The organism is Streptomyces sp. NRRL S-244 (assembly GCF_000717915.1).
Lineage (GTDB): Bacteria > Actinomycetota > Actinomycetes > Streptomycetales > Streptomycetaceae > Streptomyces.
The window spans coordinates 1-57,671 of the sequence record NZ_JOCX01000029.1; the positions used below are offsets into that span (position 1 = coordinate 1).

General features: G+C 72.7%; 42 protein-coding genes and 1 other RNA gene (1 of these 43 running past the window's edge). 14 read left to right on the forward strand and 29 right to left on the reverse strand.

From position 1 onward, the window contains the following. Positions 1-64: 64 nt before the first annotated feature. The 3 genes from IF02_RS0126900 to IF02_RS0126910 all read right to left on the reverse strand — a co-directional run bounded on the left by IF02_RS0126900 (position 65) and on the right by IF02_RS0126910 (position 2,873). Positions 65-1,735, reverse strand: a complete 1,671-nt coding sequence (locus tag IF02_RS0126900; protein ID WP_030161316.1) for a beta-N-acetylhexosaminidase — start codon at positions 1,733-1,735, stop codon at positions 65-67. A gap of 263 nt (positions 1,736-1,998) precedes the next feature. Then, positions 1,999-2,283 (reverse strand): DUF3039 domain-containing protein, encoded by a 285-nt coding sequence (locus IF02_RS0126905; protein ID WP_030161320.1) that lies wholly within the window; start codon positions 2,281-2,283, stop codon positions 1,999-2,001. A 29-nt stretch (positions 2,284-2,312) separates the two neighbouring features. Then, a complete protein-coding gene (locus IF02_RS0126910; RefSeq protein ID WP_030161322.1) occupies positions 2,313-2,873 on the reverse strand; it encodes a YqgE/AlgH family protein in 561 nt (186 codons plus the stop codon). 288 nt (positions 2,874-3,161) lie between these two features. Between IF02_RS0126910 and murA the strand changes: the two genes are divergently transcribed. After that, positions 3,162-4,508: a UDP-N-acetylglucosamine 1-carboxyvinyltransferase gene (gene murA, locus IF02_RS0126915; protein ID WP_030161323.1), complete on the forward strand. Its 1,347-nt coding sequence runs from the start codon at positions 3,162-3,164 to the stop codon at positions 4,506-4,508. Between the two features lie 304 nt (positions 4,509-4,812). Here murA and IF02_RS0126920 read toward each other — a convergent pair whose 3' ends face one another. From IF02_RS0126920 to IF02_RS0126950, 7 genes are all read right to left on the reverse strand, one after another. Continuing rightward, positions 4,813-5,094, reverse strand: coding sequence for an HU family DNA-binding protein (locus IF02_RS0126920; RefSeq protein ID WP_030161324.1), 282 nt, complete (start codon positions 5,092-5,094; stop codon positions 4,813-4,815). A 362-nt stretch (positions 5,095-5,456) separates the two neighbouring features. Beyond that, the gene (locus tag IF02_RS0126925) at positions 5,457-6,860 is read right to left on the reverse strand and encodes an NAD-dependent malic enzyme (protein WP_030161325.1); all 1,404 of its coding nucleotides are present in this window, start codon (positions 6,858-6,860) and stop codon (positions 5,457-5,459) included. A gap of 472 nt (positions 6,861-7,332) precedes the next feature. Then, the gene (locus tag IF02_RS0126930) at positions 7,333-9,639 is read right to left on the reverse strand and encodes a HelD family protein (RefSeq protein WP_030161326.1); all 2,307 of its coding nucleotides are present in this window, start codon (positions 9,637-9,639) and stop codon (positions 7,333-7,335) included. A gap of 126 nt (positions 9,640-9,765) precedes the next feature. Beyond that, positions 9,766-10,335: a CGNR zinc finger domain-containing protein gene (locus IF02_RS0126935; RefSeq protein WP_030161327.1), complete on the reverse strand. Its 570-nt coding sequence runs from the start codon at positions 10,333-10,335 to the stop codon at positions 9,766-9,768. Positions 10,336-10,593: 258 nt separating this feature from the next. Continuing rightward, positions 10,594-11,118, reverse strand: coding sequence for a GNAT family N-acetyltransferase (locus tag IF02_RS0126940; RefSeq protein WP_051696593.1), 525 nt, complete (start codon positions 11,116-11,118; stop codon positions 10,594-10,596). Positions 11,119-11,239: 121 nt separating this feature from the next. After that, positions 11,240-12,403, reverse strand: a complete 1,164-nt coding sequence (locus IF02_RS0126945) for a uroporphyrinogen-III synthase (protein WP_030161331.1) — start codon at positions 12,401-12,403, stop codon at positions 11,240-11,242. A 373-nt stretch (positions 12,404-12,776) separates the two neighbouring features. Further along, entirely contained in the window at positions 12,777-13,748 is a 972-nt protein-coding gene (locus IF02_RS0126950) for a LysR family transcriptional regulator (protein WP_030161333.1), read from the reverse strand. A gap of 84 nt (positions 13,749-13,832) precedes the next feature. Between IF02_RS0126950 and IF02_RS0126955 the strand changes: the two genes are divergently transcribed. Next, positions 13,833-15,074, forward strand: coding sequence for an MFS transporter (locus IF02_RS0126955; protein ID WP_030161335.1), 1,242 nt, complete (start codon positions 13,833-13,835; stop codon positions 15,072-15,074). A 225-nt stretch (positions 15,075-15,299) separates the two neighbouring features. Here IF02_RS0126955 and ssrA read toward each other — a convergent pair. The 5 genes from ssrA to ftsE all read right to left on the reverse strand — a co-directional run bounded on the left by ssrA (position 15,300) and on the right by ftsE (position 19,195). Next, positions 15,300-15,688, reverse strand: a transfer-messenger RNA (tmRNA) gene (gene ssrA, locus IF02_RS34080). An 84-nt stretch (positions 15,689-15,772) separates the two neighbouring features. Beyond that, positions 15,773-16,258: an SsrA-binding protein SmpB gene (gene smpB / locus IF02_RS0126960; RefSeq protein ID WP_030161337.1), complete on the reverse strand. Its 486-nt coding sequence runs from the start codon at positions 16,256-16,258 to the stop codon at positions 15,773-15,775. Positions 16,259-16,276: 18 nt separating this feature from the next. Next, the gene (locus IF02_RS0126965) at positions 16,277-17,488 is read right to left on the reverse strand and encodes a S41 family peptidase (RefSeq protein WP_051696589.1); all 1,212 of its coding nucleotides are present in this window, start codon (positions 17,486-17,488) and stop codon (positions 16,277-16,279) included. Positions 17,489-17,555: 67 nt separating this feature from the next. Beyond that, on the reverse strand, positions 17,556-18,488 hold the full coding sequence (gene ftsX / locus IF02_RS0126970; RefSeq protein ID WP_030161342.1) for a permease-like cell division protein FtsX: 933 nt from the start codon (positions 18,486-18,488) through the stop codon (positions 17,556-17,558). A 17-nt stretch (positions 18,489-18,505) separates the two neighbouring features. After that, on the reverse strand, positions 18,506-19,195 hold the full coding sequence (gene ftsE, locus IF02_RS0126975) for a cell division ATP-binding protein FtsE (protein ID WP_030161344.1): 690 nt from the start codon (positions 19,193-19,195) through the stop codon (positions 18,506-18,508). Positions 19,196-19,459: 264 nt separating this feature from the next. Between ftsE and IF02_RS0126980 the strand changes: the two genes are divergently transcribed. Beyond that, positions 19,460-19,654, forward strand: a complete 195-nt coding sequence (locus IF02_RS0126980) for a hypothetical protein (protein WP_030161346.1) — start codon at positions 19,460-19,462, stop codon at positions 19,652-19,654. 123 nt (positions 19,655-19,777) lie between these two features. Here IF02_RS0126980 and prfB read toward each other — a convergent pair whose 3' ends face one another. Next, positions 19,778-20,887, reverse strand: a complete 1,110-nt coding sequence (gene prfB / locus IF02_RS0126985; RefSeq protein WP_030161348.1) for a peptide chain release factor 2 — start codon at positions 20,885-20,887, stop codon at positions 19,778-19,780. A gap of 313 nt (positions 20,888-21,200) precedes the next feature. Here prfB and IF02_RS0126990 point away from each other — a divergent pair, with 313 nt between their 5' ends. Beyond that, positions 21,201-22,232 carry an isopenicillin N synthase family dioxygenase gene (locus IF02_RS0126990; RefSeq protein ID WP_051696590.1) on the forward strand — a complete coding sequence of 344 codons (1,032 nt, stop codon included), beginning with the start codon at positions 21,201-21,203 and terminating at the stop codon, positions 22,230-22,232. Positions 22,233-22,395: 163 nt separating this feature from the next. Here the strand turns inward: IF02_RS0126990 and IF02_RS0126995 are convergent, their stop codons facing one another. Both IF02_RS0126995 and IF02_RS0127000 read right to left on the reverse strand, forming a co-directional pair. Beyond that, positions 22,396-23,661 carry a serine/threonine-protein kinase gene (locus IF02_RS0126995; RefSeq protein WP_030161353.1) on the reverse strand — a complete coding sequence of 422 codons (1,266 nt, stop codon included), beginning with the start codon at positions 23,659-23,661 and terminating at the stop codon, positions 22,396-22,398. Between the two features lie 174 nt (positions 23,662-23,835). After that, on the reverse strand, positions 23,836-25,599 hold the full coding sequence (locus IF02_RS0127000) for a serine/threonine-protein kinase (RefSeq protein WP_030161355.1): 1,764 nt from the start codon (positions 25,597-25,599) through the stop codon (positions 23,836-23,838). A 459-nt stretch (positions 25,600-26,058) separates the two neighbouring features. Between IF02_RS0127000 and IF02_RS0127005 the strand changes: the two genes are divergently transcribed. From IF02_RS0127005 to IF02_RS0127025, 5 genes are all read left to right on the forward strand, one after another. After that, positions 26,059-29,787, forward strand: coding sequence for an FtsK/SpoIIIE domain-containing protein (locus IF02_RS0127005; protein ID WP_030161357.1), 3,729 nt, complete (start codon positions 26,059-26,061; stop codon positions 29,785-29,787). Positions 29,788-29,904: 117 nt separating this feature from the next. Further along, positions 29,905-31,314 (forward strand): ABC transporter substrate-binding protein, encoded by a 1,410-nt coding sequence (locus tag IF02_RS0127010; RefSeq protein WP_078622358.1) that lies wholly within the window; start codon positions 29,905-29,907, stop codon positions 31,312-31,314. Positions 31,315-31,465: 151 nt separating this feature from the next. After that, the gene (locus tag IF02_RS0127015; RefSeq protein WP_037837213.1) at positions 31,466-32,707 is read left to right on the forward strand and encodes an ABC transporter permease subunit; all 1,242 of its coding nucleotides are present in this window, start codon (positions 31,466-31,468) and stop codon (positions 32,705-32,707) included. Beyond that, positions 32,704-33,618: a carbohydrate ABC transporter permease gene (locus IF02_RS0127020; protein ID WP_030161363.1), complete on the forward strand. Its 915-nt coding sequence runs from the start codon at positions 32,704-32,706 to the stop codon at positions 33,616-33,618. The genes IF02_RS0127015 and IF02_RS0127020 overlap by 4 nt, the downstream gene beginning before the upstream one ends. A gap of 100 nt (positions 33,619-33,718) precedes the next feature. Next, positions 33,719-35,995, forward strand: coding sequence for a bifunctional glycosyltransferase/CDP-glycerol:glycerophosphate glycerophosphotransferase (locus IF02_RS0127025; RefSeq protein WP_199809287.1), 2,277 nt, complete (start codon positions 33,719-33,721; stop codon positions 35,993-35,995). A gap of 122 nt (positions 35,996-36,117) precedes the next feature. On the opposite strand, the gene IF02_RS0127030 is transcribed toward IF02_RS0127025, so the two are convergent. Then, positions 36,118-36,753 carry a TetR/AcrR family transcriptional regulator gene (locus tag IF02_RS0127030; protein WP_030161367.1) on the reverse strand — a complete coding sequence of 212 codons (636 nt, stop codon included), beginning with the start codon at positions 36,751-36,753 and terminating at the stop codon, positions 36,118-36,120. Between the two features lie 147 nt (positions 36,754-36,900). Between IF02_RS0127030 and IF02_RS0127035 the strand changes: the two genes are divergently transcribed. Together IF02_RS0127035 and IF02_RS0127040 are read left to right on the forward strand one after the other, a co-directional pair. Continuing rightward, positions 36,901-37,809, forward strand: coding sequence for an ABC transporter permease (locus IF02_RS0127035; protein WP_051696591.1), 909 nt, complete (start codon positions 36,901-36,903; stop codon positions 37,807-37,809). Then, positions 37,802-38,626, forward strand: a complete 825-nt coding sequence (locus IF02_RS0127040; protein WP_051696592.1) for an ABC transporter ATP-binding protein — start codon at positions 37,802-37,804, stop codon at positions 38,624-38,626. The genes IF02_RS0127035 and IF02_RS0127040 overlap by 8 nt, the downstream gene beginning before the upstream one ends. Positions 38,627-38,711: 85 nt before the next feature. On the opposite strand, the gene IF02_RS0127045 is transcribed toward IF02_RS0127040, so the two are convergent. From IF02_RS0127045 to IF02_RS0127055, 3 genes are all read right to left on the reverse strand, one after another. Then, positions 38,712-43,679, reverse strand: coding sequence for an NAD-glutamate dehydrogenase (locus IF02_RS0127045; RefSeq protein ID WP_030161375.1), 4,968 nt, complete (start codon positions 43,677-43,679; stop codon positions 38,712-38,714). 353 nt (positions 43,680-44,032) lie between these two features. Further along, positions 44,033-44,680: an HAD family hydrolase gene (locus IF02_RS0127050; protein WP_030161377.1), complete on the reverse strand. Its 648-nt coding sequence runs from the start codon at positions 44,678-44,680 to the stop codon at positions 44,033-44,035. Between the two features lie 68 nt (positions 44,681-44,748). Beyond that, positions 44,749-45,249 carry a DUF6912 family protein gene (locus IF02_RS0127055; protein WP_030161379.1) on the reverse strand — a complete coding sequence of 167 codons (501 nt, stop codon included), beginning with the start codon at positions 45,247-45,249 and terminating at the stop codon, positions 44,749-44,751. Between the two features lie 358 nt (positions 45,250-45,607). Between IF02_RS0127055 and IF02_RS0127060 the strand changes: the two genes are divergently transcribed. Beyond that, positions 45,608-45,997 (forward strand): Rv3235 family protein, encoded by a 390-nt coding sequence (locus IF02_RS0127060; RefSeq protein WP_030161381.1) that lies wholly within the window; start codon positions 45,608-45,610, stop codon positions 45,995-45,997. A gap of 71 nt (positions 45,998-46,068) precedes the next feature. Here the strand turns inward: IF02_RS0127060 and secA are convergent, their stop codons facing one another. Beyond that, positions 46,069-48,858, reverse strand: coding sequence for a preprotein translocase subunit SecA (gene secA / locus IF02_RS0127065; RefSeq protein ID WP_030161383.1), 2,790 nt, complete (start codon positions 48,856-48,858; stop codon positions 46,069-46,071). Positions 48,859-49,099: 241 nt separating this feature from the next. On the opposite strand from secA, the gene IF02_RS0127070 reads away from it, so the two are divergent. After that, positions 49,100-49,681 carry a GNAT family N-acetyltransferase gene (locus tag IF02_RS0127070; RefSeq protein ID WP_030161386.1) on the forward strand — a complete coding sequence of 194 codons (582 nt, stop codon included), beginning with the start codon at positions 49,100-49,102 and terminating at the stop codon, positions 49,679-49,681. Between the two features lie 9 nt (positions 49,682-49,690). Then, complete coding sequence (locus tag IF02_RS0127075) at positions 49,691-50,860, forward strand: winged helix-turn-helix domain-containing protein (protein ID WP_030161387.1); 1,170 nt, start codon at positions 49,691-49,693, stop codon at positions 50,858-50,860. Between the two features lie 42 nt (positions 50,861-50,902). On the opposite strand, the gene IF02_RS0127080 is transcribed toward IF02_RS0127075, so the two are convergent. The 6 genes from IF02_RS0127080 to mtrA all read right to left on the reverse strand — a co-directional run. Then, a complete protein-coding gene (locus tag IF02_RS0127080; RefSeq protein ID WP_030161389.1) occupies positions 50,903-51,604 on the reverse strand; it encodes a response regulator in 702 nt (233 codons plus the stop codon). A gap of 199 nt (positions 51,605-51,803) precedes the next feature. Beyond that, positions 51,804-52,499, reverse strand: a complete 696-nt coding sequence (gene hpf / locus IF02_RS0127085; protein ID WP_030161391.1) for a ribosome hibernation-promoting factor, HPF/YfiA family — start codon at positions 52,497-52,499, stop codon at positions 51,804-51,806. Between the two features lie 262 nt (positions 52,500-52,761). Further along, positions 52,762-53,526 (reverse strand): ComF family protein, encoded by a 765-nt coding sequence (locus tag IF02_RS0127090; RefSeq protein WP_030161393.1) that lies wholly within the window; start codon positions 53,524-53,526, stop codon positions 52,762-52,764. 98 nt (positions 53,527-53,624) lie between these two features. Then, positions 53,625-55,481, reverse strand: coding sequence for an LpqB family beta-propeller domain-containing protein (locus IF02_RS0127095; RefSeq protein WP_324603789.1), 1,857 nt, complete (start codon positions 55,479-55,481; stop codon positions 53,625-53,627). Further along, positions 55,471-57,435, reverse strand: coding sequence for an MtrAB system histidine kinase MtrB (mtrB, locus tag IF02_RS0127100; protein ID WP_199809288.1), 1,965 nt, complete (start codon positions 57,433-57,435; stop codon positions 55,471-55,473). Before mtrB ends, IF02_RS0127095 begins: the two co-directional genes overlap by 11 nt. A gap of 70 nt (positions 57,436-57,505) precedes the next feature. Beyond that, on the reverse strand, positions 57,506-57,671 hold the end of the coding sequence (mtrA, locus tag IF02_RS0127105; RefSeq protein WP_189973359.1) for a two-component system response regulator MtrA. It continues 524 nt past the right edge of the window; the window shows 166 of its 690 coding nt (coding positions 525-690); its start codon lies beyond the right edge, outside the window; the stop codon is at positions 57,506-57,508.

Below are 57,671 nucleotides of genomic sequence, written 5' to 3' on the forward strand. Positions count from 1 at the left end.
CCGCTGCCTCCCCCGCCGTCCCCCTGCCACCCTCCAACCGCCCTCCGACCGCATCACACGTTCGTCACACGTTCGGGGGCTCCCCCTCGATCGGCCGCCCGAGCACCCCCGGCCGCCGCTGCCACGGCAACGGGCCGCCCGGCGGGCGGTAGTCGACGCCCAGCACGTCGAGCCGCCGGTAGTGCCCGCCCATCCGGGCCTCGAAGCCCGCGTAGTCCCGCTCGCCCGGCTCCGGCAGCCGCGACCACACCACCTCCGCGAAGGCCGCCAGCCGCGGGAACACCTGGTAGTCCACCCGGCCCTGGTTCTCCATCACCTCGGTCCACACGTTGGCCTGCGCGCCCAGCACGTGGGACGCGGCCTGCGGCGACAGCTTCGGCGGCACCGGCTCGAAGCGGTACACGTCCTCCAGCGAGCGCACGTACCCGATCGGCATCGGCTCGTCCCCGCCGCCCGCCTGACGGTGGTCCAGGTACACCTGCTGCTCGGGGCACATCACCACGTCGTGCCCGGCCTCGGCGGCGGCGATCCCGCCCGCGTACCCGCGCCACGAGGAGACCGCGGCCCCCGGCGCGAGCCCGCCCTCCAGGATCTCGTCCCACCCGATCAGCCGTCGCCCGCGCTCCGCGAGCCAGCCGTCGAAGTGCCGGATGAACCAGGACTGGAGCCCGTCCTCCCCGTCCACCCCCAACTCCCGGATCCGTTCCTGCGCGAGCGCCGACGCGCGCCACTGCCCCTTCGGGCACTCGTCGCCGCCCACGTGCACGAACGGCGAGACCTCCGCCGGGAACAGCTCCAGCAGCTCCTCGAAGACCCCCTCGTAGAAGCGCAGTACGGCCTCGGTCGGCGCGAGCACGTTCTCGTTGATCCCCCAGTCGTCCCACACCTCCAGCGCGCCGGTGTCCACGACGTCGGTGTTGCCGAGCTCCGGGTACGCGGCGATCGCGGCCTGCGAATGCCCCGGTACGTCGATCTCCGGGACCACCCGCACGTGCCGCTCGGCGGCGTAAGCGACGATCTCGCGGATGTCGTCCTGCGTGTAGAAGCCGCCGTGCGGGGTCTCGTTCCACAGCGGCGAGGCCCGGTGCCCCCAGCGGCTGCGCGGCCGCCACGCGCCGACCTCGGTGAGCCGCGGGTGGCGCTTGATCTCGACCCGCCAGCCCTGGTCGTCCGTCAGGTGCAGGTGCAGCACGTTGAGCTTGTGCGCGGCGAGCAGGTCGACGTACCGCAGCACCCCGTCCTTCGGCATGAAGTGCCTGGCCACGTCCAGCATCATGCCGCGCCAGCCGAAGCGGGGCCCGTCCTGGATTCCTCCCACCGGCAGCCGCCAGGCGCGGCCCGGCGCCGTGGGCGCGCGCCGGTAGGCCTCGGGCCCGAGCAGCTGGCGCAGCGTCTGCGCGGCGTAGAAGAGGCCCGCCGGGTCGGCGCCTTCGAGCAGCACCCGCCCCTGGGCGACGTGCAGCTCGTACGACTCCGCACCGATGCTGCGGGCCAGCTCGGGGCGGAGCACCAGCCGGATCACCGCGCGCCCGCCGTAGGCCTCCCCCGCGGCCGACGCGGTCAGCGCGGGCAGCGCGGGCAGCTCCCAGCCGGTGGCCGCGCCGAGCTCGCGGCGCAGCCAGCGGGCGGTGCCCTCGGTGCCGGGGCCGGCCTGGAGCAGCGGATCGTCCAGCACGCACTCGCCGGCATCGCGGGCGAATCGCGCGTACCGCGGCTCCGGAATCAACTCGGGCATGGCCTCGACCCCTCCACCGTCCAGCCGTTGCGCGATGCGCAACGCGCGTTCCACAGGGCGCCCGGCGCCCGTGCGGCCGACCCTAGTCCGCCCCCCGCGCACGGCAAAGGCCCCCGGACGCGCATCAGCGCATCAGGGGGCCTTCGAGGGCCTTGGTCCCGCCGAGGAGGGGCCGAACGGACCGGACGGACCCGACAGCCGGACCGAACGGACCGAACGGACCCGACAGCCGGACCGGACGGACCGGGCAGCCCGGACCCGGCCTACTTGTCCTTGCCGCCCTTGTCCTTGTCCCCGCCGGGGCCCATGGACTCGTAGATCTCCTTGCACATGGGGCAGACCGGGTACTTCTTCGGGTCCCGGCCCGGTACCCACACCTTGCCGCACAGCGCGACGACGGGGGTCCCGCCGAGCGCGCTCTCCATGATCTTGTCCTTCTGGACGTAGTGGGCGAAGCGCTCGTGGTCGCCGTCGCCGTGGGACACCTGCGGCGTCGGCTCTACGAGGGTCCCCGTACCAGTCCCGCGCTCGGGCTCAAGAGTGCTCATAAAAGCCAGGGTACCGACCCGTGCGCGGGTCAGTTGAGCGACGGGTCGTCGGGATACGTGGCGACCATCGCGAGCTCGCTGCGCTGGCGGCGCAGCACCGCCCGCCACAGCCTTTCGGGATCCGGGTACGCCACGTCGCCGGGCTCCGATTCCACGACGTACCAGGCGCCGTCGCCGAGCTCGACCTCCAGCTGGCCCGGGCCCCAGCCCGAGTAGCCGGCGAAGATCCGCAGCGAGCCGAGGGCCGCGGCCAGCAGCTCCGGCGGGGCCTCCAGGTCGACTAGGCCGATCGCCCCGTACACGCGGCGCCACCCGAGCGGCCCCTCCTCGCCGGGGATGACCGCCACACCGAGGGCCGAGTCCAGGCCCACCGGCCCGCCCTGGAAGACGACCCCGGGATCGCCGGCCAGGGTCGCCCAGGGCAGCAGGATGTCACCGACCCCCACGGGGGTGGGCCGGTTGAGGACCACGCCGAGCGAGCCCTGCTCGTCGTGGTCGAGCAGGAGCACCACCGCGCGGTCGAAGTTCGGGTCCGCGAGGGCGGGGGTGGCCACGAGCAGCCGCCCTGTGAGGGAGGACACCTCGGTCATGCCGACATGATCTCGCACAATCGCCCTTCAGGGGGAGCGGGCGGGCGCACCGGATCGCACGCAGCTCAGGGCGCACGGCAGCAGGGAGGAGCGCGCGCCGCCCGCGACGACGGAATGCGACACTCCGCCATGAGGTGGGCACTGTGGGTGTTGTGGCTAATTCATGACAGTCCTACGGCCGCGTCAGCCTTACGAACAAGGGGGTGCTGCCCCTTACCCTTTTCCCTGGCCCCCTGCCCACCCTCCTCTGGCCTCGCCGGGGGAGCCCCTCTCCGGAACGCGAGATTCATGACCGGCACAGACAGAGACGACGTACTACTTGTCCATGGCGGTACCCCGCTCGAGGGCGAGATCCGTGTCCGCGGTGCGAAGAACCTCGTGCCCAAGGCCATGGTCGCCGCTCTGCTCGGCAGCGGACCCAGCCGGCTCCGCAACGTTCCCGACATCCGCGACGTCAGGGTCGTGCGCGGGCTGCTCCAGCTGCACGGGGTGACCGTTCGCCCCGGCGAGGAGCCGGGTGAGCTCGTACTCGACCCGACGCACGTCGAGAGCGCGAACGTCGCGGACATCGACGCGCACGCGGGTTCGTCGCGCATCCCGATCCTGTTCTGCGGCCCGCTGCTGCACCGCCTCGGCCACGCCTTCATCCCGGGTCTGGGCGGCTGCGACATCGGCGGCCGGCCGATCGACTTCCACTTCGACGTGCTCCGCCAGTTCGGCGCGACCATCGAGAAGCGCGAGGGCGGCCAGTACCTGGAGGCCCCGCAGCGCCTTCGCGGCTGCAAGATCCGCCTGCCCTACCCCTCGGTCGGCTCGACCGAACAGGTGCTCCTGACGGCCGTCCTGGCCGAGGGCGTCACCGAGCTGAGCAACGCCGCGGTGGAGCCGGAGATCGAGGACCTCATCTGCGTCCTGCAGAAGATGGGCGCCATCATCTCCATGGACACCGACCGGACCATCCGGATCACCGGTGTCGACAGCCTCGGCGGCTACAACCACAAGGCGCTCCCGGACCGTCTGGAGGCCGCGTCCTGGGCTTCCGCGGCGCTGGCGACCGGCGGCAACATCTACGTCCGCGGGGCGCAGCAGCGCTCGATGATGACGTTCCTGAACACCTACCGCCGCGTCGGCGGCGCCTTCGAGATCGACGACGAGGGCATCCGCTTCTGGCACCCGGGCGGCCCGCTCAACGCGATCGCGCTCGAGACGGACGTGCACCCCGGTTTCCAGACCGACTGGCAGCAGCCGCTGGTGGTCGCCCTGACCCAGGCCACGGGCCTCTCGATCGTCCACGAGACGGTCTACGAGTCCCGTCTCGGATTCACCTCGGCGCTCAACCAGATGGGTGCACACATCCAGCTGTACCGGGAGTGCCTGGGCGGCAGCGCCTGCCGGTTCGGGCAGCGCAACTTCCTGCACTCGGCGGTCGTCTCCGGCCCGACGAAGCTGCAGGGCGCCGACCTGGTCATCCCCGACCTGCGCGGCGGGTTCTCGTACCTGATCGCGGCGCTGGCGGCCGAGGGCACCTCGCGGGTCCACGGCATCGACCTCATCAACCGCGGCTACGAGAACTTCATGGAGAAGCTCGTGGAGCTGGGAGCCAAGGTCGAGCTTCCGGGTGGCGACCTCGTCTGAGCCGTACGGCCGACCGAGAGCCCCCCGCGCCCCCACCAGGGGCCGGGGGGCTCTCGCATGCGCCCACCGGCCCGTACGAGGGCACCCACCCGCCCGTACGCGGGCGTTCACCCGCCCTCGTACGAGGGCGCCCACCCGCCCGTACAAGGCCGTTCCCCGGCCCGTACGAGGCCACGGGCCGGGGAAGCCCCCGGACAGGCCGAAGGGCGGCCTCCCCGCCCGGGGATGGCCGCCCTTCGCCAGTACTGCGTACTGCTCTGCCGCTCCGAGGGCCCGTACGCACGGGCCCCGGTACGGGCAGGACTTACTTGCCCTTGGCGGCTTCCTTGAGCTTGGAGCCCGCGGAGACCTTCACGCTGAAGCCGGCCGGGATCTGGATGGGGTCGCCGGTCTGCGGGTTGCGCGCGGTGCGAGCGGCACGGTGGGTGCGCTCGAAGGTCAGGAAGCCGGGGATGGTGACCTTCTCGTCGCCCTTGGCGACAATCTCGCCGACGGTCTCGGCGAGCGCGGCCAGAACGGCGTCGGCGTCCTTGCGGGTCACCTCGGCGCGCTCGGACAGAGCGGCCACCAGCTCACTGCGGTTCATGTTGTACTCCCGTGTTCAACTTGCCTTAGAGGCGTGAGATCGAAGCCGATGCTGCCAGGGCCCTCGGACAGTCCCCGGACCCGGGTCTGAACGTCAGACCCTCTCGCCCGGTTACGCATCCTGCCCCCACCAGCGGCGGGAAAGCCAATCCGGCACCCGCCAGGGTCACACGAAAAGCGCCACAGTCACGCCGCGGTGACGCTCCGTCCGCACTTGGTGGATGCGGACCGCGGACCTCGCGGGCATCCCCGCAACCCTAGAGGCGGCCCGCCGGGCCCGCATCTCGCGACGCGCCGGGATCGGCGAGCCGTGAGGGCCGTCACAGCGGCGGCCGACCCGGCGCGGCTGCGCCCGACTCCGCGTCAGTTCGCCGAGGCGGCCTTGCGGACGGCTCCGGCGACCGCGCCGGCCACCTTGTCGTTGAACACCGACGGGATGATGTAGTTGGCGTTGAGCTCGTCCTCGCCGACGACGTCGGCGAGTGCGGTCGCGGCGGCCAGCATCATGTCCGTGTTCACCGTGCGGGACTGGGCGTCCAGCAGGCCGCGGAAGACGCCCGGGAAGACCAGCACGTTGTTGATCTGGTTGGGGAAGTCGGAGCGGCCGGTGGCCACGACGGCGGCGGTCTGGCGGGCGACGGCCGGGTCAACCTCGGGGTCCGGGTTCGCGAGCGCGAACACGATCGCACCCTCGGCCATGGCCGCGACGTCCTCGCCGGACAGCACGTTGGGGGCGGAGACGCCGATGAACACGTCGGCGCCGACCACGGCCTCCTTCAGAGTGCCCGTGTAGCCCTCGGGGTTGGTGTTGTCGGCGATCCAGCGCAGCGGGGAGTCGGCGGCCGCGTCGACCAGGTCGGGGCGGCCCGCGTGCACGACACCGTGGATGTCGGCGCTGACGACGTTCTTCACGCCGGCCGCGAGGAGCAGCTTGAGGATGGCCGTACCGGCCGCGCCGGCGCCCGACATGACGACCTTGACGTCGCCAACTGCCTTGCCCACCACGCGAAGTGCGTTGGTGAGGGCGGCGAGGACGACGATGGCGGTGCCGTGCTGGTCGTCGTGGAAGACGGGGATGTCGAGGGCCTCGCGCAGGCGGGCCTCGATCTCGAAGCAGCGCGGCGCGGAGATGTCCTCCAGGTTGATGCCGGCGAAGCCCGGGGCGATGGCCTTGACGATCTCGACGATCGCGTCGGTGTCCTGGGTGTCGAGGCAGATCGGCCAGGCGTCGATGCCGGCGAAGCGCTTGAAGAGGGCCGCCTTGCCCTCCATGACGGGCAGCGCGGCCATCGGGCCGATGTTGCCGAGGCCCAGTACGGCGGAGCCGTCCGTCACGACTGCGACGGAGTTGCGCTTGATGGTGAGGCGGCGCGCGTCCTCGGGGTTCTCGGCGATGGCCATACACACGCGGGCGACGCCCGGGGTGTAGATCATCGAGAGGTCGTCGCGGTTGCGGATGGGATGCTTGGACGCCATCTCGATCTTGCCGCCGAGGTGCATCAGGAAGGTTCGGTCGGAGACCTTGCCAAGGCTGACGCCCTCGATGCCGCGCAGCTTGCCGACGATCTCGTCGGCGTGCGCGGTGGAGGTCGCGGCGATGGTGACGTCGATACGGAGCTTCTCGTGACCGGAGGCGGTCACGTCGAGGCCGGTGACCGACCCACCGGAAGACTCCACGGCGGTGGTCAGCTGGGAGACCGCGGTTCCGCTCGCGGGCACTTCCAGGCGGACCGTCATCGAGTACGAGACGCTGGGCGCCGTTGCCATGGCCGTGTTCCTCTTCTGTCCCTGGTTTTTTGTACACACACGCACAGGGCCCCACGCTGTACCGGCCAAGAACATGGCAGGTACGGCAGGACCTGTTGTCCGATCGTCCCACCTACCAGCCAGTACAAGGTAACCAGCTACAAATTTCGGAAAGACACTTCCACCATACGAGATAGATCAGGTGCACGGAAGCGTAGGCCCGTACGAAAAAGGTCCGCGCCCCTCGGTATCCGAGGAGCGCGGACCTGTATGAACGTCTATGACACCGACCCGCCATGCTCGCCTCGCGGCAAGTGGTCGCTCTAAGCGACGAAGGTTGGGCCCGGGGGCTTGGATCGAGCCGGTGCCGTACCCAGGCTAACAAAGGATCGCCGGAAGCGATCCCCCTCCCGGGGGTTGACCTCGTCCCACCACGCGTGTGGCCGCAGGCCATCCGGGTCTTGCCGGCGCAGCGCCGCGGGCCCTCCGCGCCCTACGGCTTCAGCAGCGCCGGAACCCCGTCCTCGCCGGGCTCGTCGCGGCCCGCGGAGACCACCGTCAGCTGCTGCGTCGCGCGGGTCAGGGCCACGTACAGCACCCGCAGGCCCGCCGGGGACTCTTCCGCGATCTCCGCCGGGGAGACGACCACCGTGGCGTCGTACTCCAGGCCCTTGGCCTCCAGGCTGCCGAGCGCGACCGCCCGCTCCCCCAGGTCCGCCAGCCAGCCCGCGGCCTCCGCGCGCCGGTCCATGGCCACGACCACGCCGACCGTGCCGTCGACCTGCTCCAGCAGCCTGCGCGTCTCCTCGCGGACCGCGGTGCCCAGATCGCCGCCGGCGGCCGTGAAGCGGGGCTCCAGGCCCGTGGAGCGGACCGCCGTCGGCGGCTCCATGCCCGGCATCGCCAGCCGCAGCACCCGGGCCGCGACCTCGGCGACCTCCGCCGGGTTGCGGTAGTTCACCGTCAGGGTGAACCGCCGGCGCGGCCGGGAGCCCAGGGCCTCGTCACGCGCCGCGGCCGCCTCCTCCGGGTCCGTCCACGAGGACTGCGCCGGGTCGCCGACCACCGTCCACGTGCCGTGCCGGCCGCGGCGGCCCACCATCCGCCACTGCATCGGCGTCAGGTCCTGCGCCTCGTCCACGATCACGTGCGCGTACTCGGTGCGCTCCGCCGCGATCCGCTCCGCCCGCTCCCACTGGGTCTCCTCGCGGGTCGGCATCAGCTCCTCCAGCCCGCTGAGCTGGTCGAGCGGGTCGAGCTGCCGCTTGCGCTTGGGCCGGGCCGGAGCGCCGAGCAGCAGCTGGAGCTCGTCCAGCAGCGCCACGTCGTGCACCGACAGCGGTCCCTTGCCGTCCGGGCCCACCCGGCGCAGCGAGCGCGCCAGCTGGCGGGTCTCGCGCGGGTTGAGGACGCGCCGCGACCAGCGGCCGAGCCGGCGCTCGTCGGCCATCGCGGCGAGCACCCCGCGCGGGGTCAGCTCGGGCCACCAGGCGTTCAGGAAGTCGACGAACGCGTCCTCGGTGGAGATGTCCTCGTCGAACGCGGAGCGCAGCTCGGCCGCCAGCTCCGGATCGCTGTGCCGGCCGGCCCCGCCCGATCTCGCGTACAGGGCGTCGAGGAGCAGCTTGCGGGCGCGCGGGCGCAGCAGGTTCACCGGCGCGGTGCCGCTGAGCACGTTCTGCCGGATCCGGTTCAGCTCGTCGGCCTCCAGCTCCTGGCGCCGCCCGAAGGCGACGACGCGCAGCCGTTCCGGGGCGTCGCCGAGTTCGAGCGCGCCCCGCACGGCCTTGTGGAGCACCTTGCGCATGCGCGAGGAGCCCTTGACGCGGGCCACGGCCGGTTCGTCGTACGTGGTCGCCTCGGCGCCGTCGACCAGCGAGCCGAGCGCCCGGATGGCGACCTGGCCCTCCTCGCCGAGCGAGGGCAGCACGCCCTCGGTGTACGCGACGAGCAGCGGGGTCGGCGAGACGATCAGGATGCCGCCGGAGTAGCGGCGCCGGTCCTGGTAGAGCAGGTAGGCGGCGCGGTGCAGGGCGACGGCGGTCTTGCCGGTGCCGGGCCCGCCCGCGACCTCGGCGACCGAGGCCGCGGGGGCCCGGATCACCATGTCCTGCTCGGCCTGGATGGAGGAGACGATGTCCCGCATCGAGTGCGTACGGGCCCGCCCGAGCGCGGCCATCAGGGCGCCGTCGCCGATGGCGGGCAGCTCCCGGCCGTCCAGGGACGCGGTGATCTCGGGGCGCATCAGGTCGTCCTCGACGCCGAGCACCTTGCGGCCCTTGGAGCGGATGACGCGGCGCCGTACGACGCGGCCCGGGTCCTTGGGCGTGGACCGGTAGAACGGCGCGGCGGCCGGCGCGCGCCAGTCGATGACCAGCGGCGCGTAGTCGGCGTCGAGCACGCCGATGCGCCCGATGTGGAGCGTCTCGGCGATGTCGGCGGTGAGGTCCCCGCGGATCGCGTCGTCGGCGGGCTCGACGGAGGTGTACGCGCCGTCGGGCCCGCGCTCCCCGTCCTTGCCGAGGACCAGGTCGATCCGGCCGAAGAGGAAGTCCTCGAACTCGTTGTTCAGCCGGTTCAGGTGGATGCCCGCCCGGAAGACCTGCGCGTCGCGCTCGGCGAGCGCGCCGGGCGTGCCGACCTGACCGCGCTTGGCCGCGTCGTTCATCAGGAACTCGGCCTCGTCGATCTTCTCCTCGAGGCGGCGGTACACCTGGTCCAGATGCGTCTGCTCGACCGCGATCTCCCGATCGCGGACGGAATCCGCCGTGCTGTCGACAGCGGCATTCTGCGCGGCCACCAAGGCCCCCTTCTGACGTGCATGGGCGACCGTCAACCGTACGCGAAGCTGCGCCCTGTCCGCACGCCCGTTCCGGTGACCGGGCGAAGATCACTGCCCGGCCGCCGCCCCGTCACCACCCGATGGCTACCCGGGACGGGCCGCGAGGACCCTGCGGCGGTGGCGGGCGACCCGCTCGCGGTTGCCGCACAGCTCACTGGAGCACCAGCGCCGCCGGTGCCCGCGCGAAGTGTCCAGGTAGACCCGGGTGCAGCCGTCCCCCTCGCAGGAGCGCAGCAGGTCCCGCTCGCCGGGGTCGGTGAGCAGTTCCACGGCGTCCCGGGCGACGGCGGCGAGCAGCGCACCGCATTCCACGCCGCCGCACAACTCCCGCACGAGGTGCCCTTCTTGGTCCTGTACGGCACACAGTCCCGGGGGTGGACCGGCGGCCAGCGCGTTGACCCGGGCCAGCGCGCCCTCGTCGGGACCGGCCCCGGCGAGCTCCGCCCGTACGAGGCTCCCCACATCGCGGCGCAGCGCCCGGAAGGCCTCCACCCAGTCGGGGCCCACCCGGGCGATCGGCGTCCGGTCGGGCACGAGCCCGGCTCCGGCGAGCCACAGCCGCAGCTCGTCGCCGTCTTGGATCTGCTCGGCGCCCGCGGGGGCGGCGAAGGTGGCCACCAGGTCCAGGCACACCCGCCCGGATTCGAACCACATGCCCGTCACCGCCTCTTGCCTAGGGGGTGTCCGGCGGATCAGGGCCGGACAGCCCGGGTCGTCTGGCGCCGTGGATTGCGAGGCGGAGGAGGGAGTCGACGCGGAGCGTCGGCGAGCGACGACAGCGCGGCGAGCCGCGGTGCCGGGCGGGCCGGGCCCGGTCATGATCCGCCGGACACCCCCTGGGGGGTGCGTGCTTCTCAGAGTGCCGGGCGCCGGGGCGATGCGGAACCCCCCGTACGGGGGCCGTGGCCTGTCCTAGAGGGGCGGGTCGTCGTGGAGGAGGCGCTGGAAGAGGCGGTGGTCGCGCCAGGCGCCGTTGATGTGCAGGTAGCGGGGCGCGAGCCCGTACTGCTCGAACCCGGCCTTCGCCAGCACCCGCTGCGAGGCCGTGTTGTCGACCAGGGTCCCGGCCTCGACGCGGTGCAGCCCGATCTCGTCGCGGGCGATCCGGCAGACCTCCTCGACGGCGGCGGTGGCCAGTCCCCTGCCGTGCAGGGCCCGGTCGACCCAGTAGCCGACGCCTCCGCTGCGGAAGGGCCCGAGGGTGATGCTGCCGAGGTTGATCATCCCGACGGGCGCGCCGGAGCCGGTCTCGACGAGCACGTACGACGCGGTGCGCCCGGCGTCGCGCTCGGCGAGCAGCGCCTCGATCCGGGCGGCCTGCCCGGCCTCGGTGAAGAACACCTCGGACCGCCACGGCTCGAAGGGCGCCATGAAGGCCCGGTTCCGCGTCAGCGTGTCGGCCAGCCCGGCGGCGTCCCCGGCCCGGACGCCCCGCATCTCCACCCCGTCAATGATCACCAGGGCACGCTAACCAACCCCGGCCGCCACATCCAGCCCCGGCCCCGCCGGCGTTCGATGCGGGGGGCGCGGGGAGGCGCCTCCGTACCCCGCGGGCCGGTCAGTCCTCCGGCCCGCGTTCACCCGCGTCCAGCGCCAGCCGGTACCCCCGCTTCACCACCGTCTGGATCAGCTTCGGCGCCCCCAGCGCCCCCCGCAGCCGCGCCATCGCCGTCTCCACGGCATGCTCGTCCCGCCCCGCCCCCGGCAGCGCCCGCAGCAGCTCCGGCCGCCCCACGACCCACCCCGGCCGCCGCGCCAGCGCCCGCAGCAGCGCCATCCCGGCGGGCGGCACCGGCCGCAGCTGCGCGTCCACCAGCACCGCGTGCCCCCGGATCTCCACCCGGCGCCCCGCCACCGGCAGCACCCGGGCCCGCCCCGGCAGCTCCTGGCACAGCAGCTGCACCAGCGGCCCCAGCCGGAACCGCTCCGGCTGCACCGTGTCCACCCCGCGCGCCTGCAACGGCAGCGCCGTCACCGGCCCCACGCACGCCGACAGCACGTCCCCCCGCAGCCCCGCCAGCACCGCCTCCCCCATCCCCCGCTGCTCCGCCCGCGCCAGCAGCGAAGCCGCCGCCGGAGCCGAGGTGAAGCTCACCGCGTCGACCCCGCCGCCGGCCACCGCGTCGAGCAGCCGGTCCAGTGGCGCGAGGTCCTCCGGGGCCATCCACCGGTACACCGGGACCACCACCACCTCGGCCCCGCCGGCCCGCAGCGCCTCGACGAACCCGGGCGGCGGCTCCCCGTGCAGCTGGAGGGCGATGCGCCGCCCGGCGACCCCGCCGGCCAGCATCCGGTCGAGCACCTCGGCGAGGGACTCCGACCGCGGGGACCACGTCTCCACCAGCCCGGCGGCCCGGACGGCCCCCTTCACCTCCGGTCCGCGCGCGAGCAGTTCGGCGGCCCGCAGCCGCGCCAGCAGCTCCTCGCCGACGCCCCAGCCCTCGGCGGCCTCGATCCAGCCGCGGAATCCGATCGCGGTGGTGGCGACCACCGTGTCCGGCGCGCAGCCGATCAATTCCTTCGTGGCGGCGAGCAGTTCGCGGTCGTCGGCCGGCGGCACGATCCGCAGGGCCGGGGCGTGTACGACAGCGGCCCCCCGCCGGCGCAGCAGGGCGATCAGCTCGTCCGCCCGCCGGGCCGAGGTGACCCCCACGGTGAACCCCGCGAGCGGACCCGCCGCCGGAGCGGCCTTCGGGGCGGCGGCCGTGCGGGTGTCGTCCATGGTGACCTGCCTTGCCCAGTGGGTCGTTGCCACTTCGCGCGATCACGTGTCGCGAGAACGGAACCGAGCGTGTCAAGTCGGCGTGTCGGGATCGGTTCCGCCGTATTTCATGTCCGTAAACCGCCGTTACACCGATGTGAGCTGCGGCTTCGCCCCGGCGCCGGCCGCCGGGAGCACCGCGGGGGCGGGCCGGCGAAGGTATACCGTCCACGTCACCGCGCAGCAGGCCGGGGAAGGACCCGAAGGTGCCGGTGTAGCCGCGGGTGCCCGGCCCCGGCGGACCCGATGACCAGCAGGGCGACGAGCCGCACCACGGGCACGCCGATGTTTCCGGCCCCGGTCCCCGCCGCATGACCGGTGGGAAACCTTGCCCTCACCCGCCGCCGGAGCCGCCGGTGAGCGCGGCGGGGCGCCAGCTCGCCGGGGGTACGTCGAGCCAGCCGTGCCCGGCGGCGAGGGCGGCCGCGGCCTGGTGCAGCGCGTCGAGCCCGGGGTGGCTGAAACCCTTGCGCCACACCATCGACAGCGGGGACAGCGGCACCGGGTCGACCAGCGGCCGCTTCGCGCACCCCGGCAGGTCGAGGAAGTCCACGGTCACCAGGGCCGGATGACGGGTCTTGGCCATGACCCGGCGGAATTCGTCCTTCCCCATGGCCACGGGCGCGGGCGGCGCGAGTGCGATCCCGCGCCCCTCGAACAGCTCGCGGGCGAGCCCGGTCCACTCCAGGGTCCGCGGATTGCCGGCCCCGGCGTACACGGTCTCCCCGGCCAGCGCGTCCAGCGGTACGTCGGCGAGCGCGGCCAGCGGGTGCCCGTCGGGCAGCAGCACCGCGAGCGGTTCGTACCGTACGGGCCGGTGCGCGAGGCGGGCCCGCAGCGCCGGGTCCAGCCCGTCGGCGTACCCGAAGGACACGTCGAGGCGGCCGGCGGCGACCTCCGCGGCGGCGTACGTCAGTCCGCTCTCGAAGCGGGCCATCAGCTCGCAGTCCGGGGCGAGTTCGCGGGCCCGCTCCAGCACGGTGCGGGCGGTGCTCGGCCCGTCGGTGTTGAGATCGACGAGCAGCGGCCGGGGGCCCGCGGAGGCGAAGGCGGCGGCGAGCGCCTCGTGCGCGGCCAGCACCCGCCGGGCCAGGGGCAGCAGCCGCTCCCCGTCGGCGGTCAGCTCGACGGCGCGGGTCGTCCGTACGAACAGCACCGCGCCCAGGGCGGTTTCGAGCCGCCGGACGTCGCGGCTCAGCGCCTGCTGGGCGACGTACAGGCGGGCGGCGGCGCGGGTGAAGTGCAGTTCCTCGGCCACGGCGACGAACCCGCGCAGCAGCCGGGGTTCCACATCTCGGGGTATCACCCGGGGAGACTAACAACGGAAGCGGGTGAATGGCTCCGGAACAGGTGTTGGACGACCGGGGACCCCGCGCCGGAGCCTTGGATCATGCCGCAGACCCCCTCCGCCCCCGCCCCGCTGATGACCGTGACCGGCTCGACGCTCGTGATCGCCCCCGCCCCGCGCCGCCGGGCGCCCCGCGCGCCGGGCCCGTACGGCAGGCTGTTCACGCTCCCCGGAACCCGGGCCTTCACGGCCGGGAACCTGCTGGCGCGCCTCCCCATGGGCATGTTCGGCATCAGCGCGGTCATGATGATCGCCGGCCAGCGCGGCTCGTACGCCCTCGCCGGCGCGGTCACCGCCACCGGGCTGGCCGCCACCGCGCTGGTCGCGCCGTGGACCGCCCGCCTGGTCGACCGGTACGGCCAGGCCCGGATCGCCGTCCCCGCGACGCTGATCGCCGTGCTCGGCTCGGTGGGGCTGGTCCTCTGCGTCCGCGAGCAGGCCCCCGCCTGGACCCTGTTCGCCTCGTACGCCGCCACCGCGACGACCCCCAACATCGGCGGCATGTCCCGGGCCCGCTGGACGCACCTGCTGCGCGACTCCCCCGCCGAGCACCACACGGCGATGTCGTTCGAGCAGGCCGCCGACGAGCTGTGCTTCATGCTCGGGCCGGTGGTGGCGGCGTTCCTCTGCTCGGCCGCCTTCCCGGAGGCGGGCACCCTCACGGCGGCCGCCCTGCTGCTGACGGGCATGCTGGTCTTCACGTCGCAACGGGCCACGGAACCGCCGCCGGCGCGGCCCGGCGACGCCCCCGCCCCGCTGCGCGGGCTGATGCCGCTGCTGGCGCTGTTCGTCCCCCTGGGCCTGCTGTTCGGCTCGATGGAGGTCACGTCGATCGCCCACCTCGGCGCCCGCGGCCTGGGCGCCGCCACCGGCCTGGTCCTGGCCCTCCAGGCGGCGGGTTCCTGCGCGGCCGGCCTGCTCTACGGCACGCTGCGCCCCCGCTCCCTGCGGACCTGCCTGATCACCCTGACGGCGGCCCTGACCCTCCCCTGGGCGGCGGCGGCCGCGGGCTCCCTCCCCCTGCTGGCCGCAGCCCTCCTCCTGGCGGGCATGGCCACGGCCCCGACGATGGTCACGGCGATGTCCCGCGTCCACGCCCTCGCCCCCGAGGGCCGCCTCAACGAGTCGATGACCCTGGCGGTGACGGCCATCCTGACGGGCATAGCCCTGGGCTCGGCCACGGCGGGCACCCTGATCGACCACCTGGGCCCGACGACCCCCTACGCCCTCCCGGCCGCGGCGGCCCTCGTCGCCCTCCTCGTGGGGACGATGCGCACCCGGTAGCCCTCGGTTCCTGAAACCGCGTCCGCGGAGGATGTCGAATTCGCGCAGGCCGCCCGGCCTTCCGGTGGGGCGGCCCACGGTTTCCGCATCGCGGCTCACGTGCCCTCCACGCCGGGCTCCACTCGGGACTCTCCAGGTACCGCCGCCCCGAGCACCCCGCGGATGCTGCAGGCATGACGAAGGCCCCGCAGCCTGACGGCTGCGGGGCCTTCGCCCACATGGGATGAGTGGAGATGGCGGGAATCGAACCCGCGTCCAACGGTGCAGAAGCAGGGCTTCTCCGAGCGCAGTCCGCTGCGCTTTTCTCGGCCCCGGAGATCACACGGACAAGTCTCCGACGGGCTCAGTCACTGTTTGATTTCCCTCCAACCCCCGTGACCGGGGCTAGAGGTTTAGATCCCTAATTGACGCCAGGATCCGGACCGGGACCACTTCCGGGCTGACGCTCCTCACAGAGGCTTCAGCTCACTGTTATTAGGCAGCGAGGGTGAAGCGGGAGTTATCGCTCTTGGAGTTGGCGATTATTTTTTGCGACATGTGGTTAGCGAGATCATTGCCGCTTCCTCGGCTCGCTTCCCCTGCATCGACATCCGCTGTCGAAACCGATCATCCCCATGTTGTTTTTTCAAGCTGCGCCCACCGCAAGCGGCGGGTGCTGACGCCATGGTACGCGAAGTGGACCACGGGATGCCAGGAGATTACAGCTGACCGCGCTCCTTGCGCTTCACGGCCGAGATCACCCGGTTCGTCTCGCGCGTGTCCTGCTTCTCGCGCAGGGCCTGGCGCTTGTCGTACTCCTTCTTGCCCTTCGCCAGCGCGATCTCGACCTTCGCCCGGCCGTCCTTGAAGTACAGCGAGAGCGGCACGATCGTGTTGCCCGTCTCGCCGGTCTTCGAGTCCAGCTTGTCGATCTCCTCGCGGTGCAGGAGGAGCTTGCGCTTGCGGCGGGCGCTGTGGTTGGTCCAGGTGCCCTGGCTGTACTCCGGCACGTGCACGTTGTAGAGCCAGGCCTCGCCGCTCTCCACCGACACGAACCCGTCCACCAGCGAGGCCCGGCCCTGGCGCAGGGACTTGACCTCGGTGCCCGTGAGCACGAGGCCGCACTCGTAGGTGTCGATGATCGTGTAGTCGTGCCGCGCCTTCTTGTTCTGGGCGATCAGCTTGCGCCCTTTTTCCTTAGCCATAGTGCGGTCATTTTCGCACTACGGACCCACCCCGAGGCCACCCAATACCGTGCGGGCCCGTTCCTCGACCCCGTCGCCCGCCGCCAGGTCCGGGGTGATGCCGCTGCCGTCGAGGCTGCGGCCCGCCGGGGTGCGGTACGTACCCACCGTCAGCTCCGCCACCGAGCCGTCCGGGAGCGGCGTCGGCATCTGCACCGAGCCCTTGCCGAATGTCCTCGTGCCCACCGCCACCGCGCGGCCGCGGTCCTGGAGGGCGCCCGTCACCAGCTCGGCCGCGCTCATCGTGCCGCCGTCGACCAGCGCCACCAGGGGTCTCGCGGTGTCCCCGCCCGGGCTCGCGTACAGGGCGCGCTGGGCCCCCCGTACGTCGTACGTGGCCACCAGCCCGCCGTCCAGGAACGCCGAGGCGGCCGTCACGGCCTCGGTGACCAGGCCGCCCGGGTTGCCCCGCAGGTCGAGCATGACGCCGGCGCCGGGCGGGGCCGCGCGGACGGCGGCCCGGACCTGTTCGCCCGATCCGCGGCTGAAGGAGGCGACCTTGATGACGGTGATCCCGCCCGGGAGCTCCCGTACGGTCACGGGCTCGGTGTGCAGCTGCTCGCGGCGCAGCGTCTCGGTGAGGTCGGCGCCGTCCCGGGTGAGGCGCAGGACGACCGGGGTGCCGGCGCCCCCGCGCAGGAGGGCGATCACGTCGCAGACGCGCAGGCCGGTGACGTCGTGGCCGTCGACGCTCAGCAGCCGGTCCCCGGCGCGCAGCCCGGAGCGGGCGGCGGGGCTGCCGGGCTGGACCCTCTCGACGGCGATGCGGTCGTCGCGGCGGCTCTCGATCCAGAGCCCGACGCCGGTCCAGCGGCCGTCGAGGTCGTCGGTGAAGGCGGCGTACTCGCCCTGGTCGTAGACCATGCCCCAGCGGTCGCCGCTGCGGCTGACCACCTCCTGGGCGGCCTTCTTGCCGGACTTGCCCTCGGCGGCGGCTTCGGCCGCGGCGCGGGCGACGGCCTCGCGGTCGGCGGTTCCGGTGTCCCGGGGGGCCTCGGGCCCGGCCGCGGGGGGCTGCGTACCGGCGGCCGCTAAGGTGCCGCCCGCGGCGCCGACGGCGTCCGCCCGGTCCCAGCAGCCGGTGCCCGCCGCGGCGCCCACGGCCGCGACGAAGGCCAACGTCAAAGCGGCCCCGCGACGCAGGTCGCGGGGCCGGAGACAGAAGGCGGCAATACTCGGCAAGCCCAGCATGGCGCCGAGTCTAGGACAAGCCCCGTGGAGGCACGGCGGGTTGGGCGGACCTCACACGGGGCGCTTGTCACACCTTCAGGTACTTGCGCAATGCGATGAAGGCGGCCAGCGAGGGCATCAGCACCCCGATGACCAGCACCAACGGCAGCTTCGTCAACACGGAGTCCCAGCCGATGAAGTTGATCAGCTCCATCTTCGTGCGCAGCGAGGCGCCGTGGTCGATGACGAAGTACTGGCCGGCGCCGAGCATGACGCAGGCCAGCACGGCGCCGACGAGGCCCGCGAAAGCGGCCTCCATGATGAACGGCACCTGGATGTAGAAGCTGGAGGCGCCCACGAGCCGCATGATCCCCGTCTCCCGCCGACGGCTGAAGGCGGAGACGCGCACGGTGTTGACGATCAGCAGCAGGGCCACGATCAGCATGATCAGCATGATGCCGAGGGCGGCCACGTTGAGGTAGCCGAGCATCGTGAAGAGGTTGTCGAGCTCGGTGTGCTGGTCGGCGACCGACTGGACGCCGTCACGGCCCGCGAAGGCGGTCGTGATGACCTTGTACTTCTCGGGCTGCTTGAGCTTCACCCGGAAGGAGTCGGGCATCTGGTCCGGGGTGATCACCGAGGCGAGCGCGGTGTGCCCGAAGCGCTCCTTGTAGTGCTTGAAGGCCTCGTCGGAGGACTCGTAGTGGACCGTCTCGACGAGGTCCATCTTCTTCAGGTCGGTCTCGATCTGCTGCTTCTGCTCGGGAGTGACCGCGCCCTTGGCACAGGCCTTGCTCCCGCTCTCACCGTTGTCCTCCGCGTCGCTCTTGTTGCAGAGGTAGATCGAGACGTTGACCTTGTCGTACCAGTAGCCCTTCATCTTGCTCACCTGGTCGCGCATGAGCAGGGAGCCGCCGAACAGGGCCAGCGACAGGGCCACGGAGATGATGACCGCGAAGGTCATGGTGAGATTGCGGCGGAGACCGACGCCGATCTCCGACATGACGAACTGGGCGCGCATGACGTCTCAAGGGCCTTTCAGTGCTGGTAGCCGTAGACGCCGCGCGACTGGTCGCGCACGAGTCGGCCCTGTTCGAGTTCGATGACGCGCTTGCGCATCTGGTCCACGATCTGCTGGTCGTGCGTGGCCATGATCACGGTGGTGCCGGTCCGGTTGATCCGGTCCAGCAGCTTCATGATGCCGACCGAGGTCTGCGGGTCGAGGTTTCCGGTGGGCTCGTCCGCGATGAGGAGGGCCGGCCGGTTGACGAAGGCGCGGGCGATGGCCACGCGCTGCTGCTCACCGCCGGAGAGCTCGCCCGGCATGCGGTCCTCCTTGCCGCCGAGGCCCACGAGCTCCAGGACCTGCGGGACGGCCTTGCGGATCTCGCCTCTCGGCTTGCCGATGACCTCTTGGGCGAAGGCGACGTTCTCGGCCACCGTCTTGTTGGGGAGCAGGCGGAAGTCCTGGAACACGGTCCCCAGCTGGCGCCGCATCTGCGGGACCTTCCAGTTGGAGAGCTTGGCGAGGTCCTTGCCGAGGACGTGGACCTGGCCGTGGCTCGCCCGTTCCTCGCGCAGCACCAGCCGCAGGAAGGTGGACTTGCCGGAGCCGGAGGAGCCGACCAGGAAGACGAACTCGCCCTTCGCGATGTCCAGGGAGACATCTCTGAGTGCGGGGCGGTTCTGCTTCGGGTAGGACTTGGAGACGTTGTCGAATCGGATCACGGGTGCACCACGGTCGCCGGGAGTAGGTGTGCGGAGTCGGTGTGCGTGACCATACGCGAACGGGCGGGGGGTGGGGGCCCGGCGTCCGGAGTTGCCCGATATATCCCCTGGTCCGGGAGGGGATCGTTCCGCGATGGTCCGCGATTGCCCGGACGGGCCGCGCCGAATGTCGCCGGAGCTGGCACAGTGGTAGGGGAACGCAGTCGTTCCTTCATGCGTTGTTCAAGGTGTTCGTTGTTCCAGGGGACGAGAGGAGGAGAGCGCATGACGTATGACCGGCTCGTGTGCGCGAACTGCGCCGCGCCCGTCAGCCAGGGCCGTTGCCCGGTGTGCCGGGCGAACCGGGAGCGCCTCCAGCAGCAGGAGGGCCCCTTCGGCGGCCTGAACCCCTTGGCGCTCATCGTGCTCCTGGTGGTCCTCGTCGCGGCGCTGGCCCTGTTGGCGCAGCAGACGGCGTAGCCACCTCTCGCCGCGTCCCGATCATCGACGCAGACGTACAGACATCCAGACGTATGGCGAAGGGCCCGGACACCTGAGGTGTCCGGGCCCTTCGCCATACGCCATACGTCTGGGTCCGCGTGCTTACGCGGTCTGCTCCTGCTGCTTGCGCCAGCGGATGCCGGCCTCCAGGAAGCCGTCGATCTCGCCGTCGAGGACCGCCTGCGGGTTGCCGACCTCGAACTCCGTCCGCAGGTCCTTGACCATCTGGTACGGGTGCAGGACGTAGGACCGCATCTGGTTGCCCCAGGAGCTTCCGCCGTCCTTGAGGGCGTCCATCTTGTCCTTCTCCTCCTGGCGGCGCCGCTCGAGCAGCTTGGCCTGGAGGACGTTCATCGCGCTGGCCTTGTTCTGGATCTGCGAGCGCTCGTTCTGGCAGGAGACGACGATGCCGGTCGGCAGGTGCGTGATGCGCACCGCCGAGTCGGTCGTGTTGACGCCCTGCCCACCGGGGCCCGAGGCGCGGTACACGTCCACGCGCAGCTCGGCCTCGTCGATCTCGACGTGGTCGCTGGTCTCGACGACCGGCAGCACCTCGACGCCCGCGAACGAGGTCTGGCGCCGGCCCTGGTTGTCGAAGGGCGAGATGCGCACGAGGCGGTGGGTGCCCTGCTCGACCGAGAGCGTGCCGTAGGCGTACGGGGCCTTGACGACGAAGGTGGTCGACTTGATGCCGGCCTCTTCCGCGTACGAGGTCTCGTAGATCTCGGTGGGGTAGCCGTGGCGCTCGGCCCAGCGCAGGTACATGCGCTGGAGGCGCTCGGCGAAGTCGGAGGCGTCGACGCCGCCGGCCTCGGCGCGGATGTTGACCAGCGCCTCGCGCTCGGCGTACTCGCCGGAGAGCAGGGTGCGGACCTCCATCTCGTCCAGCGCCTTGCGTACGGAGACCAGCTCGGCCTCCGCCTCCGCGAGGGTGTCCGCGTCGTCCATCTCCTGGGCGAGGTCGAACAGCACCGCGAGGTCGTCGATGCGGCCGCGCAGGGTCTCGGTCTTGCGGACCTCGGCCTGGAGGTGCGAAAGCTTGCTCGTGATCTTCTGAGCGGCCTCCGGGTCGTCCCACAGGGACGGCGCGGCGGCCTGCTCCTCGAGCACGGCGATTTCTGCCCTCAGCTTGTCGAGGTCCAGGACGGCCTCGATCGACCCCATGGTCGAGGAGAGGGACTTCAGCTCTTCGGAAACATCGACGACTGCCACGGGTCCAGCGTAGCCGGTCCGCGGGCGGCACTGTCCGGGCAGGCCGGATCACCCGTTCTGATGAACGGACGAACGGGCGTACCCTCACGGTATGACTCTGCTCCTCGTCAAGCGCCGCCATGTGGACCACATGCGTGTCACGACGACGAGCTGTCTGCCGCCGGACCATCCCCAAGCCTGATCCACCCCGATCCGACTTGGTCCTGTACGCGGCCCAAGCGGCTCCGGCGCCATCCCTGCCGGCGGCCCTCCCCATCCGCTGCCCCGACACCTCTGGGGAACAGGACCCCGTGACATCCGAAACGGAGCCGTCATGCCGTCCGCGCACAACGATCTTTCTGCCGATTCCGCAGTGCCCGCCCTTCCCGTCATCGACCTGTCCCAGGCCGACGACCCGGCCCAGCGGGGCGACTTCCTGAAGAAGCTGCACGCCGTGGCCCGGGACACGGGCTTCCTGTACCTCACCGGGCACGGGATCACCGAGGCGGAGACCGCCCGCATCCTTGAGCTGACCAGGGCTTTCTTCGCCCTGCCGGAGGCTGACCGGCTCGCGGTGAGCAATCTGAACTCGCCGCACTTCCGCGGGTACACCCGCATCGGCCACGAGCTGACCGGCGGGGCCTCCGACTGGCGCGACCAGCTGGACGTCGGCGCCGAGCGCCCGGCGCCGGCGCTGGGGCCGGACGACCCGGCGTACCTGTGGCTGGAGGGCCCGAACCAGTGGCCGCAGGCCCTGCCGGAGCTGCGGCCGGTGGTCCTGGAGTGGCAGGCGCGGCTGGCGGCGGTGGCCCACCGGCTGCTGCGGGAGCTGCTGACCTCGATCGGCGCCCCGTCCGACTTCTTCGACGAGGCGTTCGCGGACCGGCCGCACCTGCACACGAAGCTGATCCGCTACCCGGGATCCGCCCCGTCCGGGGCCGACCAGGGGGTCGGGGCGCACAAGGACTACGGGTTCCTGACGCTGCTGCTCCAGGACGGGGTGGGCGGGCTCCAGGTACGGCAGGGGGACGGGTTCCTGGACATCCCGCCGCTGCCGGGGGCGTTCGTGGTCAACCTGGGCGAGCTGCTGGAGATCGCGACGGAGGGATACCTGGTGGCCACGGACCACCGCGTGGTCAGCCCGCCGGGGGCGGTGGAGCGGTACTCGGTGCCGTTCTTCTACAACCCGCGGCTGGACGCGGTGATCGAGACGGTGCCGGGTGACTACCTGCGGTCGGCGCCGGGGGTCGCGCACGACGCGTCGAACCCGCTGCACGCGGAGTACGGCCGCAACGAGCTCAAGGGCTGGACCCGCGCCCACCCGGCCGTGGCCCGCCGCTGGCACCCGGAACTGGTCGAGGCATAGCCCCTGCGGGGCCCTGCGGGGCCTGGTTGCGGGTTCCGCTGCGCGGGGCTTTCTCCCCGCCCCGCACTTCTCCCGTTCACCGGGCTCTGCCCGGACCCGCGCAGCGGCCCCGGCGGCCCCGGCGGCCCCGGCGGCCCCGGTCCGACCACCCGGCCGGGTACGGCTACGGCTTCTTCTGCTTCGACGGGGTCGAGTGCTTCGTGTCCTGGGGCGGCGGCTCGTCGCCGGACGCGGCCAGCCAGGTGCCCACACCCAGCGCGGCGGCCAGCACCACGGCCCCCGCCGTCAGGGCCAGCCGCCGCTTGCGGGCCGTCTCCGCGCGGTGGCGGGCCGACCCCGGCCGGTGGCCGCCGGCAGGGCGCGGCACCCGGGCCGTGCCCAGCGCGCCCCCGGCCAGCTCGTCCGGTCCCGGAACCCGCATCGAGGTGTGCGTGTCCCGGTTCGAGTCCGTCGCGGAACCCGGCACCAGCGGGACCACGCCCCGCCGCCGGACCGGATCGGCCTCCGAGACGGACTCCGCCGGCTCCGGGTCCGGGTCCGGTTCGTACGGCTCGTCCACGTCCAGCGGCGGCATCCCGGCCAGGAGCGGGAGCAGGTCCCGCAGCCGGGCCGAGAGCTCCGAGGCCCGCAGCCGTGAGGCCGGCGCCTTCGCCAGGCACTGCACGATCAGCTGCCACAGCTCGTCCGGGATCCCGGGGAGCGGGACCACCGTCTCCGTCACGTGCCGCCGCAGCACCGCGCCCGGGTGCCCGCCGCCGAACGGCGTGAAACCCGCCAGCAGCTCGTACAGCACGGTGGCCAGGGCATATATGTCCACCGCGGCCCGCGGCGGCAGGCCCTCCACGATCTCCGGGGCCAGGTAGTCCGGCGTGCCGATGATCCGGGTCGTCGGGGCCGAGGCCCGCGCGCCCGGCGCCCCGGACGCCCGCCGCGGCGAGTCGATCAGCTTGGCCACGCCGAAGTCGGTCAGCAGCGCCGGATGCGAGCCTCCGGGCCCCAGCGGCCCCTGCATGTCCAGCAGGACGTTCTCCGGCTTCACGTCCCGGTGCACGACCCCCGCCGCATGCGCGGCCGCCAGCGCGTCCGCGACGTCCGCGACGATCGCCACGGCCGCCTCGGGGGCGAGCCGCCGCTCCCGGTCGAGGCGCGTGCGCAGGTCCGTACCGCGTACGAGGTCCATGACCAGGGCCAGGTCGTTGCCGTCGACGACGAGGTCGCGGACGGAGACGATGTGCGGGTGGTCCAGGCCGAGCAGCGCGCTGCGCTCCTGGACGAAGCGTCCGACCAGCTCCTGGTCGGACGCGAGGTCCTCGCGCAGCAGTTTGACGGCGACGGGCCCGTCCGGCCCCTCGCCCAGCCACACCGTGCCCGCGCTGCCGCGCCCCAGGATCTGGTGCGCGGTGTACCGGCTGCCGATCTTCCGTGCCACGACTGCTCCCTCAGCGGCTGGCGTACGCACCAAAGCTACGCGGCCGGATGGGGGTTGAACGCCCCGGAACACGGCGACCTTCACTTCTGGGGGCGAAATCACGTCCCAGAAGTCGACAAATCCACAACCCAGCCCGCGGACCGGTCCCCGAAGTCGACGCCACGGGGCCCCGGTTCAGGGCGTGCCGCTGCCCGTGGAGTCGCCGATCGCGCTGACCCAGTCGACGATGTCGGAGCCCCAGGTCCACAGCTGGTCCCACCAGCCCCTGCCGGTGCCGACCCACTCCTGGAGCGGGGTGAGCTCCCAGACCAGCCAGCCCGCCACGACGAACAGCAGGATCAGGACCAGGCAGCCCTTGAGGCAGCCCAGGCCCGGGATCTTGACCGGGTTGGCGCTGCGGGGCCGCGGCTCGCGCGGCTCCCGGGGGGCGCGCGGCGGCGGGGCCTGCGGGGGCTGCTGCTGCGGGGGCGCCTGCCGCTGGGGCTGGGGCTGCCGCTGGGGCTGCTGCTGGTACGGAGCCTGCTGCGGCTGCTGGTACTGCTGGGGCGGCGGCTGCTGCTGGTAGTACGGCTGCTGCGGGGGCTGCTGGTACTGCGGCTGCTGCTGGTACTGCTGGGGCGGCGGGCCCTGGCGGTACTGCGGGGGCTGCTGGGGCCGCTGCTGCGGGGGCGGGGGTGCCTGCCGCTGCGGACGCCGGCGCAGAGGGTCCTCGGCCGGGTCGAGGTACTGCATCTGCGTCTGCTCGTTGCGGTCGCGCGCGGCCCGCATCTGCGACTGCCACGGGTGCGGCTGGTCCGGCTGCTGCACCGGGGGCATGACCGAGGTCGGGTCCGCGCCGGGGCCGCCGGGGCCGCCCGTGCTGGGCAGCACCGAGGTGGCGTCGGCCGCGCCGACCGGCGGGAGCACGCTGGTCATGCCGTTCGGGTCGTACGCGCCCATCGGCGACGCGGCGGCGGCACGGCCGGGCAGCACCTGGGTCGGGTCGGCGGCGCCGCCACCGCCCGGGGTCTCGGGGACCGGCGCCGGCGAGGGGTCGGGCGCGAGCAGCGCGCCGACGCCGAGGGCGGCCTCCACCTCGGAGGGGGCGCTGTGCACGCCGATGCCGGAGGCGACCACGCGCAGTCCGCGGGCCAGGTTCTCGGCGCTGGGGCGCTCGTTCGGCTCCTTGCGCAGGCAGCGCTCGATGACGATCCAGAGCGGCTCGGGCACGTTCGGCGGCCGCTGCGGGTCCTCGCTGAGGTGGCGGTGGAGGACTTCGAGGGCGGTGCCGCCGGCGAACGGCGGGCGTCCGGTGACCAGTTCGTAGAGCAGGATGCCCGCGCCGTAGATGTCGACGGCGGAGGTCTGCGGACGGCCCTCGGCGGACTCGGGGGCCACGTAGGCGGGGGTGCCGACGAACTCGTGCGTGCGCGTCAGGCCCGGGGAGTCGGCGAGGCGGGCGATGCCGAAGTCGGTGAGCATCGGCTTCATCTGGCCGCCGCGCTCGTCGAGCAGGACGTTGGCGGGCTTCAGGTCGCGGTGGACCACGCCGTCGGCGTGGCTGGCGGCGAGCGCGTCCGCGATCTGGGCGGTCAGCAGGCTCGCGGCGACCGGCGTGAACGGGCCGTTCTGCCGGATGTACTTGTGCAGGTCCGGGCCGTCGATCAGGTCCATGACGAGGGCGAGCAGATCGCCCTCGACGACGAGGTCGCGGGTACGCACGATGTTGGGGTGCGTCAGGCGCAGCAGGACCGAGCGCTCGCGCAGGAAGCGCATGACGATGTCCGCGTCCTGGGCCAGCTCCTCCTTGAGGACCTTGATGGCCACGGTCTCGCCGGGCTGCCCGGCGACGGCTGCCTCCGCGCCGGCGGTCTCCCGCTGGCGGGCACGCCAGACGGTGCCCGTGGCGCCGCGTCCGAGCGGCTCCTCGAGCAGGTACTTGCTGCCGACTGGCCGCACGTCTCGCGCTCCCTGCTGTCGTCCTGCTGTGGTTCGTTTTGCGGTTCGTTTTGTGGTTCGTTTTCCGGCCCACTCTAGGGGGTGTCGCCGGGGAAGACGCGGGGTGGCGGAGGTTGGTTGCCGCACATTTGTACGAAGGGTGACGTTTGGGGGGTATGCCGGGGGCGATTTTCCCGGCCATCCTCGGCTTTTCGGCCGGGCTTCGCGCCCGGGTGTGTACGCGACACGCGCAGAGGTGTGATCATTCAAGATCATTTGTTGCCGGGTGCCGGGCGTGTTGTCAGTGACAGGTGCGAGGATGCACCCGTACGGAACGGCCGGGACGGGAGCCCGCGTTCCGGGCAGACCTGACCGGACGACGCGCCGTGCCGGGTGGGGGGTTGATCGGGCAGCCATGCCCCGTCGTACCCCTGCCGGGCGCACGCACCGCGCACCGCGCAGAAGGGACCGCTGACGGCGATGCAGATCCGGCTGACCGTCCTTGGGTCGCGCAGCGGCCACCAGACCGCGCCCGCCGGCTGTGACGTGCTCGTCACCGCGCCCGTGGGCACCGCGCTCGCCGCCGTGGCCTCCGGGCTGGCGGCGACCGTCGGCGGGCCCGACACCGGCGGCACGGTCGTGCTGTACGCCGGTACGGAGCGGCTCGACCTCCAGCGGCGGGTGCTCGGGGAGCCGCCGCTGGTGGACGGGGCGGTGCTGGGGCTGCACGCGCCGGTGCCGGGTGTCCTGCCGGACGGGGACGTCCTGCCGGACGGGCCGGACGGCGCGCAGCTGCACGTGGTGGCGGGGCCTGATGCGGGCGGGGTGCACCTGCTGCACCCGGGGGCGATCCGGATCGGGCGCTCGGCCGATGCGGATGTCCCGCTGGACGATCCGGACGTCTCGCGGCTGCACTGCGCGGTGACGGTGATGCCGGACGGGCGGGTGGCCGTGGCCGACCTGGACTCGACGAACGGCACGACGGTGGACGGCGCCGTGGTGGGCGCGCGGCCGGTGGCGCTGGTGCCGGGGGCGCTGCTCCGCATCGGCGAATCGACGCTCCGCCTGGCCCCCGAGACCCCGGCGCCCCTGCGCGTGGTCCCGGACCTGGAAGGCCACCTGTCCCTCCCGGCGGCCCCCGGCGGGGGGCAGTACGGCGAGGCCGGCTCGGGCGCGGGGCACCCCGGCGAGGCCGGCTCGGGCGCGGGGCACCCCGGCGAGCCGGGACCCGGCACGCATCACTCCGGCGGCGCAGGCTCGGGCCGAGCGCCCGGTTCCGGCGCGGGGCATCCCGGCGAGGCCGGTCCCGGCGCGGGGTGGACCGGCGCTGGCGACGGGCGTCGGGGAGCCGGCTCGGGGCAGGAGCCCGGCGCGTACGGGGCCGGCCCGGGGCAGGAGCCCGGCACGTACGGGGCCGGCTCGGGCCGCGGGCCCGGTGCGGCCGCTGGCGGGTGGAGCGGTGGGCTCGGTGGCCCGCAGGGGGCGTTCCCCCACCCCGCCCCTTCCCGGAACGGGGGCTCCGCCCCCGACCCCGACGAGCACCGCCCGGGGCCGCGCCCCGCCGCGGCTTCGCCGTCCCACCCCGGCGCCTCGGGCGCCGGGTGGACCGACGCTCCCGACTCGGCCCGACCGCCCGGCGCAGCCGCGCCCGGCGCGCCCTCCGGCGACACCCGGCCCGGCGCGGGGCACGGCCGTTCCGTGCCCGGCTGGAACGGCGCAGCCGCGCCCGGCCCGGGGACCGGTGCCGGGTGGACCGGCGGATCAGATTCCGGCCCCGACGGAGCCGGACCGCGTACAGCACGGGAGACCGGCGCAGCCGGTGCCGGACGGAGCGGCAGGGCCGCGGCGGAGCCGGGCTCGGCGCCCGGCTCCGAGGGGGCCGGATGGGGCGGCGCGGCCGGACCCGGCATGGGCGGGGAGGCCGGCGCAGCGGGGGCCGGCCGTACCGGTGGGCCCGGCGCCGGGTGGAGCGGCGCGGGCGCGGCAGAGTCGGGCTCGAGGGACGGCCGGGCGTCCGGGCGCCGGGGGGCCGGCTCGGGCGGACCCTCCGGGGGAGTTTCCGGCGGCATGCGCATCGGGGCACCCGGGACGGGTCAGGCCGGGGCCGGTGGTGACGGCGGGCAGCGGGCTCGGAAGCGGGGGCTCGGGGCCTGGGCCCGGAAGTGGGTGCGGGGGGAAGAGGACCCCGGGTACGGGAGCGCCGCCGCGGAAGCCGTCGCGGCCGCCCTGCCCGACGCCGACGACCCCGCCGCGCTGCTGCTCGCCGCGCTGGGGCCCACCCGGCGGCTCTGGTCCCGGGGCCGGGGGCGGCTCGACGTCGGGCTCGGGGCCGGGAGCCGGGTCGCGTTCCAGGAGGTCGGCTCGCTCTGCATCGCCGGGCCCCGCGCCCGGCTGACCGGGGTCGCCCGGTCCGTCGTCGCCCAGCTCGCCGGCCTGCACGGGCCGGGCGAGCTGGAGATCGTGCTCCTCGCCGCCGACCGCGCCCGCGGCCTCGCCGAGCGGCGCGCCGACTGGGGCTGGCTCGGCTGGCTGCCGCACGTACGGCCCGCGCACGGCCAGGACTGCCGGCTGCTCCTCGCGTACGACCGCGACCAGGCCGCCGCCCGCACCGCCGAACTGACCCGCCGCCTCGACGAGAGCCCCGTCGGCGAGGGCCCCGTCGGCGCAGGCCCCGCCGCGGCGGCCCACCAGGGCCCGTACACGCTCCTCGTCGTCGACGGCGATCCCGGCGCCGGCGCGCTGCGCGACATCACCGGCCGGCTCGCCCCGCACGGCCCGGCCTCCGGGATCCACCTCCTCGTGCTCGCCGAGACCCCGGCCGCCACGCCCGTCTCCCCGCTCACCGAGACGTACGAGGCCGCCTGCGTGAGCAGCCCCGCCTTCCGGAGCTGCGGCGCCGCCGCCCTGCTCAGCGGCGATGTGGCCACCACCGTACGGACGTTCACGGTGACCGGCGGCAAGCCGTCCCCGCCCGGGACCACCGCCACCGCCGACGCCGTCTCCGCCGCCTGGGCCGAACGCTTCGCCCGGGCGCTGGCGCCGCTGCGCGCCGAGCCCTCCCCCGCCGGGCCCCGCCCGGCCCTCGCCGCCGCGCTCCCCGGCACCGCCCGCCTGCTGGACGAGTTGGGCCTCGCCCGGGCCACCCCGGCCTCCCTGATGGCCCGTTGGGCCGCCGCCACCGACCAGGGGCAGGGCGTCGGCGGCCGCGCCGAGCTCGTCCTCGGCAGCGGCCGGCGCGGCCCGGTCGGCGCCGAGCTGGTCCAGGACGGCCCGCACCTGCTCATCGAGGGGCCCGCCGGCAGCGGTCGTACGGAGCTGCTGCGCTCGGTGGCCGCCTCGCTCGCCGCGGCCGCCCGGCCCGACCGGCTCGGGCTGCTCCTCCTCGACGGGGCCGGCGGCGAGCGCGGTGACGGGCTCCAGCCCTGCACCGAGCTCCCGCACGTCTCCGCGCACCTCGTGGCCTCCGATCCCGTCCGCATGCGGGAGTTCGCCCAGGCCCTCGGCGCCGAGCTGAAACGCCGGGCCGAGCTCCTGGACGGGGTCCCGTTCGCCGAGTGGCACGCCCGGCGGGAGGTCTCCGACCGGCTGGTGGCGCCCCGCCAGCCCAGCCCCGGCGAACTGCTCGGCGACCTCGACCCGCAGCGCACCGGCACGCTCCGGCTGCGCGCCTCCGCCGTGCGCACCGACCCGGCGGGGCCGAGCCCGCTCCCCCGTCTGGTGGTGCTGGTGGACGACTTCGACGCGCTGGTCGCGCCGGGGCTCGGCAGTACGGGCCGGCCCGCCGCCGGATCCGTCGTACGGGCGCTGGAGGCGGTGGCCCGCGACGGCGCCCGGCTCGGGGTGCACCTGGTGGCCACCAGCGCCCGCCCCGACCGTACGGCCGACACCGAGCTGGCCCGTACGAACCCGCTGCGGATCGATCTCGACGCCCCCGACCAGCCGGGCCCCGGCCGCGGCCGGCTGCGGTACGCCGACGGGCGGACGGTCCCGTTCCAGGGCGGCCGGGTGACCGGCCGGATCCCGCGGACGGCGACGCAGCGGCCGACCGTGGTGCCGGTGGAGTGGGAGCGGATGGGTGATCCCCCGGCCCGCCGGCCCGTGCGCGAGCTGGGCAACGGCCCCACCGACCTGGCGCTGCTGGCGAGCGCCCTGGACCGGGCGTCGCACCTGGTCTCGGCGATACCCGTGCTGTTCCCGCCGTCCCCCTGAGCCGGCCCGCGACGCCGCGCCGCGGTCCGACGCGGTATTGCGGGGGTGCGCGGCTCGGCGTAGACCTTGTGGGACGAGTCACACCACGGGCACACCACGGGCATCGGGGGCAGAACCATGCGAAGGCACGGAACGAGCCGTACGAAGAACCGTAGCCGCACGGGCAGCCGGAGAAGGAGCCGTGCCGCCGCCTGGACGGCCCTCGCGGCCGCGGGCGCGCTGGCCCTCGGCGGCTGCGGGGACGGCGGGGAGAAGAAGGCCGACCCGCCGCAGGGCGGGGAGTCGACCCCGCAGGCCCGGCCGCCGGTCGAATTACCGAAGCTGCCCGGCGAGAAGCTGGAGGTCGCGGCGGTCTGGACGGGGCCGGAGCAGGCGAACTTCACGAAGGTCCTGAAGGAGTTCGAGAAGCGTACGGGTGCGACGGTCACCTTCGTCCCGGCCCAGGACCCGATCGTCACCTTCCTCGGTACGAAGATCGCGGGCGGCCAGCCCCCGGACGTGGCGCTGCTCCCGCAGGTCGGGGCCCTGACCGCCGCCGTGCAGAACAAGTGGGTGCAGCCGGTCGGCCCTGAGGCCAAGGCGCAGCTCGACGCGAACTACGCGGACGGCTGGAAGAAGCTGGGCGCGGTCGACGGCACCCAGTACGGCGTGTACTACAAGGCCGCCAACAAGTCGCTGATCTGGTACAACGCGAAGGCCTTCAAGGCGGCGGGCGTGCAGCCGCCGAAGACCTGGAAGGAACTGGTGGAGGCGGCCGACACCCTCTCCGCCTCCGGCACCCCGGCGGTGTCGGTGGCCGGCGCGGACGGCTGGACCCTCACCGACTGGTTCGAGAACGTCTACCTCTCCCAGGCGGGTCCGCAGAAGTACGACCAGCTGGCCAAGCACGAGATCAAGTGGACGGACGACAGCGTCAAGCAGGCGCTGACCACGCTCGGCGAGCTGTTCGGGCGCAAGGACTTCCTGGCGGGCGGGGCGAGCGGGGCGCTGTCCACCGAGTTCCCGAAGTCGGTGACGCAGACGTTCACCGGCGGCGACCGCCCGGCGGCCGCGATGGTCTTCGAGGGCGACTTCGTGGCGGTGAACATCGCGCAGACGGAGGCGAAGGTGGGCGAGGACGCGCTCGTCTTCGACTTCCCGGCGGTCGGCGCCAAGCCGCCCGTCATCTCGGGCGGTGACGTGGCGGTCGCGCTGAAGCCGTCGAAGGGCGCGCAGGCGCTGCTGACCTTCCTGGCGTCCCCGGACGCGGCGGAGATCCAGGCACGCGAGGGCGGGTTCATCTCCCCGAACAAGGCGGTGAATCCGGGCGCCTACCCGAACCCCATCCAGCGGGACATCGCCAAGGCGCTGATCGCGGCGGGCGACGACTTCCGCTTCGACATGTCGGACCAGGCCCCGGCGGCGTTCGGCGGGACCCCCGGCGCCGGCGAGTGGAAGGCGCTCCAGGACTTCCTGGCGAACCCGTCGGACGTGGCGGGCACCCAGGCCAGACTGGAGGCGGACGCGGCCAAGGCCTACGGGAACTGATCCCGTGGCAGCCAAGGCCACCGGGCCCACCTCGTCCACCGGGCCCACGTCGCCCACCAGGGCCGCCAGGGCCACGGCCACCGCGACGGCGCGGTCCGCGGAGACCCGGCGCCGCCGCCTCGTCGCGGCGGCGTTCCTCCTGCCCGCCCTGGTGCTGCTGGGCGCGCTCGTCGTCCACCCGATCGGTTACTCCATCTACCGCAGTTTCTTCGACCGCACCGGCGACACGTTCGTGGGCGGCGGCAACTACACGCAGATGCTGCGCGACGACACGATCCGCACGGCCCTGAGGAACACCGCGCTGTGGGTGGTGCTGGCCCCGACCACCGCCACCGCCCTCGGCCTGATCTTCGCGGTGCTCACCGAACGCGTGCGCTGGGGCACGGCGTTCAAGCTGCTCGTCTTCATGCCGATGGCCATCTCGATGCTGGCGGCCGGCATCATCTTCCGGCTCGTGTACGACCACGATCCCGACCGGGGCGTGGCCAACGCGGTCTGGGTCGGGGTGCACGACACCTTCGCGGAGTCCTCGGCGTTCCCGAAGGCCCGCCCCGGCCGCGACTCCCCGCTGGTCCCGGCCGCGGGCGCCGACGCGGGCGGCTTCACGACCCGTGATCCCGTACGGGCGGGCGTGCCCGTGCTGATCCCGCTGGTCGGCGTGGCCCCGGAGGACCTGCCCGGGGGGACCCGTACGGCCAAGGCCGCGCCCGTCGAGCCCGGCAAGGTCACCGGGACGGTCTGGCAGGACTTCACCCGGGGCGGGGGCGGCCGTACGAACGCGGTCGACCCGACCGAGTCGGGGCTGGCCGGTATCCGGGTCGAGGCGGTCAAGGACGGCCGGGTCGTCGACTCGGCGACGGCCCGCTCCGACGGCACGTTCACCCTGTCCGCGAAGGCCGACGGTGCGCTGCTGCGGCTGCCCGCGTCGAACTTCCGCGAGGCGTACGCGGGGGTGGAGTGGCTCGGCCCGACGCTGGTGACGCCGGCGATTATCGGGGCGTACGTATGGATGTGGGCCGGTTTCGCGATGGTGCTGATCGGGGCCGGGCTGGCCGCCGTACCGCGGGAGCTGCTGGAGGCGGCGCGGGTGGACGGGGCGAACGAGTGGCAGGTGTTCCGCCGGGTGACCGTGCCGCTGCTGGCGCCCCTGCTGGCGGTGGTCCTCGTCACCCTCGTCATCAACGTGATGAAGATCTTCGACCTGGTCTTCGTGATCGCGCCGGGCTCGGTGCAGGACGACGCGAACGTCCTGGCCCTCCAGCTGTACCGCACCTCCTTCGGCACCGACGCCGATCCGGGGCTGGGCAGTGCCATCGCGGTACTGCTGCTGCTCCTGGTGCTCCCGGTCATGGTCTACAACATCCGCAGGCTGCGGAAGGAGGGGGCCCGATGAGCGCCGCCGCGCAGACCCGCCCGGGGGCACGCAGCACCGGGGCCCGTACCGCCGCGCGGGCCGGTGCCCGGGCCGGCCGGCTCGCCGCCGGGGCCGCGGCGGGGGCCGTCCGGGTGTTCCTGGTCCTGGCCGCGCTGTTCTGGCTGATGCCGACGCTCGGGCTGCTGATCTCCTCGTTCCTCTCCCCCACCGACCTGAACAAGGGCGGCTGGTGGCAGGCACTGACCGCCCCGACCAGGCTGACGGCCGACAACTACGAGCGGCTGCTGGCCAACGACACCATCACCCATGCCCTGCTGAGCACGGTGGCCATCGCGGTCCCTGCGACCCTGCTCGTGGTCACCCTGGGCTCGCTCGCCGGATACGCCTTCGCCTGGCTGGAGTTCCCGGGACGGGACTGGCTGTTCCTGATCGTGGTCGGGCTGCTCGTCGTCCCCGTGCAGGTGGCGCTGATCCCGGTCTCGGAACTCTTCGGCGCCATCGGGCTGTTCGAGACCACGGCCGGAGTGGTCCTGTTCCACACCGCGTTCGGGCTGCCGTTCGCCGTCTTCCTGCTGCGCAACTTCTTCGCGCAGATCCCGCGCGAGCTGCTGGAGGCGGCCCGCCTCGACGGAGCGGGCGAACTGCGGCTGTTCGCCCGGGTGGTGCTGCCGCTGGGCGGTCCGGCGATCGCCTCGCTCGCCATCTTCCAGTTCCTGTGGGTGTGGAACGACATGCTGGTCGCCCTGGTGTTCGCGGACTCGGCGAACCCGCCCATCACGGTCGCCCTCCAGCAGCAGGTACGGCAGTTCGGCAACAACATCGACGTACTGGCCCCCGGCGCGTTCTTGTCGATGATCGTCCCGCTGGTCGTCTTCTTCGCCTTCCAGCGGCAGTTCGTCTCGGGGGTGATGGCGGGAGCGGTCAAGTAGGCCGCCCGGACACGCCTGTTGACGTGCGGCGTTGACGCTGGGTAACCCGAATGCCACACGCTGCGTAACCCGATCGCCACACCGGGGGTTCCTTGGCCATATGCCCGCGCCGACCCCTGGATGTGCCGTGCCCCGGTTCAGCGTCATCGTGCCCGCGTACAAGGTTCAGGCGTACCTCCAGGAGAGTCTGGACTCGGTCCTGTCCCAGTCGTTCCCGGACCTGGAACTGATCGCGGTCGACGACGCCTCCCCGGACTCCTGCGGTTCGATCATCGACGAGTACGCGGCCCGGGACCCCCGGGTGACCGCCGTGCACCTGGCGCACAACCTCGGCCTGGGCCCGGCCCGCAACGCGGGTCTGGCCCGGGCGAGCGGCGACTACCTGCTCTTCCTCGACGGCGACGACACCCTCGCCCCCGACGCCCTCCAGGCCATCACCGACCGGCTCAAGGACACCGGCTCCCCGGACGTCCTCGTCTACGACTACGCGCGCATCTTCTGGACCGGGGAGCTCGTGCGCAACCGCCTCGCGCACCGGCTGTCCGAGGAGGGCCCGGCCAGCTTCCGGCTCGCCGACCGCCCGGCCCTGCTCGGCATGCTGATGGTCGTGTGGAACAAGGCCTACCGCCGCGAGTACGCGGAGCGCGAGGGCCTGGAGTTCCCGCCCGGCTTCTACGAGGACACCCCCTGGACCTACCCGGCGCTGCTGGCCGCCGAGTCCATCGCCGTCCTGGACCGGGTGTGCGTGCACTACCGGCAGCGGCGCACCGGCTCGATCCTGACCACCACCAGCCGCCGCCACCTGGAGATCTTCGACCAGTACGACCGGGTCTTCGGCTACCTCGGCACCCGCCCCGAGCTGGAGCGCTGGCGCCCCACCGTGCACCGGCGGATGGCCGAGCACTTCTGCGCCCTGTACGCCGACCCGCGCCGCCTCCCGCGCGCCTGCCGGGCCGAGTTCTTCCACCGGGCCTCCGCCCTGCTGCGCCGCTACCGGGCCGTCGGCTCGCCCCCGCTGTCGCTGTCGCGCACCGACCGGATCCGGCACCTGCTGATGCGGCTCGGCGTGCGCCGTGCGTACCGCACGCTGTCGGCGCTCCGCTCGGCCGCGCTGGCGGCGGGGGGCGCCGGGGTGTCGCTGTGGCGGGGCCTGCGCGAGAGCGCGCTGCGGCTGCACTACCGCGGCCAGCGGCTCCTGCCGCTGCGCCCGGAGCTGGCGGTGTTCTCCGCGTACTGGCACGGCGGCTACGCCTGCAACCCGGCGGCCATCGAGGCCAAGCTGCGCGAGCTCGCGCCCCGGATGCGGACGGCGTGGATCTGCGATCCGCGGCACGCGGCGACGCTCCCGGCGCAGACGGCCGTGCTCCGCCCGGGCTCGGCGGCGTACTGGACGGCTCTGGCCAGGGCCACGTACCTCACCACGAACGTCAACTTCGAGCGCGCCCTGGTCAAGCGGCCGGGCCAGGTCCTGCTCCAGACCCAGCACGGCACCCCGCTCAAGCGGGTCGGCCTGGACCTCCAGGACCGGCCGGCGGCCACCCCGACGACGGATTTCGCGGGCTTGCTGCGCGGGGCGGACCAGTGGGACTACCTGCTGTCCGCGAACCGCCACTCCACCCTGGTGTGGGAGAAGGCGATCCCGTCCTCGTACACCACGCTGGAGTACGGCTACCCGCGCAACGACGCCTTCCACCGGGCCACCCTGGACGACGTGGTGGCGCTGCGCGAGCGCCTGGGCATCCCGGTCGGCTCGACGGCGGTCCTGTACGCGCCGACCCACCGCGACTACCGGCGCAGCCGGCCCGAACACCTGGACTTCGAGCGGGTGCTGCGGGATCTGGGCCCGCGCTTCACGATCCTGACGCGTGCGCACCTGACGTACGCGGACGCGCCCGGCCGGCCGGTGCGCCACCCGCGACTGGTCGACGTCTCCGCGTACCCGTCGGTGGAGGAACTCTGCCTGGCCTCGGACGCGTTGGTGACGGACTACTCGTCGCTGATGTTCGACTACGCGGCGCTGGACCGGCCGATCGTGATCCACGCGGACGACTGGGAGGCGTACGAGGCCGCCCGCGGCACGTACTTCGACCTGCGGACCTGCCCGCCGGGGGCGATCGCCCGCACGCAGGACGAGCTGGTCGACATCTTCACGACGGGCCACTGGCGGGGCTCGCGCTCGGCGCAGCTGCGCTCGGCGTTCCGCTCCCGCTTCTGCTCGTACGACGACGGCCACGCGGCGGAGCGCGTGGTCCGGCGGGTCTTCCTGAACCAGCCGACGGCGATCCCCCCGATCACTCCTCTGGAGGACCGCCACCCGGCCCCTGCGGCCCCCCGCCCCTCCCCGGAACCCGCCCTCATGACCAGCCTCTGGCCGTAGCGGAAATCAGCCCCGCCGGCATTGAGGCGCGGGGGGCGGGGGCGGGGGCAGAGCCCCCGGGAAACAGTGAAAGGGCGGGGCGGGGCGGGGAGAGAATCCCGCGCAGCGGCACCCCGCCCCCGTCAGCCGGACGCGGCGGTCAACCCCGCCACCACAGACCTGGCCAGGTCGTCGAGGTATCCCGACGGGACGGCGTCCCGCACCACCACCTGCCGCCAGTACAGCGGCCCGATCGCCAGGTCCAGCGCCCGTCCCGGGTCCGTGCCCTCGGCCAGTTCGCCCCGCGAAACGGCCTCCGACACGATTCCCTCCGCCATCCGTCGCTCCCCCTCCAGCAGCGCGCCGCGCACGGCGTCCGCGATCTCCGGATTCCGCGCGGCCTCCACCAGCAGGTCCGGGATCACCGCCGATGCCACCGGATGGCGCAGCACATGTGACATCACCTCCAGCAGGGCCCGTACGTCCCCGTACAGCGAGCCCGTCGCCGGCACCGGCAGGCCGTCCACCGCGAAGGCCCCCACCAGGTCCAGCACCAGGTGCAGCTTCGACTTCCAGCGCCGGTACACGGCCGTCTTGCCGACTCCGGCCCGCCGCGCGATCCCCTCGATGGACATCCGCGAGAACCCGACCGCGGCCAGCTCCTCCAGCACCGCGGCCCGGATCGCCTCCGTCACGTCCTCGCGCAGGACGGCGGCCCCGGCGGGGGCACGGCGGACGGTGGCGGGTGCGGGGCTGGCGGCAGGGTCCGTGGAGGTCATGCACCGAGCATAGCCGCGCACGCCGTCACCCACCCGTCACGACGATACGGTTGCGTTCCGTCGCACCGGCCCCTAATCTCGCCGTAGCGACGATACGGACCCGTCCCATCGCCAGCCGACGCCACGCCCCCGTCGAAAGCGACCCCCGTGACAGTGACCACCCACCCCGCCGAACCGGCGACGGCTTCGGCCTCCCTCGCCGACCTGGCGGCAGCCCACGGCCTGACCGTCAGCGGCGCCCGCCCCTCGCTCCCGAGCTACGTGCGCCAGCTCTGGGGCCGGCGCCACTTCGTGACCGCGTACGCCACCGCCCGGATGCACGCCACGTACAGCACGGCCAAGCTGGGCCAGGTCTGGCATCTGGTGACCCCGCTGCTCAACGCCGCCGTCTACTACTTCATCTTCGGCATCGTCCTGAACGCCAGCCACGACGTGCCGGACTACATCCCGTTCCTGATCACCGGCGTCTTCGTCTGGGACTTCATCGGCAGCTCCATCAACGCCTCCACCCGCGCCGTCCACGGCAACCTCGGGCTGGTCCGCGCCCTGCACTTCCCGCGCGCCAGCCTGCCCCTGTCCACGGTCGTCCAGCTGTTCCAGCAGCTGATGGTCACCATGGGCGCGCTCGTCCTCCTGCTGCTCGCCTGCGGCCAGACGCCGACCCTCAAGTGGCTGGCGGCCGCGCCCGCCCTGGCCCTGATGGCCGTCTTCTGCGCCGGCGTCGCCATGGTCATGGCCCGCATCGGCAGCAAGAGCCCGGACGTCAGCCAGCTGATGCCGTTCATCCTGCGCACGTGGATGTACTCGTCCGGGGTCATGTGGTCCATCGACTCGATGCTCAAGAAGGACCACCTCGCGCACTGGGTCACCGTCGTCCTCAAGACCAACCCCGCGGCCGTCTACATCGACCTGATGCGCTACGCGCTGATCGACAGCTTCGACCCGCACGCACTCCCGCACCACGTGTGGGCGATCGCCGTCGGCTGGGCCCTGCTCGCCGGCGTCGGCGGATTCATCTACTTCTGGAAGGCTGAGGAGGAGTACGGCCGTGGCTGACACCGCAACCGCAACCGCAACCACACCGGCCGCGGCGGTCCCCGACCCCCGCGACACCCGCGTCCCCACCGTCATCGCCGACGAGGTCCACGTCGTCTACAAGGTGCACGGCGCCGGCAGCCGCAAGGGCAGCGCCACCGCCGCCCTCAGCCGGATCTTCTCCCGCAAGCCCGCCCCCGGCATCCGCGAGGTGCACGCCGTCAAGGGCGTCACCTTCATCGCGTACAAGGGCGAGGCCATCGGCCTGATCGGCTCCAACGGCTCCGGCAAGTCCACCCTGCTCGCCGCGATCGCCGGCCTCCAGCCCGTGGCTCGCGGCCGGATCTACTCCCACGGCCAGCCCTCGCTCCTCGGCGTGAACGCGGCCCTGATGAACGACCTGACCGGCGAGCGCAACGTGGTCCTCGGCGGCCTCGCGATGGGCATGTCCAAGCAGCAGATCCGCGACCGCTACCAGGGCATCGTCGACTTCTCCGGCATCAACGAGAAGGGCGACTTCATCTCCCTGCCCATGCGGACGTACTCCTCCGGCATGGGGGCCCGGCTGCGCTTCTCCATCGCCGCCGCCAAGGACCACGACGTACTCATGATCGACGAGGCCCTCGCCACCGGAGACGCGGCCTTCCAGCGCCGCAGCCAGGCCCGCATCGAGGAGCTCCGCGAGCAGGCCGGCACCGTCTTCCTCGTCAGCCACAGCATCGGCACGGTCCGCGAGACCTGCGACCGGGCGATCTGGCTGGAGTCCGGCGTGCTGCGCATGGACGGCCCCGCCTCCGAGGTCTGCGACGCGTACGAGAGGTTCACGTCGGGCCGCTGAGCCGGCGGAACGACCACCACGGACGCGGAAGGGCGGCCCGGGCAAAAGCCCGGGCCGCCCTTCACCCGTCGCCGTCCCGCAGGGACTACGCGTGCGCCCTCAGCAGCGAACGCATCGTCCGCATCGCGACCGACAGGTTCGCCAGGTCGAAGTCGTCCGAACCCCGGATCTCGTCCAGGGTCGTCCGGGCCCGGCTGATGATCGCCGCGTTCTTGTCCTCCCACGCCTTGAAGCGGTCCTCGGGAGTCGAGTCGCCGTTGCCCACCGCCAGCACGTCGGCGGTCAGCGCCGCGTGCGCCGCGAACAGGTCCTCGCGGATGGAGGCGCGGGCCATCGACTGCCAGCGGTCGGCCCGCGGCAGCTCGATGATCCGGTCCATCAGCTGGGTGATGTTCAGGCGGTCGGCGAGGTCGTAGTACACCTCGGCGACGCCCAGCGGGTCGACGCCGGTGCGGTCCGAGATCGCGACGATGTCCAGCGTCGGGAAGGCCGAGGAGAACCCGGCGACCTTGGCCGCCAGCTCCTCCGGAACGCCCTCGCCGATCAGCTCGTCCATGATCGACTGGTACCACTCCAGGTCCGCGCCGCGCACCAGCTTGGGCAGCTCGGCCCAGACCTCGCTCACCCGGTCGGAGAACAGCTCGATGGTCTCGGTGATCTGGAGCGGCTGCGGCCGGTTGTTGAGCAGCCAGCGGGTACCGCGCTCGACCAGGCGCCGCGAGTGCAGCCGCACCCGGGTCTGGACGTCGGCCGCGACCTTGTTGTCCAGCGACTCGACCGCGTCCCACACCTCGGCCAGGCCGAAGATCTCGCGGGCCGCGAGCTGCGCCCGGACGATCTCCTCCGTGGAGGCTCCGCTCTCCTCGCGCAGGCGGTGCAGGAAGGTCGAACCACCCGTGTTGACCGTGTCGTTGACCAGCAGCGTCGTGATGATCTCGCGGCGCAGCGCGTGCGCGTCGATCTGCTCCGGGAACTTCGCGCGCAGGGCGCCCGGGAAGTACGCGTGCAGCAGGCGGCGCAGGTACGGGTCGTCCGGCAGCTCGGTGGCGATGAGCTCGTCCGCCACCGTGATCTTGGTGTAGGCGAACAGGACGGCCAGCTCCGGCTGGGTCAGGCCCTTGCCGGCGCCCAGCAGCTCGCGGATCTGCCGGTCGGTGGGCAGGAACTCGATGTTCCGGTCCAGCCGTCCGGCCGACTCCAGGCGGCGCATGAAGCGCTGCTGGGCGTGGAGCAGGCTGGGGGCCTGGGCGATGCCGTTGGCGAGGGCCACGTTCTGCGCGTAGTTGTTGCGCAGCACCAGGTGGCCGACCTCGTCGGTCATCTCCGCCAGCAGCTTGTTGCGCTGCTTGACGGTCATGTCCCCGTCCGCGACGACCGCGTTCAGCAGGATCTTGATGTTCACCTCGTGGTCGGAGGTGTCCACGCCCGCGCTGTTGTCGATGGCGTCGGTGTTGACCTTGCCGCCTTCGCCGCCGGCGCCGATCCGGGCGAACTCGATCCGGCCGAGCTGGGTCAGGCCCAGGTTGCCGCCCTCGCCGATGACCTTGGCCCGGACGTCCGCGCCGTTGACGCGGATGGCGTCGTTGGCCTTGTCGCCGACGTCGGTGTGCGTCTCGGACGTGGCCTTGACGTACGTGCCGATGCCGCCGTTCCACACCAGGTCCACGGGGGCCTGGAGGATGGTCTGCATCAGCTCGGCGGGGGTCATCTTGGTGACGCCCGGCTCGATGCCGAGGGCCGCGCGCATCTGCGCGTTGACCGGGATGGCCTTCGCCGAGCGCGGGTGGATGCCGCCGCCCGCGGAGAGCAGGTCCGCGTCGTAGTCGGCCCACGAGGAGCGCGGCAGCTCGAACAGGCGCCGGCGCTCGGCGTACGAGGTCGCCGCGTCCGGGGTCGGGTCGATGAAGATGTGCCGGTGGTCGAAGGCGGCGACCAGGCGGATGTGCTCGGAGAGCAGCATGCCGTTGCCGAACACGTCGCCGGACATGTCGCCGACGCCGACGACCGTGAAGTCCTCGGTCTGCGTGTCGTGGCCCAGCTCGCGGAAGTGCCGCTTGACGGACTCCCAGGCGCCGCGGGCGGTGATGCCCATGCCCTTGTGGTCGTAGCCGGCCGAGCCGCCCGAGGCGAACGCGTCGCCCAGCCAGAAGCCGTACGCCTCGGCGACGCCGTTGGCGATGTCGGAGAAGGTCGCGGTGCCCTTGTCGGCGGCGACGACGAGGTAGGTGTCGTCCTCGTCGTGGCGGACCACGCCGTTCGGCGGCACGACCTCGCCGCCGACCATGTTGTCGGTGATGTCGAGCAGCGCCGAGATGAAGATCTTGTACGAGGCGATGCCCTCGGCGAGCCAGGCGTCGCGGTCCACCGACGGGTCCGGCAGGTTCTTGGCGACGAAGCCGCCCTTGGCGCCGACCGGCACGATGACGGTGTTCTTGACCATCTGCGCCTTGACCAGGCCGAGGATCTCCGTACGGAAGTCCTCGCGGCGGTCGGACCAGCGCAGGCCGCCTCGGGCGACCTTGCCGAAGCGCAGGTGGACGCCCTCGACGCGCGGGGAGTACACCCAGATCTCGTACGCCGGGCGCGGCGCCGGGAGCTCCGGGATGGCCTGTGGGTCGAACTTCATCGACACGTAGGAGTGCTGCTCGCCCGCTTCGTCGAGCTGGAAGAAGTTGGTGCGCAGCGTCGCGTTGATGAGGGTGAGGAAGGACCGCAGGATCCGGTCCTCGTCGAGCGAGGCGACCTGGTCCAGGGCCCCGGCCAGCTCCTCCAGCATGGCGTCGATGAGCTCGGTGCCGGCCGACTGGCGGCCGGGCGACATCCGCGCCTCGAAGAGCGAGACCAGCAGCCGGGTGGTGTGGACGTTGTTGCGGAGGGTGTCCTCCATGTAGTCCTGGCTGAAGTTCACGCCGGCCTGGCGCAGGTACTTCGCGTACGCGCGCAGCACCACGGCCTGGCGCCAGGTGAGCCCGGCGGACAGCACCAGGGTGTTGAAGTTGTCGTTCTCGGCGTCGCCCTGCCAGACCGCGGCGAAGGCGTCCTGGAAGCGCTCGCGGGCGTCGTCCCCGAGGTAGGCGTCGCCGTTGCCGGCGGGCAGCGGCATCCGCAGGCCGAAGTCGTAGATCCACGCGTTGGTGCGGTCGCTGCAGCGCAGCTCGTACGGGCGCTCGTCGGTGACCTCGACGCCCAGGCGCTGGAGCACGGGCAGGACGGCGGACAGCGAGACCTGCTCACCCGTGCGGTAGATCTTGAACCGGCGCTCGCCGGGGCCCGCGCCGACCGGCTCGTACAGCGAGAGCGCGAACTCCCGGTCGCTGGCGGAGAGCCGCTCCAGGTGGCAGAGGTCGGCCACGGCCGCGCGCGGCTTGTGATCGGCCTTGTAGCCCTCGGGGAAGGAGGTGCCGTACTTGCGCAGCAGCTCGGCGGCGCGCTCCTCGCCCACCTCGGCGACCAGGGCGTCGGCGAAGCCGTCGGCCCAGGAGCGGGCGGCCTCGACGAGGCGGGCCTCGATGCGCTCGACGTCGGCGTCCGTCAGGACGGGCAGCTCCTTGCCCTGCGGGACGCGGATGACGAAGTGGATGCGGGCCAGGATCGACTCGGTGTTCCAGGCGGTGAAGTCGACGCTGCTGCCGTCGAGCTCCTCCTGGAGGATCGCGATCAGGCGCAGCCGCACGCCGGTGGTGTAGCGGTCGCGCGGCAGGTAGACGAGCGCCGAGTAGTAGCGCCCGTACTCGTCCTGGCGCAGGTACAGCCGCAGCCGGCGGCGCTCCTGGAGGTACAGGACGGAGGTGGCGATCTCGCGGAGCTTGTCGACCGGGGTCTGGAACAGCTCGTCGCGCGGGTAGGTCTCCAGGATCTGGAGCAGGTCGCGGCCGTCGTGGCTGTTCGGCGAGAAGCCGGCGCCGTCGAGGACCTCGGCGACCTTGCGGCGGATGACCGGGACGCGGCGGACCGACTCGGTGTACGCGGCGGAGGAGAACAGGCCGAGGAAGCGGCGCTCGCCGACGACGTTGCCCTCGGCGTCGAACTTCTTGACGCCGACGTAGTCGAGGTACGAGGGGCGGTGCACGGTGGCGCGGCTGTTGGCCTTGGTCAGCACCAGCAGGCGGTGCTCGCGGGCCTTGGCGCGGGCGTCGGCCGGCAGCCGGTTGAAGGACGGCGAGACGGGGTGGTCGTCCTCCTGGCCGCTGTGGTGCGGGTCGGAGCGCAGGATGCCGAGGCCGGTGCCGGGCACGGCGGACAGGGCGTCGCCGTCGACGAGGTTGTACTCGCGGAAGCCGAGGAAGGTGAAGTGGTCGTCGGCGAGCCAGCGCAGCAGTTCGCGGGCCTCTTCGAGCTCGTACTCGCGCAGGTCGCCTGCGGTCGGCTCGTTCGGGAGCTCGTCGGCGATGCGCAGCGCGGCGTCGCGCATCTTCTCCCAGTCCTCGACGGACTCGCGGACGTCGGACAGGACGCGGCGCAGGTCGTCGGTGATCTGCTTGAGGTCGGCGCGGTCGGTCTCGCGGTCGATCTCGACGTGGATCCAGGACTCGACGAGGGAGTCGTGGGGGCGCGCGGTCTTGGGGCCGTGCGCGTCGCAGTCGGGACCGAGGATCTCGATCAGCTTGCCGGTGACGTCACGGCGGACGACGACCTGCGGGTGGATCACGACGTGGATGCCGCGGCTCTGCCGGGACAGCTCGTTCGTCACGGAGTCCACGAGGAACGGCATGTCGTCGGTGACGACCTCGACGACCGAGTGGCTGGAGGTCCACCCGTTCTCCTCGACCGTCGGGGTGTGCACGCGCACGTTCGCGGTGCCCTGCGGCCGGGTCTCGGCGAGCCGGTAGTGGGAGAGAGCCGCCCCGAACACGTCGACCGGGTCCCGGTCCAGGAGGTCCTCTGGGGCGGTGTGCAGGTAGTAGCGCTGGAGGTAGGAGAGAGTGGTGTCCCGGTCGGGACGCTCCCCCTGCTCGGACCCAGTCGGAAGTAGCCCCCCGGCCGGGCTGTGCTCAGCTACCCGGGCCGCCCGCGCGAGCAGCTCGGCCTTTGCTTCGTCCAGCTTGGTCTGCATGTCCTCTGGCTCCTGTCGCGCGCCATTGCGTGACGTAGGTGAAGGAAGGAATGGCGTTGCGCCGCGACGCGGGGTGACCGCTGGGGATCGGCGCTGTGCCGTGGTGAGAGCCGACCGGGAGGGAACTGGCCATGATCGGCTGAGGCTCCCGGTGGCAGGGATCAGCGAAGGCCCGGGCACGGTCGTGCGCCGGGCGCAGGCCGGAGGCTGCGGCGCCTCCGATGACTATCGCGCTGATCACGGGTACCAGGCTATCTCGCCGGACCCCCTGTCCGTCACGCGCTGGATCTGTACAAAAGCAGGTCTCGAACTTTGACGATGTGCGCAGTGACGGGGGCATATTTTGGGCGTACTTATTCAGCCAGACGGCGAGCAGCGGATACGGCCTCTGCCAGCGTGTCGACGACCTCGACCCCTGCCGATTCCAGACTGCGCCGGCTGTGCGAGCCACCCGTGTAGAGGACGGCCTGGGCGCCGATGTGCCGGGCTGCCAGGGCATCGTCCACGGCGTCCCCCACGAGGACCGTACGGGCGGCGGTCACGCCCGCCTGCTCCAGGGCGGCCATATGGCGTACGAGATGTCCTGCCTTGCTGGTGTGCGAGGGCCCGATCCGGCCGTCGACGCGCAGGAAGTGGCGGTCGATGCCGTGTGCCTGCACGAGGGGTACGAGCTTCTCGTGGGGCGCGAGGGAGAGCAGGGACTGCGTGCGCCCGTCCGCCTGCCAGTCGCGCAGCAGCTCGCGGGCCCCGTCGGTGAGCCCGGCGGCGTCGGCCGCGGCCCAGTAGTGGCGGTGGAAGGTATCGTCCATGACCTCCCACTCGGCGTCGGTGGGCAGCCGGCCCATCAGCCGCTCGTAGAACTTCGGCACCGGTACGACGTACAGCTCGCGGTAGCGCTCCAGCGTGATCGGCTCGAAGCCGAACTCGGCGAAGGAGGCGTTGGTGGCGGCGATGACGGCGTCGATGTCGTGCAGGAGCGTGCCGTTCCAGTCCCAGACTATGTGGGGCGGGGCGACGGGGGTGGCCGGAGCGCCCGGAGCGCTTGAAGTGCTTGGAGTGCTCGGGGTGCTCACTTCAGCAGCCCCGGGATCTCCTGGACGCCGAACCACAGCAGCTCGTGGTCCTCGGCGCCGTCCACGGTGAACTGCGCGTCGTCGTCCCCGGCGTCGGCGGCCTCCAGGGCCCCGGCGGCGGCCGTCACGTCGCCCAGGGCGTCATCGGCGTCCACGTGCACGGCGGCGGCCACGGAGAGCCGTACGGCCGCGGCGAGGGTCACCTGGCCCAGCGTGGCCTCGTCGACCCCGGGGGTCGACGAGGCGGCCTTGTCGTCCACGTCGACGGCGACGACGACGCGCTTGCGCGGGGCGTCCGCGTCCGCGGCGAGCATCCGCAGGGAGGCGGCGGCGGCCCGGCCGAGGGCGGCGTACTCCAGCTCCTCCAGGTCGTCCGACACGTACCACTCCCGCAGCCCGGGCGTGACGGCGTACGCCCGCAGCGGGGCGGGGCCCAGCTCACCCGCCTTGTGCGCCTCGGCGAGCCCGGGGAGGGTCAGGGGGACGTACACGCGCATGGCCGGCTGCTTTCGGTAGTCGGAAACGCCCTCAGGATACGACCGACCCCGCCCGTCGCGGCGCCCTCCCCGCGCCACCGGCCCCTTCCCGGCTCCGGAGGGCGACCGGACTCCGGCGGGTGACGGGCGGGGTCCCCCTTCGGGGTGCCGGGCTTCGGCGGGACTGCGTCCACCGCACGCCCGGCCCGGCGCCGGGACCGGCCCCGGGCCGCACGGCACCCACCCGGATAGGTGAACCGGCCCGGCCCGCCCGGGCCCCGCGGGCGCCGTTGCGCAGGGTGGTCGCGGACCGTAGAAGTCCCCTACCAAGTTACCGCCCGGTACCGCTCCGGGCCCGGACTTCTCGGGGACGACCGCCATGACCAGGACCAGGAACACCACCCGGCCCCCCGGCCGCCACGACCAGCGCCGCCCCCACCCCGCCCGCACCCCGCGCGGCCCGCACGACTGGTTCGCCGAGCGGCTGCTGGCGGTGGTCAGCGGCCAGCGCCCCGTCCACTCGCTGCTGGGCCACACGGTCGGCCCGGCGTACGAGCAGCTGGTCACCCTGGCCCCCGCCGCCCCGCTGCGCGACCGGCTCCGCCCGGTCCTGCGCCGGTGCGGCCGCTTCCACCCCGGCCCGGGCGTGATCGAGGCCTTCGCCCGCATCACGACGGGCGACCGCGTCACGGCGATGGCCTTCCGCCTGGAACAGGGCCCCGACCTCCGCTGGCGCTGCGCGGCCATCGAAATGAGCCCTCTCGCGTGAGGGCGGAAACGCGCCGGGCCGGACACCATGCGTGGTGTCCGGCCCGGCGAGGGTGCCCGTACGGGCAGGGGTCACTTCTTGCGGCGGCGGCCGCCCGCGGCCTTCTGGGCCTTGCGGCGCTCGGCACGCGTCATGCCGTCGCCCGCCTCATCGGCGTCGAAGTCGCCCTCGACGACCCCGCCCTCCCCGTCCACCGTCGGGGCCGAGAAGTGCAGCCGGTCCGGCCGCTGCGGGGCGTCCAGGCCCTTGGCCCGGATCTCCGGACGAGCCCCCGCCGGCTCCTTGGTCAGCGAAGGCGCCGCGTCCTGCACCGGAACCTCCTCGACCTGCTGCTCGACCTGGACCTCCAGGTTGAACAGGTAGCCGACGGACTCCTCCTTGATGCCCTCCATCATGGCGTTGAACATGTCGAAGCCCTCGCGCTGGTACTCGACCAGCGGGTCCTTCTGGGCCATCGCCCGCAGGCCGATGCCCTCCTGCAGGTAGTCCATCTCGTACAGGTGCTCGCGCCACTTGCGGTCCAGGACCGACAGGACCACGCGCCGCTCCAGCTCGCGCATGATGTCGGAGCCCAGCGCCTTCTCGCGCTCCTCGTACTGCTCGTGGATGTCGTCCTTGACGGACTCCGCGATGAACTCGGCGGTGATGCCCGCGCGGTCGCCCGCCGCGTCCTCCAGCTCGGCGACCGTGACCTTGATCGGGTAGAGCTGCTTGAAGGCGCCCCACAGCCGGTCCAGATCCCACTCCTCCGCGAAGCCCTCGACCGTCTCGGCCGCGATGTACGCGTCGATCGTGTCGTCCATGAAGAAGCGCACCTGCTCGTGCAGGTCCTCGCCCTCCAGGACGCGGCGGCGCTCGCCGTAGATGACCTCGCGCTGGCTGTTGAGGACCTCGTCGTACTTCAGGACGTTCTTGCGCGTCTCGAAGTTCTGGGTCTCGACCTGCGACTGGGCCGACGCGATCGCGCGCGTCACCATCTTGTTCTCGATCGGCACGTCGTCCGGCACGTTCGCCATCGACATGACGCGCTCCACCATCTGCGCCTTGAACAGGCGCATCAGGTCGTCGCCCAGCGACAGGTAGAACCGGGACTCGCCCGGGTCGCCCTGACGGCCGGAGCGGCCGCGCAGCTGGTTGTCGATACGGCGCGACTCGTGCCGCTCGGTGCCCAGCACGTACAGCCCGCCGAGCGACTTGACCTCTTCGAACTCGGCCTTCACGGCCGCCTCGGCGCGCTCCAGCGCGGAGGGCAGCGCGTGCGCCCACTGCTCGATGTGCTCTTCCGGGTCCAGACCCTGCTGGCGCAGCTCGGCCTCGGCGAGGTCGTCCGGGTTGCCGCCGAGCTTGATGTCGGTACCGCGGCCGGCCATGTTCGTGGCGACCGTGACGGCGCCGCGGCGGCCGGCCTGGGCGACGATCGAGGCCTCGCGCTCGTGCTGCTTCGCGTTGAGCACCTCGTGCGGGATGCCCCGCTTGGAGAGCTGCTGCGAGAGGTACTCGGACTTCTCGACCGAGGTGGTGCCGACGAGGATCGGCTGGCCCTTCTCGTGCTTCTCCGCGATGTCGTCGACGACGGCGGCGAACTTCGCGACCTCGGTCCGGTAGATCAGGTCCGGCTGGTCCTTGCGGACCATGTCGCGGTTGGTCGGGATCGGGACGACGCCCAGCTTGTAGATCTGGTGGAACTCGGCGGCCTCGGTCATGGCCGTACCGGTCATGCCCGACAGCTTGGAGTAGAGGCGGAAGAAGTTCTGGAGGGTGATCGTGGCGAGGGTCTGGTTCTCGTCCTTGATGTCCACCCCTTCCTTCGCCTCGATCGCCTGGTGCATGCCCTCGTTGTAGCGGCGGCCGGCGAGGATGCGGCCGGTGTGCTCGTCGACGATCATGACTTCGCCGTCGATGACGACGTAGTCCTTGTCCTTCTTGAACAGTTCCTTCGCCTTGATGGCGTTGTTCAGGTAGCCGACGAGCGGGGTGTTCACCGACTCGTAGAGGTTCTCGATGCCGAGCCAGTCCTCGACCTTGGCGACACCGGCCTCGTGGATGGCGACGGTGCGCTTCTTCTCGTCGACCTCGTAGTCGCCGGTCTCCTCGATGCCCTTGAGGGGCTCGCCGGGCTCGCCCTTCTTCAGGCGGGTGACCAGCTTCGCGAAGTCGGCGTACCACTTCGTGGCCTGGTCGGCCGGGCCGGAGATGATCAGCGGGGTACGGGCCTCGTCGACCAGGATCGAGTCGACCTCGTCGACCACGGCGAAGTTGTGGCCGCGCTGGACGAGCTCGTCCTGCGACCACGCCATGTTGTCGCGCAGGTAGTCGAAGCCGAACTCGTTGTTCGTGCCGTACGTGATGTCGCTGCCGTACTGCTCCCGGCGCTGGGCCGGGGACATGTTCGCCAGGATGCAGCCGACCTCGAGACCGAGGAACTTGTGCACCCGGCCCATCATCTCGGAGTCGCGCTCGGCCAGGTAGTCGTTCACCGTGATCAGGTGGACGCCCTTGCCGGACAGCGCGTTCAGGTACGCGGGGAGCGTGCCGACGAGGGTCTTGCCCTCACCGGTCTTCATCTCGGCGACGTAGCCGAGGTGCAGCGCGGCACCGCCCATGATCTGGACGTCGTAGTGCCGCTGGCCGAGGACGCGCTTGGCGGCCTCGCGGACGGTCGCGAACGCCTCGGGCAGCAGGTCGTCCAGGCTCTCGCCGTCCTGGTAGCGCTGCTTGTACTCGTCCGTGAGCGCCCGCAACTCGGCGTCGGAGAGGTTGACGAAGTCCTCTTCGATGGAGTTGACCTGGTCCGCGATGCGGTGCAGTTTGCGCAGGATCTTGCCTTCGCCTGCACGCATGAGCTTGTTGAAGACGGACACCGAGGTTTGTCTCCTTGCCGGTCGGGCCTGGCACTGGTTCGTACACGGGCACGGAGGGTGGGCCCCACCGCAACGGCCATCGTAAGCGAGGACGCGGCCGCGCCGGGAGGCCCGCCGTATCCCGCAGGGCACGGGCGCCCTGATTGAGAACGTACGAGGTACCTGGAAGGTGCCGGTGTCCCCGACACGTCTTGCCCGAAAACTGCTCGCCCGACCCGCCCCGGCCGCGCAGAATCCGTACATGGAGCCCACGACACTGAACACGGCCCGACTGCATTTGCGCCCCTTCGTCCCGGCCGACGAGGAGGAGGTGTACACCGCGGTGCAGGACCCGGAGATCCAGCGCTGGACGATGGTCCCCTCCCCCTACTCGCGCGAGCACGCGCGAGGCTTCGTCCTGGAGACCGTCCCCGCCGGCTGGCGCGAGGACACGGCGTACAGCTTCGCCGTCCGCCTCGGGGCGGACGGCCCGCTGGTCGCGGCCGTCGGCGTGCACGTGCGCGGACAGGGCTCGTACGAGATCGGCTACTGGGCGGCGAAGGAGCACCGGGGCCGCGGCTACATGGCCGAGGCCGTCGCCGCCGTCTCCCGCTGGGCCTTCACCGAGGTGGGCGCCGTACGGCTGGAATGGCGCGCGGAGGTCGGCAACGCGGGCTCCCGGGCCGTCGCGGAGAAGACCGGCTTCCGCTTCGAGGGCATACTGCGGGCCGCGGTGCTCCGCGGCGGCACCGCCCGGGACTCGTGGGTCGGCGCCCTGCTCCCCGCGGACCTCGGCCTGACCCCCTCACTGCCGTACCTGCCCGCTGTCAGTGGCAGGTCCTAGGCTCGGCCCATGACCCTCGCAGCCTCCGCATCCCTGTCCGCCGACGACGCGCGCCGGATCGCCCTGCGCGCGCAGGGCTTCCTCGGGGCGCCCGACCGCCGGGGCGGGGTGCGGGGCGTCCTGCGCCACCTGGGCGCCGTCCAGCTGGACACGATCTCCGTGCTCGCCCGCTCTCACGAGCTGATCCCGTACGCGCGCCTGGGCGCGGTGGGCCGGCCGGCGGTGGAGTCGGCGTACTGGTCGGACCGGCACGCCTTCGAGTACTGGTCGCACGCGGCCTGCATCCTGCCGATCGAGGAGTGGCCGCACTTCGCGTTCCGGCGCCGGATCAAGCGTGCGCACGGCTACCGCTGGCACAAGATGAAGGACAAGGAGGCCTCCTGCCGGCTGGTCCTGGACCGGCTGCGGGCCGAGGGCCCGCTGACCTCGACCGAGCTGGGCGGGGCGAAGAACGGCGGCCCGTGGTGGGACTGGTCCGAGACCAAGATCGCGGTGGAGTGGCTGCTGGACGCCGGTGACGTGGTCGTCACCGAGCGCCGCGGCTGGAAGCGGGTCTACGACCTGCCCGAGCGGGCGGTCCCGGACGCGCTGCTCCACGACGACCTGGACGACCGCGAGTGCCTGCGCCGCCTGGTGGCGCTGGCCGGGCAGAGCCTGGGCGTCGGCACCCGCGCCGACATCGCGGACTACCACCGCCTCAAGGGCGAGCAGGTCGACTCGGTGATCGCGGACTCGGGGCTGGTCCCCGTCGAGGTCGAGGGCTGGTCCAAGCCCGGCTGGGCGGACCCCGCCGCACTGGCGACGACCCCTCGCGGCCGCCACCGCACCACCCTGCTCTCCCCGTTCGACTCCCTCGTCTGGGACCGGCCGCGCACGGAGCGGATCTTCGGCTTCACGCACCGGCTGGAGGCGTACGTCCCCAAGCCCAAGCGGATCCACGGGTACTTCGCGATGCCGCTGCTGGCGGGCGGCCGGCTCCAGGGCCGGGTCGACCCGGCCCGCGAGGGCGGCACGCTGGTGGCCCGGCAGCTGTCCCTGACCACCCCCAAGGCGGCCCGCCCGATGGCCGAGGCGCTGCGCGAGGCGGCGCAGTGGGTCGGCTGCGACTCCGTCCGCGTCGAGCGCGCGGGCTCCCCCGAGGAGGCGGCCGCGGTCACGGCGGAACTGGCCGCCCTCTGAGGTCCGCAACCGGAAGCCGACCTCCGCTGAGGTCGGCCGGCCTCAGCGGATTTCGAGGATCTTCTCCCGCATCGCGTAGACCACGGCCTCCATCCTGGAATGCAGCTGGAGCTTCTCCAGGATGTTGCGGACGTGGTTCTTCACGGTGTTCTCGGAGATGAACAACTCCTTCGCGATGTCGCGGTTGTTCATGCCGGTCGCCACCAGCTTGAGCACTTCCAGCTCGCGGTCCGTCAGCCTCGGCGCCGGCACCAGCCGCCGCTCGTCCGTCCGCTGGATCATCGACTTGAACTCGGTCAGGAGTTTCGACGCCATCGACGGGCTGATCTGCGACTGCCCGTCGGCCACCGCGCGGATCGCCGTCGCCACCTCGTCGGTCGAGATCTCCTTCAGGAGGTACCCGGTGGCGCCCGCCTTGATCGCGTCGTAGAGGTCCGCCTCCTCGTCGCTGATCGTCAACATGATGATCTTCGCGGAGGGGGCCACCTCCTTGATCGAGGTGCACGCCTCGATCCCGCCGCGCCGGGGCATCCGCACGTCCATGAGCACGATGTCCGGCAGCAGGTCCGCCGCCTTGTCCACCGCCTCCGCGCCGTCCCCCGCCTCGCCGACGACCTGGATGTCCTCCTCCTGCGCGAGGACGATCTCCAGCCCGCGCCGGAACAGGGCGTGGTCGTCGACGACGAGCACCCGGATCGGCTCGCCGCCGTCATCACCGCGCACCGGCCCGAAGCTGTCCGCCATCGTTCCTCCCCCTGCATGTACCGAGCTGCCGGGTCAACCGGACGGGAACTCCCGCCGGTTGACTGCCCGCCATGATTCCATGCCCACGCCACCCGGCGGGGAGCCTGCGACGGCCACCTGGCGTATACGAGTCATACAGAGGCCCCCGGAGACGCCGCGGCATCCCCGGGGGCACTTCACCGAAAATCAGGACGCGGCGTCAGCCGCCGAGCGCCCCGCCCGCGCCGGCACCGGGCTCGCCCGAGCTGGAGGCCTCGTCGGAGTTGAGGTGGATCACGCCGTAGTCATAGCCGTGGCGCCGGTAGACGACGCTCGGCATCTTGGTGTCGGAGTCGACGAACAGGTAGAAGTCGTGACCGACCAGTTCCATCTCGTACAGCGCCTGGTCGAGCGGCATGGGTGCCGCGGAGTGCGTCTTCTCGCGGACGATGAGCGGGCCTTCGCCCTGTACTTCCAGCGATCCGATCCGGGTGGTCGGGATCGCGTCCCCCGGCTCCTCCGTGACCGGCTGGCCGCTGCCGTTGAGCCGGGCCGCGCCGGGAACCGCGTCGGCGACCTCGGCCGCCGAGAGCCGGCCGTTGCCACGGCGCGTGTAGCGCTTGTCGTGCTGCTTGCGCAGCTGCGCCTCCAGCTTCTCCTGTGCCAGGTCGAGCGCCGCGTACGGGTCGGTGGCGGCGGCTTCGGCACGGACCACGGGGCCCCGCGAACGCAGAGTGATCTCCACGCGGTCGGAACGGTCGGCCTGGCGCGGGTTGTGCTCCTTGGACACCTCGACGTCCAAGCTGATCACCTTGGCGTCGAGCTTCTGGATCCGCTCGGGATTCAGCTTCTCGGCCACGTGCTTGCGGAACCGCTCGGGCACCTCGGTCTTGCGGCCCTTGACGACGATGTCCACGCAGAACTCCGTTCCCGGATAGCTCCGCCTCATGGGGCGAAGCGTCTCCCTTTCGCACCAGGCCCCGGTGAACACCGGAGCCACGGACTTGGCGACATTCACCTCCTGATCCGGTGCGTGTGGCCAGGACTCGCCAGTTCCTTACAACCGAACATATCCCTCCATGCCGGTTGTCGGCACCCGCTACCGGACCGTACCTCCGTTCAGGTGGCTGTTCTCTCTTACTACCTGCAACGATGCGCCTTCCCCGAGAGTTCCAAATCTATTCACAAGACCGTTGCTCTGTACGGGTTGTCGACCGATTTCTTACGAAGGATCCTGTCGGTGCGGCGACGACGGCCGCCCCCGCCGCCGGTCCGATCGACGCCGCCCGCAGCGCCCGGGCCGCCTCCGCGAGCGTGGCCCCGGTGGTGATCAAGTCGTCCACCAGCACGATCCGCGCCGCGGCCGGAAACCGCACCCCGCCCCCGCGGCACACCCTCAGCGCCCCCGTGAGGTTCTCCCGCCGCTCCAAGGCCCCCAGGCCCGCCTGGTCGGCCACCGGGCGGACATGGCGCAGCACGGACGCCACCCGCGCGCGGACACCTCCCCGCCGCAGCCGCGCCGCGGCCGCCAGGGCGGTCCTGCGCACCGGATCGTGCCCGCGCGCCCGCACCTGCCGCCGCGCCGAGGGCACGGGTACGAGGACCAGCTCCTCCCCCGCCGCCACGGCGGCCCCACCCACGCCGGCGACCCCCTCGACGGCCCTTTCGACGGCCGCCGCCAGGGCGGCGCCGAGCGGCCCGGCCAGCGGCAGCGCCCCGCGCTCCTTGTGCGCCAGTACGACCTCCCGTACGGCGCCCTCGTACGCGGCGGCCGCATACACCGCGGGCAGCCCCGCGGGCCGCGGAGACGGCCGCACACGGCCTGCCGCGGCCCCGCTCAGCGCCTGCGCGCAGCCGGCGCACAGCACCACCCGGGCAGCCCCGCAGCCGCCGCAGTCGGCCGGCAGGACCAGCCCGGCGAGCTCCCGCCACCACCCCCGCATCAGCCCACTGTGCCGGGCCGGCCGCTCACGCCGCCACCCCTGTGGACAACGTGCGGCCGGCCGCGAAAGGGCCAGCGAAAAGACCGCGAAAGGGCAGGTCAGCCCGGGTAGACCGGAGCCCGGCCGCCCGGCGCCACCGTGCGCCACTGCGCCCCCGGCGGCAGCCACACGATCCCGTCCTCGTCCGAGTGCGCGACCACCGGCTTCTTCTCGTCCTCCGTCGCCGCGACCGCGTCCAGCCCCGTCGCCCCGGGCAGGCTCGCCGCGACCATCGACCCGTCGGCCAGCATGTACCGGGCCTGCACGACCCCGCCGTTCTCCCGGCCCACCACCAGCAGCCGCCCGCGCGGCGCCCAGCTCAGCGCCGTCACGCTCGCCATCTGCGGGGCCGCCGGACGCAGCTCGCGCACCGACACCACCGCCGCGTCGGCCTTGCCCTCGGGCCGCTCGATCCGCCCGATGTACAGGTTCTTGCTGTTCCCCGACTGCACCAGCAGCGCGATCCGCACCCCGTCCGGCGAGGCCTTCAGCCCGGTGATCCGCCCGCCGCCGAGCCCGGACACATCGATCTTCTGCGGGACCCCGGTCCCGCCCGGCACCCGGTACAGCGCCGGATTCTGCGGATCCTGGTCCGCGATCCACAGATCGCCCGCCGCGTCCCAGCTCGGCGTGCCCAGCCCGTTCGGCTTGGCGCCCTTGCCCGTCAGCACCGGCTGCGGCATGGGTCCGGCCGTCGTCAGGTTCACCAGGTACAGCCCGTGCCCGTCCTCGGACACCACCGCCGCGCGCTTCTCGTCGTACGAGACGGCCGCGGAGCCGACCTTGAACCCGGGGTTCCCGGCGGTGGGGGACAGCGGCCCCGGCACCTGCTCGGGGCGGTACTGCTGGTCCTCACTGGTGACGTCGAGCTTCATCCGGACGAACCGGCTCTCGCTGTCGACGTAGTACTGGTACTCGGGGCTCGGCGGCCGGTGGGCGATCGTCGCCGCGGCCACGTCGGTCACCGAGCACAGCGAGGACCGGTCCGAGCGCAGCAGCTCGACCCGCGCCATCCGAGAAGACGTCAGATCCTGCACGGTGTACATGAGTTGCGCGGCCATCTTCTCGCACTGCGGCTGCGCGACGTTGTCGACCTTGTCGTTGAGCGGCACCTTCAGCACGTTCTGCCCGTCGTACGTGAGGGACTTGGTGCCCTCCCGCAGTCCGGTGCCGGTCGGGAAGCTCGAAGTGACCACGGGCCCCAGCCACTTGGACGGACCGGCCAGCAGCGACTGCACGGTCTGCGTGGTGGGGTCCATCCGGGAGTCGGGATCGCTGCGCTGGCGCACGTACACGGGGTCGGCAACGAGGCTGCCGCCCGCGAAGTAGTACTTGTTGACCGGCATGTAGATGCGCTGGAAGTCGGACTCGCTGAGCACGAGGCCGCTCGGCGGCGTCGCGATCCGCCACTGCTTGTTCTCCTGGACCAGTTGGAGGTACTCCTCGTAGCGCCGCCCCGAGGGCTCCGGCTGGTACGCGCTGCGCTCGTCCACCGTCGCGAGCTGCTTGCCGGTCATCTTCCAGCGGGGCCCCGGGGCGTCCTTCTCGTTGCCCACGGAGAACCGGTCGATGCCCGCGGAGAGCACGGTGACGGCGGAACCGGGCTTCCAGTTCTTCGCCGCCTCCTCGGTGAGGTACTTGCGGGCGGTCTGCAGCTGCGGATCGTCGCTGGTCATGGCCTCCAGGAAGCCGTCGACGATGTCGGCCGGACCGGCCTTGTCGGCCGGCGGCACCCCGAACACCCGCACCTGCGAGTCGACGCCCTGCGAGGCCTTCACCTCGCGGATCTCGCCGTGGTCGGGCATGGAGGCGCAGCCCGCCAGCAGCAGCCCGGCCGCGCCGAAGGCGTACGCCCGCACCGTCCGCCACCGGCGGCGGCCGTCCCTGCGCGCCACCCGTGCGGGCTCAGCGTCCACCTGCGCCATCCTCCTGTGCTGCTGCCGCCTGCTCGGCGTCGGCATCGGTGTCGGCAGCGCGCTCCGCCGCCGCCTGGTCGGGATCGGCCGGGCGGGCCACGACGCGGGCCCCGTTGCCCGGCAGGGCCGTCGGGTCCGCGGGCACCGGCAGCGCACCGGCGACCGCCGAGCGCGGCGGTATCGGCGACCGGTCGCCCCGGCCCGGGCCCTGCTGCGCCTTCGGGGACGCCTGCGCGCCCGCCGCCTCGGCAGCGGCCCTGGCCCGGTTGGACCGGGAGTCCTCCGGCTCCAGCGGGATCGGGGACCCGCGCAGCGGCTCGTCGGCGGTCCGCGGCAGGGTCAGCCGGAACTGCGAGCCCCCGCCCGGCTCGCCCCACGCCTGGAGCCAGCCGCCGTGCAGCCGCGCGTCCTCGACGGCGATGGACAGGCCCAGGCCCGTACCGCCCGTCGTACGCGCCCGCGCCGGATCGGCCCGCCAGAAGCGGTTGAAGACGCGGGTGGCCTCGCCGGGCTTGAGCCCGACCCCGTAGTCCCGTACGGCCACCGCGACGGCCCCGCCCGCCGAAGCGAGCCGGACCACCACATCGCGGCCCTCGCCGTGCTCCACGGCGTTGACGACGAGGTTGCGCAGCACCCGCTCCACGCGCCGGGAGTCGGCCTCGGCTATGACGGGCTGGGTGTCGCCCAGCACCCGGATCCGGGTGCCCTTGTGCTCGGCGAGCGGCTCGGCGCCGTCGATGACCCGGCGTACGACGTCCCGCAGGTCGATCGGCTCCGCCTCCAGGGCCGCGGCGCCCGCGTCGAACCGGCTGATCTCCAGCAGGTCCGCCAGCAGCGACTCGAAGCGGTCGAGCTGCCCGGCGAGCAGCTCGGCGGAGCGGGCGGTGATCGGGTCGAAGTCGACCCGGGCGTCGTGGATGACGTCGGCTGCCATCCGTACGGTCGTCAGCGGCGTCCGCAGCTCGTGCGAGACGTCGGAGACGAACCGGCGCTGCATCCGCGACAGGTCCTCCAGCTGCTGGATCTTGAGCTGGAGGTTCTGCGCCATCTTGTTGAAGGCCTCGCCCAGACGGGCGATGTCGTCCTCACCGGTGACCTTCATCCGCTCCTGGAGCCGCCCGGCCGAGAGCCGCTCGGCGATCCCGGCGGCCATCCGCACGGGCGTCACGACCTGCCGTACGACGAGCCAGGCGATCGCGCCGAGCAGCACGACCACGAACACGCCCGCGGTGGCGATGGTGACCTTGATGAGGTTGAGGGACTCCTCCTCCTGCGTGAGCGGGAAGAGGTAGTACAGGTCGTACGGGTCCCCGTTGATGTCGGTGAGCCGCTTGCCCACGACCAGCGCGGGCTCGGGCGCCTTGTCCCCGGAGCCGGCGGTGTACCGGATCTGCGAGAACGTCTTGAAGGTCCCGGTCGCGTGGTTGACGTCGCGGCGCAGTGCCGCGGGAACGCTCGCCGTCGGGTCCACGTTCCCGGAGGCCCGGGCGCCCTTGACGCCCGAGACGAACGGCCCGCTCGGCTGCCCGCCGGGCTGCCCGCCCGTATCGGGGCCGGCGCCGAGGGCGACCACCTCGAAGGCGGTCTGGCCGCCACTGGCGAGCTGCTTGACCAGCGAGTTCATCCAGGTACTGGCGTCCCGGCCGACCTTGTTGTCGGTGGCGTCGGGCCCGTCCACCGCCGAGGGCGTGTTGGCCTTCTCCTGCGCGACGGCGAACCCGCCCGCGGCCTGGCTCTGCGCGGCCTCCTCCTTGGCGTCGAGGAGCCCCTTGCTGACCTGGGCGATCACCACGAACCCGAGCGCGAGGACCACGGCCAGCGACATCAGCAGCGTCGCGGCGACCACGCGCAGCTGGATGTTGCGCCGCCACAGCCGGACAGCCGGAAGCAGCGGCCGTCGTACGAGGCGTACGAACAACCGCAGCACAGGGCCGCCCGGCGCTCCGTCGGCCATCTGACGGAGCTGCCGGCCTCCCCGCAGGACTCCTCGGCGGGAGCCGCTGTGGGGCTTGCCGGGCGGCACGTCAGCTCGGTCCGGCCTTGTAGCCGACACCGCGCACCGTCACGACGATCTCGGGGCGCTCCGGGTCCTTCTCGACCTTGGAGCGCAGCCGCTGCACATGCACGTTGACCAGGCGGGTGTCCGCCGCGTGCCGGTAGCCCCAGACCTGCTCCAGCAGCACCTCACGG

Coding starts and splice junctions, on each gene's coding strand:
- IF02_RS0126900 (WP_030161316.1), bottom strand. CDS start 1,735: ATGCCCGAGTTGATTCCGGAGCCGCGGTACGCGCGATTCGCCCGCGAT.
- IF02_RS0126905 (WP_030161320.1), bottom strand. CDS start 2,283: ATGAGCACTCTTGAGCCCGAGCGCGGGACTGGTACGGGGACCCTCGTA.
- IF02_RS0126910 (WP_030161322.1), bottom strand. CDS start 2,873: ATGACCGAGGTGTCCTCCCTCACAGGGCGGCTGCTCGTGGCCACCCCC.
- murA (WP_030161323.1), top strand. CDS start 3,162: ATGACCGGCACAGACAGAGACGACGTACTACTTGTCCATGGCGGTACC.
- IF02_RS0126920 (WP_030161324.1), bottom strand. CDS start 5,094: ATGAACCGCAGTGAGCTGGTGGCCGCTCTGTCCGAGCGCGCCGAGGTG.
- IF02_RS0126925 (WP_030161325.1), bottom strand. CDS start 6,860: ATGGCAACGGCGCCCAGCGTCTCGTACTCGATGACGGTCCGCCTGGAA.
- IF02_RS0126935 (WP_030161327.1), bottom strand. CDS start 10,335: ATGTGGTTCGAATCCGGGCGGGTGTGCCTGGACCTGGTGGCCACCTTC.
- IF02_RS0126940 (WP_051696593.1), bottom strand. CDS start 11,118: ATGCGGGGCGTCCGGGCCGGGGACGCCGCCGGGCTGGCCGACACGCTG.
- IF02_RS0126945 (WP_030161331.1), bottom strand. CDS start 12,403: ATGGACGACACCCGCACGGCCGCCGCCCCGAAGGCCGCTCCGGCGGCG.
- IF02_RS0126955 (WP_030161335.1), top strand. CDS start 13,833: ATGCCGCAGACCCCCTCCGCCCCCGCCCCGCTGATGACCGTGACCGGC.
- smpB (WP_030161337.1), bottom strand. CDS start 16,258: ATGGCTAAGGAAAAAGGGCGCAAGCTGATCGCCCAGAACAAGAAGGCG.
- IF02_RS0126965 (WP_051696589.1), bottom strand. CDS start 17,488: ATGCTGGGCTTGCCGAGTATTGCCGCCTTCTGTCTCCGGCCCCGCGAC.
- ftsX (WP_030161342.1), bottom strand. CDS start 18,488: ATGCGCGCCCAGTTCGTCATGTCGGAGATCGGCGTCGGTCTCCGCCGC.
- IF02_RS0126980 (WP_030161346.1), top strand. CDS start 19,460: ATGACGTATGACCGGCTCGTGTGCGCGAACTGCGCCGCGCCCGTCAGC.
- IF02_RS0126990 (WP_051696590.1), top strand. CDS start 21,201: ATGCCGTCCGCGCACAACGATCTTTCTGCCGATTCCGCAGTGCCCGCC.
- IF02_RS0127005 (WP_030161357.1), top strand. CDS start 26,059: ATGCAGATCCGGCTGACCGTCCTTGGGTCGCGCAGCGGCCACCAGACC.
- IF02_RS0127010 (WP_078622358.1), top strand. CDS start 29,905: ATGCGAAGGCACGGAACGAGCCGTACGAAGAACCGTAGCCGCACGGGC.
- IF02_RS0127020 (WP_030161363.1), top strand. CDS start 32,704: ATGAGCGCCGCCGCGCAGACCCGCCCGGGGGCACGCAGCACCGGGGCC.
- IF02_RS0127025 (WP_199809287.1), top strand. CDS start 33,719: ATGCCCGCGCCGACCCCTGGATGTGCCGTGCCCCGGTTCAGCGTCATC.
- IF02_RS0127030 (WP_030161367.1), bottom strand. CDS start 36,753: ATGACCTCCACGGACCCTGCCGCCAGCCCCGCACCCGCCACCGTCCGC.
- IF02_RS0127045 (WP_030161375.1), bottom strand. CDS start 43,679: ATGCAGACCAAGCTGGACGAAGCAAAGGCCGAGCTGCTCGCGCGGGCG.
- IF02_RS0127055 (WP_030161379.1), bottom strand. CDS start 45,249: ATGCGCGTGTACGTCCCCCTGACCCTCCCCGGGCTCGCCGAGGCGCAC.
- IF02_RS0127060 (WP_030161381.1), top strand. CDS start 45,608: ATGACCAGGACCAGGAACACCACCCGGCCCCCCGGCCGCCACGACCAG.
- IF02_RS0127070 (WP_030161386.1), top strand. CDS start 49,100: ATGGAGCCCACGACACTGAACACGGCCCGACTGCATTTGCGCCCCTTC.
- IF02_RS0127075 (WP_030161387.1), top strand. CDS start 49,691: ATGACCCTCGCAGCCTCCGCATCCCTGTCCGCCGACGACGCGCGCCGG.
- IF02_RS0127080 (WP_030161389.1), bottom strand. CDS start 51,604: ATGGCGGACAGCTTCGGGCCGGTGCGCGGTGATGACGGCGGCGAGCCG.
- IF02_RS0127090 (WP_030161393.1), bottom strand. CDS start 53,526: ATGCGGGGGTGGTGGCGGGAGCTCGCCGGGCTGGTCCTGCCGGCCGAC.
- mtrB (WP_199809288.1), bottom strand. CDS start 57,435: ATGGCCGACGGAGCGCCGGGCGGCCCTGTGCTGCGGTTGTTCGTACGC.